A 56335-nucleotide genomic window follows, 5' to 3' on the forward strand; every position below is an offset into this window, starting at 1 on the left:
GAAGGCGGGAAGGATGAGCTCGGCCGGTGCGAGGCGGGTTTCGGCGGTCAGCCGGCGCATGGCCGGGGTGGTGCGCAGGCGGCGGGGGCGTTGGGTGGGGAAAGTCATGGGTCCTGTCCTTCGCATGGTTGTGAAGCTTTGTGGAGGGAAAACGTTCCGGCCCGGTCAGGGCGGGTTGAGGGCCTTCGCGACGGCTGCCACCAGCCCGTCCGGTGTGGGCTCTGCCGCCACCTCCGCGACCTCAAGGCCCAGGGCTGTGGCCTGGTCCGCCGTCGAACGGCCAATTGCCACCAGCCGGCAGCCGCCCAGCGGACCAAGGGCGGCGATCCGCCGCACCGCGCTCGGCGAGGCGGCGATCACGGCGGCAATGCGCCCTTCGGCGATGTCCGTGGCGGCAGCTTCCGGCGTCAGGAGGGAGTACGACGGCGGCTGCGGGCCGGCGTCGAACGCTTCCGCCCGGACGGCGAGACGGCGCTCCGCTGCCGCCGGGTAGTCGACGGTGCGGTAGGCAGTCACAGCGGCGACGTCGCCGCCGGCGGCTTCCAGTCCCGCCGCCAGCGTGCCGGCCGCGATATCCGCCTGCGGCAGCAGGATCCTGCCGCTCCCGGGCCAGACGGCGAGCAGGCCGGCGGCTGACTGCTCCCCGGCCGGCGTGAGCGCTACGTCCAGTCCGCCCGCATCCAGCAGCCGGTGGGTTGCCGGACCGATGGCGGCGATCCGCGTGCCGGAAGGTACCAGTTGGTCCAGGCGCAGGCCACGTTCGGCCGCCTTTTCCATCAGGACGTGCACTGTTGTGGCGCTGCTGACCACCAGCCAGTCGAAGGCGCCCGCTGCAAGGGCGTCACAGGCGACGTCCAGCGCGTGTTGGTCCGGCGCTCTTTCGAAATCGATGAGCGGAAGCAGCACCGGCAGCGCACCGGCTCCCTTCAGGGCCTCCACCAGGGCGCCCGAGCGCTCCGGGCTGCGCGTGACCAGGACCCGGACCCCGCCAAGCGCCATGCCTCCATGCGGCTTGGCGGATCCGGAGTCACTGGAAGGCTGCGTCATTGCCAGGTCAGGACGCCTGCAGGTCTGCGATGTCGGCGGCTCCGGCAGCAAGGAGGGCCTCCGCCAGTTCAATGCCCAGCAGGGTCGCTCCCACCTCCGTCAGTCCGTCCGTGGCGCGCTTGTCCCGCACGGTGGCGGTGCCGTCCACAGCGCACACCACGGCTTCAAGGTGCAGCATGCTGCCTTTGCGGTAGGCGTATGCTCCCACCGGAGCTGCGCAGCCTGCTTCGAGCCTTGCCAGCAGGGCCCGCTCCGCCGTGACGGCAAGGCGGGTGTCGGGGTCGTCCAGCGCTGCCAGGGCCTGGGCCAGGACGTCACGGGAGCCGTCAGCCGCGCCGGGCTTTGGCGGGGCGTCCGCCGTCCGGCACTCGATGGCCAGTGATCCCTGTCCTGCTGCGGGCAGCATCACGTCGGTTTCCAGGTATTCGGTGACGGCGTCCAGGCGGCCGATCCGCTCCAGGCCGGCGGCCGCGAGCACCACGGCGTCCAAGTCACAGGACTTTCCGGGGACCACCTCGCCAGTGGAGTTGCCGGGCAGCCCGGGAACGCGGCCCAACCGGGTATCCACGTTGCCGCGGATGTCCACGATGTCCAGGTCCGCACGGGCGGCGCGCAACTGGGCCGCACGCCGTGGCGAACCGGTGCCAATGCGGGCACCGGCGGGCAGGTCTGCCAGCTTGAGTCCGTCGCGGGCGCACAGGACGTCGCGGACGTCCACACGGCGCGGGGTGGCGGCAAGGCTGAGGCCTACTGCTGCCCCTGTCGGCAGGTCCTTGAGCGAGTGGACGGCAACATCGCACTCATCGCGCAGGAGCGCGTCACGCAGGGCGGCAACAAAGACGCCCGTGCCGCCCATCTGGGACAGCGAGCCCGTGAGGACGTCGCCGTCCGTGCGGACGTGCACCAGTTCCACCGGGAAACCGCCGACGGCGGCAAGCTGGTCCGCGGTCTGCTGGGTTTGGGTTAGCGCCAGCTTGCTGGCGCGTGTTCCGATCCGGACTGTCACAGCTGGGCCGTTTCCGCGGCACCGCCGGACGGGTACGGGTCATGGCCGGTGCCTACCGTGGTGTCGGCCCCTGCAATGGTGGGCTTTTCGCCACGGAAGTTGGCGCAGCATCCTGGTCGGCAGACGTCGTACCAGGGACCAAGATCCGTCAGGGCGGGGCGGTCGCTGATGTTGTTGGCCACCGTCCGCTCGGAGATGAGGTCCACCAGGCCGTCAACGAACTTCCGGTGCGTACCGGGCGTGGGGACGCGGGTGGCGGCCAGGCCCAGGTTGGCGCAGGTTTCCATCGCTTCGGTGTCCAGGTCCCAGACGACTTCCATGTGGTCGCTGACGAAGCCGAGCGGAACGATGACGATGCCCTTGACGCCCTGGCCGGTCAGTTCCTCGATGGCGTCATTGATGTCCGGTTCCAGCCACGGCACATGCGGGGCACCGGAACGGGACTGGTAGACCAGGGACCACGGTGCGGTCAGCCCGGATTCCTTCTCCACCCGTTCGATGACGGCGGCGGCATTGGCGAGGTGCTGGGCCACGTAGGCGGAGCCTTCCTCGAACACGCGGGGCTCCCCCTCGGAGCGGCCCGCAGCTTCGGCGTCCCGGGTAGGGATGGAGTGGGTGGCGAACAGGATGTGGACGGGGGCATCCGGCGTGCCGGCTTCGGCGAGCTTGGCCCGCACGTCGGCCAGGCCGGCGGCGGTGCCCTCCACGAACGGCTCCACGAAACCGGGGTGGTCGAAGTACTGGCGGACCTTGTCCACTTCGAGTTTGCCGTCCAGACCGGTCTCCGTCAGCGCCATGCCGATGTCCTCGCGGTACTGGCGGCAGCTGGAGTAGCAGGAGTAGGCACTCGTGGTGAGCATCAGCACCCGGCGGTGGCCGGCGTCGTACGCTTCCTGCAGGGTCTGCGGGATGTAGGGGGCCCAGTTGCGGTTGCCCCACAGCACGGGCAGCTCGATGCCGCGGGCAGCCAGCTCGGCTTCCAGCGCTGCCTTCAGCTCGCGGTTCTGCTGGTTGATGGGGCTGACGCCGCCGTTTGCGCGGTAGTGGTGTGAGACTTCCTCAAGCCGCTCGTCCGGGATCCCCCGGCCGCGGGTGACGTTCCGGAGGAATGGGATGACGTCATCCTGGCCTTCCGGGCCACCGAAGGAGGCCAGCAGGACGGCGTCGTAGTTCTTGGGGGCCATGCGTCCGGCCTCGGTCACCGGGTTGACGGCCGTGGCGGCCTGCTGTTCCGGGCTCATGCCAGGACCTCGGCAACCTCTTCGGCGGAGATGCGGCGTCCGGTGTAGAACGGGACTTCCTCCCGCACGTGGTTGCGTGCCTCGGTGGCGCGGAGGTGGCGCATGAGGTCCACCAGGTCAACGAGCTCGGGGGCTTCCAGGCCCAGGATCCATTCCCAGTCGCCCAGGGCGAAGGAAGAAACGGTGTTGGAGATGACCTGGGGGAAGTCGCGGCCCAGGAGGCCGTGGTCGCGGAGCATTTTGCCGCGCTCGGCCTCGGGCAGGATGTACCACTCGTAGGAGCGCACGAACGGGTAAACACAGAGCCACTCCGCCGGAGCGACACCGCGGGAATATGCCGGGGTGTGGTTCTTGGCGAACTCGGCCTCGCGGTGGACACCCATCGCGGACCAGACAATCTCGGTGCCGGCGAAGAGGGTGCTGCGGCGGATGTCCCGGATGGCCTGCTGCAGCGCTTCCGGCTTGGGTCCATGGAGCCACACCATGACGTCGGCGTCGGCGCGCATGGCCGAGACATCGTAGCTGCCCCGGTGGGTGACGCCGGCGGCGGCGAGACGTTCCAGCAGCGCGTCGAAGTCGGCGGCGGCATCAGCGCTGCGGACCACTGACCCCGACCTCTTGAATACCGTCCAGAGGGTAAAGAACTGCTCGGCTGATTCTTCGGTTTTAGTGACAGATTCGGCAGAAGTGTGGCTCATGGTTACAAGTTTGCCCCTTCCCTGCCCCAAGACGAAACCGAAAAGTTCTACAGCTCGTAGAAGTGAGCAAAGTCACATTCCCTCGTGCAGCAGGCCACCAGGTGCTCCCCCTTAGAGGCGGCGCATCCGCAGGAACACCAGGCCGGCAGCCGCTCCCACGCCAACAAGGCCCGCACCCAGCCACACCATGGCATCGGGCACGCCAGGCAGTGGGCCGGTGGAGGAAACTGCCTGTCCCGGTCCGGCCGGGGCGCCCGCAGCGTGCGGCGCGCGGGTGGGCTGGGACTGGCGCGCGTTGATGGACAGCGACGTTGGCAAGGCGGACGCATGTGTGGCGTCAGGACTGCCTGCACCGTCGGTGCCCGGCACGCCGACAGCACTGCCGCCCGCCACGGCGGACGTGGGAACGAAAGGACTGCCCGCGCCGCCGGAGCCCGGCACTGCTGCCTGGGTTCCGGAGGCGGGAGCAGACCCTCCTGCTGGTGCTCCGGTGGCCGTCCCACCGGCCGAAGGAACGCCTGCCGGGGCCGGCGCCCCGGCCACCGTGGAAGTGCCGGTTGCGGGGTCAGCGGCCGGCGCTGGCGCAGTGGAGGGCCCGGACGCCGTGGGAGACTCTGGCCGGTCGGTGGCCGGAGAGCTGGTCGGAGTGGCAGCGGCTGTGGTCCGCGGGCCAGGTGCCAGCGGCGTTTCGGAGGACGTCGGACTGGGCGCGGTAGCCGACGTGGCCCCCGCGGACGGGGAACCGTTGGCCGCCGGACGCAGGGAACCCGGCACCGGAAGAATGGGCCATGGCGTGCGCGGGGCGCTCGTGGCCGGGGATCCCGCAGCGGGTTCGTCCGCTCGCTGCCGGCCGTCTCCCTCATGCCCGGATGCACCGTTCCCCGTGGCGCCCTGAGTTCCGGGAGCGCCTTGGCGGGCCGCCGTGGACAGTCCGAACGCCGCGGCGGTTGCGGCCACGGATCCTTGTGCCGCCGGATGCTGCGGAGGGGGGACCGCGTCGTCAGCCAAGGACGCCTGGACGCCGGTGGAAAGAACCAGTACCGCTCCGACGGCCGCTGCTGCGGTGCCGCGCCGGAGTCCCCCATGGATACCGGTCCGGGAAAGTGAAAGCTCGGACCTGTGTTGAACCATAGTCATCGACCCTAACCAGAACGGCTGGCCGATTGGAAACCAGGAAGGAGGCCCGGCCGTCCCGCCAGGCCGGAGCCAAGGACCGGCTTCGGGGCGCTGACCAGCACCGACGCTCAGGCGGCAGTTAGTTGGCCGATTTGCTCACGTGTGTCGGCCACCACAGCGGCCAACCCGTTCCCGGCAACCCATCCGCCCACGACGGCCAGGCCGCCCGCGGCGCTGCAGGACCGCCGGATGTCCGCTGCCCGTGCGCGGTGACCGACGGCGGCGAACGGCAGGGCTCCGCGCCACCGGACCACGTCCCAGCCCCGCACGTCCCCGCCGGTGATGCGGACGCCGAGCAGGGCGGATGCGTCGCGCAGGGCGGCCGCGAACAGCTCATCATCGGTTTGGGGACCGGCGGCGGCAGGGGCCGAAGCACCGTCCACCCGGCCGTACGAAAGGCGCACCACATGGCGCCCGGGGCCGGCAGCGGCGGTCAGCCAATCCCATTTGCCCGTGGCGTGCGTCAACGCCTTTGCTTCGATGCCGGGCGTTTGCGGGGCCACCAGGATTCCCGTCCCACGCGGCCGCCGGTCCAGGTCCGGTTTGTCCAGGACCAGCGTGACCAGCTTGACGTCCGGCCCGGAGGCCGGTTTCTTTCCCGAGATGGCAGGTACAGCAGGTTCCAGCAGTTCGACGGCGGCCGGGCCCTCCACGGCCATGACAAGCAGCGCGGCATGGAAGGCCGCGCCGGCAGCGTCGACGCGCCAGCCTTCCGGGGTGCGGGAAACCGACGTGGCGGCAGTGCCCAACAGCAGGGTCACGTCCCGGCGTTCGAGCTCCGACACCAGGGCGTCCACCAGCGTGTGCATGCCGCCTTCGAGGCCTGCGACGGCGGACCCGGCCTTTGCCGGTTGGGGTGTCCGGGCCTGGGCGGTTGTGCCGCCGCCGCGCCGCTGTGCCGAGACCGCGGCAGCGAGGGAACCGTGCCTGCGCAGGCCCGCACGCAGGCCCGGAGCCACCATATCGACGTCGAGCAGGCCGGGATCGGCGGAGTGGACGCCGCCCACCACGGGCGAGACGAGGCGTTCCAGCACGCGGGACCCCATGCGGGTCCGGACCAGCGCGGAGACGCTGGTGACGCCGGCGCAGGCCCCTATGGATGCGGGCAGCAGCCCGTCAAGGGAGGCGCGCAGCGAGCCGAGGATGCCCAGGGTGCGGCGGACCTCAGGGTCCCAGGGGTTGGCGGGAATACCCAGCACTCCGGTCCGGGGCAGCTCGCGCGGTCCGTCCGGCAGCTGCACCCAGGCACCCCCGGGCCGCGGGGGAACGATCTTCGCGCCGAGCCCAAGGTCCGTGCAGAGCCGGGCTACGGCGTCGGACCTGGTGGCGAAGGACTCAGCGCCGCTGTCCAGGGTGAGCCCCGCGACCGTATGGCTGCCGACACAGCCGCCCCACGCCGTCCCGGCTTCCAGGACAGTCACCTCATAACCGGCTGCTGCGAGTTCCCGGGCGGAGAGCAGCCCGGAGATCCCGCCGCCCACCACGAGCGCCTGGCCAGGTTTCGCCGGGGAGCTGCCCACCGGTTACTCCGGCGAGATGGAGTGGATAAGCTCCACCACCCGGGTCAGGACGTCAGGGTCCGTTTCGGGCGGTACGCCGTGTCCCAGGTTCAGGACATGGCCCGGGGCGCCGGCGCCGGCGGCGATGACCTCGCGGACGTGCGCTTCCAGGACGTCCCAGGGTGCTGCCAGCAGCGCGGGGTCGATGTTTCCCTGCAGCGGCACGGTTCCGCCCAGCCGGCGGTTCGCCTCATCGAGCGGCAGCCGGTAGTCAACGCCCACCACGTCCACTCCAACGTCCCGCATGGCCACGAGGAGTTCGGACGTGCCGGTGCCGAAGTGGATGAGCGGGGCACCCAGGTGGCGGACATGGTCCAGGGCACGGGACGACGCCGGCGCAACGTATTTGGTGTAGTCGGCCAGCCCCAGCGAGCCCGCCCAGGAGTCGAACAGCTGGGCGGCGGAGGCGCCGGCCTCCAGCTGGGCTTGGAGGAACATGCCGGAAGCGTCGGCAGCCCAGTTGGCCAGCGCGTTCCATGTCTCCGGGTCGGCGTGCATCATGGTCCGCGGGCCCAGGTGGTCGCGGGACGGCTTTCCTTCCACCATGTAGGCGGCCAGCGTGAACGGTGCGCCGGCGAAACCGATCAGGGGCGTCTTGCCCAGTTCGGCCACCGTGAGGCGGACGGCTTCACGGATCGGCTCCAGGGCTTCCCATGTGAGCTGCGGCAAGGCGGCAACATCGGCTGCCGTGCGTACCGGTTTGTCGAGGACCGGCCCGACCCCGGGCACGATGTCCACGCCCACGCCCGCGAGCTTCAGCGGGATGACGATGTCGGAGAAGAAGATGCCGGCGTCGACATCATGGCGGCGGACGGGCTGGAGCGTGATCTCAGAGGCCAGCTCCGGGCGGAGGCAGGAGTCCAGCATGGCGATGCCTTCGCGCACCTTGAGGTATTCGGGCAGCGACCGGCCGGCCTGCCGCATGAACCAGACGGGACGGCGGGACGGCTTGCCGCCGCGGTAGGCCGTGATCAGCGGGGAGTCTGCTGTGCGGCCGTCCATCAGTGGATGGTCTGCGGCGAGGGTGCCGGCAGCGGAGACGGCAGGGCTAGGAGTCATGCTTTTGATTGTGCCCAAAAAGAGCTGCAAAAGATAACGACAACCTGTCGCTGAGGGCACGGGAATCGCCGAGGTGGCACGGATCACGTCCAGGTGTGGCGACTATCCTTTCCGGTGGTTGTTCTACCGGGCAACGAAAAAGCTATGATTGGTCTGCTGTGGTTCTTTTCTCATTGGTGGCTACACACGCCGACATCGATCTTGAAACCGTTGCTCAGTTGAGCAACGGTTCCTCCGGGATTGCCGCATCCGCGCTCACCGAATCCCCCGCCGTGGCCGGAGCGGTGGTCCTCGCCACCTGCAACCGCTATGAGATCTACGGCGAAGCTCCCAATCCGAACGACGTCGAAGCGGCCCGGGCGGCGCTGGTGTCGCGGATCAGCCAGGCCAGCGGACTCTCCGAGCCCCTCGTGTCACGCTCCTTCAGTACCCGGACCGGTCCCGAGGTGACCCAGCACCTGTTCGCCGTCAGCGCCGGACTGGACTCCGCCGTCGTTGGTGAACGCGAGATCGCCGGCCAGGTGCGCCGCGCCCTCATCACCGCACAGCACGACGGTACTGCCAGCGCCGGCCTGGTCCGGCTGTTCCAGGCCGCCTCGAAAACCGCCAAGGACGTCGGCGCGCAGACGGCCCTCGGTTCCCGGGGGCTTTCCATCGTTTCGGTGGCCCTGGACCTGGCCACCGATCTTTCCGAAAACCCCGACTGGTCGACCAAGAAGGTTGTGCTGTTCGGGACCGGCGCGTACGCCGGCGCCACGATGGCACTGCTGCGTGAACGCGGCTGCACGGACATCTCCGTATACTCCTCGTCCGGCCGGGCCGAAGGATTCGTGGCCTCGCGCGGCGGGTCCGCCCTGGACGTGGATTCACTGCGCCCGGCGGTCGCCGCCGCCGACGTCATGATCGGCTGCAGCGGCTCGGACACCCGGGTTGAAGCTGACGAACTGGCCCAGGTCCGTGCGGACTCACCCCAGCCCCTGATTGCCATCGACCTGGCGCTCACCCACGATTTCGATCCTGCCGTCGGCGAGCTGGACGGCGTGGAACTGCTGACCCTGGAATCGGTGCGCCTGGCAGCACCGCAGGAGCAGGCGGAATCGCTGGCCCAGGCAAGCGGCATCGTCAAGGGCGCCGCCCAAGCCTTCGAACAGGAGCGCGAAGCCCGCTCCGTGGACTCCGCCATCGTTGCCCTGCGCCGCCACACCATGAACGTGCTGGACGCGGAGATGGAAAAGGTCCGTGCCCGCCACGGCTGCACCGCTGCCGCCGAAGAAGTGGAGTTCGCACTCCGCCGCATGGTCAAGCAGTTGCTGCACGTCCCCACCGTCCGCGCCCGCGAACTCGCCGCAAACGGGCAGCAGGATGACTACGTTGCGGCGCTTGAAGCGCTGTACGGCATCACCGTCGAGCAGCCCGGCACGGCCGCGACGGCAGTGGTGGAGGCCGAGTGCCCGGTGGACCACAAGGGCCGCGAGACCGCCTGACCCACAAACACCCCCTTGCTCTATCAGATATGGCTCCTAAACCACCGGTTTGCGAGCCATATCTGATAGAGCAACCGGTCAGTAGACCGGTTTCCCGGGTTCCACATCCCGCACCCAGGCCAGGATCCCGCCGTCGAGATGGCTGACCCGCTGATAGCCGGCCTGCCGGGCCGCCGCCAGGACGTTGGCGGAGCGTGTACCGGCCTTGCAGTGGAACACGATGTCCCGGTCCTGCGGAAGTTCATCCCAGGCCTCCCCGGCCAGGATGCGTCCCTGCGGGATGAGTTTGGCCCCGTCGATCCGGACGATGTCGTACTCCCCCGACTCGCGGACATCCACCAGTTCGAAGTCCTTGAGCCCGGCTTTCCGTGAGGCCAGCATGGTGGCCAGCTGGGTGGCTGTGACGATGTGTTCCGTGTCCGACGGGGCGGCCGGGGCGATGCCGCAGAACGCCTCGTAGTCAGTGAGTTCCGTGATGGGCTGGGCAGCCGGGTCCTTCGACACGCGAATTTCACGCCAGCTGCCGCCCAGTGCGTCAAACAGGGCCACGCGGCCCAGCAGGGAACGTCCGACGCCGGTAATCAGCTTCACCGCTTCGGTCACCATGAGCGATCCCACGGCAGCGCACAGCATGCCGAAGACGCCGCCCTCACCGCAGGACGGCACGGAACCGGCAGGCGGTGCCTCGGGGTACAGGTCCCGGTAGGTGGGTCCGTGCTTCTCCCAGAACACACTGACCTGGCCATCGAAACGGAAAATGGAGCCCCACACGTAGGGCTTGCCCAGGATGGCGGCGGCATCGTTCACCAGGTACCGGGTGGCGAAGTTGTCGGCACCGTCAAGAATGAGGTCGTACCCGCTGAACAGTTCCAGGGCATTGGATGAGTCCAGGCGCACGTTGTGCAGCCGGACGTCAACCAGCGGGTTCAGCTCGGCAATGGCATCGCGCGCCGATTCGATCTTGGGGCGGCCCACGTCGCTGACGCCGTGGATCACCTGGCGCTGCAGGTTGCTCAAGTCCACGACGTCGTCGTCGATGATTCCGATCGTTCCCACCCCGGCCGCGGCGAGATACAGCAGGGCGGGGGCACCCAGGCCGCCGGCGCCGATGACCAGCACCTTGGCGTTCTTGAGCCGCCGCTGCCCCAGCGCGCCGATCTCGGGAATGATCAGGTGCCGGGAGTACCGTTCAACCTCGGCGGGGGTGAGGCCTGCAGCCGGTTCCACCAGCGGATCCAGGGCAGGGGTTGCAACATTTGCGGTGAAAGTCGAAGCCATACTTCAATGTATGCCCCGGGATACCGCCGGGTCATATTACCCCGCAGTAAAGTGAAGGGTAACTGCAATGGAAAGAAGGACAACTGTGGTCCCTGAAGCACGGGCTGACCGTCCGACCTCCGCCGCACCCCAAACTCCCTCCCGCCCCGCAGGCCAGCGGTCCGCCCGCTTGCCCCGGGATGAGCGCCGCGCACAGCTCCTTGCCGCGGCCCAGGAGGTGTTCGTAGCCAACGGCTACCACGGTGCGGCGATGGATGAGATTGCAGAAACCGCCCATGTGAGCAAACCGGTGTTGTACCAGCACTTTCCTTCCAAGCGCGACCTCTACCTCGCCCTGCTGGAAAGCCACCTGGCCTCACTGACCGAACTGATGCTGGGCGCCCTGAACTCCACCACGGACAATGATGAACGCGTCCAGGCCGTCATGCGCGCCTACTTCCACTTCATCGCCAATGACGACCAGGCCCACCGCCTGGTGTTCGAGTCCGACCTGATCAACGATCCCGATGTCAGCTCGCGGCTCGAAACCTTCAACCGGACCTTCGCCGACGCCATCGCCCGGGTCATTGCGGAGGACACCAAGCTCCCCCACCTGGAAGCCGAACTCCTGGGCCGCGGCCTGGCCGGAATGGCCCAGGTCAGCGCCCGGTACTGGCTGGAAACGGACGGCAACCTGGACCTCGATGTGGCCAGCGACCTCATCTACCGTTTAGCTTGGCGCGGAATCTCTCGCTTCCCCAAAGAGTCCTAGACTACAAATAAGACAACACCTCGTAGAGAAACACGAGTACTTTCACAGGCTGGGAGGCCCCCTTGGAAATTAAGATCGGCGTTCAGAACGTTGGCCGCGAAATCGTGCTGGAATCAACCCAGGATGCGGAGACGGTGGCCAAGGTTGTTGGCGAAGCCATTAATGAGGGCAGCGAACTGCGCCTGAAGGATGACAAAGGACGCCTGATCATTGTTCCGGGCAACGCGCTGGCTTACGTGGAAATTGGTGCCGAGGAGGTCCGGCGCGTAGGTTTCGGCCAGTTCTAGGCCGGCCCGTTTCAGCCTCTGCCCTTCCAGGGCCACCGCAGTTTTCCAAGGAGATCCATGCTTTCGCTGACCATCGTGGTGCTGGCAACCGTCGCCGCCGGCTTCGTCGTCTGGGCCAATGACAAGCGGCATGCCAAATACGGCGCGGCAGTGCCGGCCGGTGTTGCCGCGGGTGTTGCGGCGCTGGCGTGGATCATCCTGATGACCGCGGGCTTCGGCTACCTGCCGGGGACCACCTGGCTTCCGTGGGTCCTGCCCATTGTCGTCGGAGTAGCTGCAGCCGTCGCCGCCGTCGTCTACCTGGGCCGTACCCGTGCGCGCCGGGACACGGAGCGGCTGACTGTCATTCTGCGGCGCTGACCGCCGGCAGGTCAGTAAATACGCGTGTGGCCACCACCCATCCGGGTGGTGGCCACACCTGTCTCACGGTGGGGTCAGAGGAACTCCGCCCGGCCCTCCATCGCGGACGAGGCAAGGGCGTGCTCCCGGCGAGGGATGCGCCCGGCGGCCCTGGCCATCCTGCCGGAGATCACTGCATGCTTGAACGCCTCGCCCATGAGCGCGGGGTTCTGGGCCCGCGTCACTGCCGTGGCCAGCAGGACGGCGTCGCAACCCAGCTCCATGGCCAGCGCGGCGTCTGACGCCGTGCCGATCCCCGCGTCCAAAACCACCGGCACCGAGGCGCGGGAAACGATGAGCTCGATGTTGTGCGGGTTCAGGATTCCCAGTCCGGTGCCGATCGGGGCGCCCAGCGGCATGACGGCCGTGGCGCCGAGGTTCTCCAGCCGCAGCGCAAGCACGGGGTCGTCATTCGTGTAGGCGAAGACCTTGAACCCCCGGTTGACCAGCTGCTCCGTGGCGTCCACGAGCTCCACGGCGTCCGGCAGGAGGGTCTGCTCGTCCGCGATGACCTCCAGTTTCACCCAGTCGGTCTCCAGAGCCTCCCGGGCAAGTTCCGCAGTAAGGACCGCGTCCCTGGCCGTGAAGCAGCCGGCAGTGTTGGGCAGCACGCGGATCCCATGGTCCACCAGCAGCTGGAACAGCGACCCGGTTTCAGCCGTGGAGTACCGCCGCATGGCCACTGTGGTCAGGGCGGTGCCGGAGGCCAGCAGCGCTGCGCCCAGGCCGTCCAGGCTGGGTGCCCCGCCCGTGCCCATGATGAGCCGGGATCCGAGGGCGACGCCGTCAATCACCAGGGCGTCGGCGGCACCCGCGTTTCCGGCGGGGTTGATGGTGTTGGTTTCGGTCATGGCGTCAGCCTCCCTGTACTGCAGTGACAAGTTCAATATCGTCGCCCTCGGCGAGCGCGGTGGCGAACCATTGGCTGCGCGGCACCACCTGGGCATTATGCGCGACGGCGACGCCCAGTTTCCCGCCGTCCGTCGCCTGTCCGTTGGGTGCCAGCGGGCGCCCGGTGACCTGGCTGACGAGCGTGGTGATGGAGGCGCCGTCGGCCACCTCGTGCGTATTTCCGTTCAGGGTGATGTTCACGCTGTCTCCTTGATGTGGGGTGTGGTGGCGGCTGCCGCCGGCCGGGAGAACCGCTCCGGGCTGAAGGGCGCCCAGCGGGAATCGGATGTACCGTCCAGCAGCGCCGTGCAGATGGCGGCTGCGGCGGGTGTGAGCAGGACGCCGTGCCGGAAGAACCCGGTGGCGATGATGAGTCCCGGGACGTGCCCGTCGGCAGGGTTTCCGGACCCCGGATCCACCCGCACGCGGCCCAGCAGGGGCGCGTTGTCAGGGGTACCGGGGCGGGCCCGGGCGGTGCACTCGAGCAGTTCCAGTTCGGCGACGGCGGGCACCAGCGCCTGCGCGTCCCGCAGCAGCTGGTAGACGCCTCCGGCGCTCACGGCATCGGAGAGCGCGTCCTCGCGCTGGGTTGCCCCTATCACCACGGTTCCGTCCTGCCGGGGGACGATGTAGACGGGGACGCCGTGAACCAGGCCGCGCACCGTGGAGGTCACCAGGGGCTGGAGGTGCTGCGGAACGGCGAGGCGGAGGATGTCCCCGTGGACTGGGCGCAGTGGCAGGTCGAGGCCGTCGGGCAGGCCCCCAAGGTCCCCTGCCTGCAGGCCGTTGGCCACGATGGTTTCCGCCGCCAGGACGGTGCCGCCGCCGGCGAGGCTGGCACCGGTAACCGTTCCGCCCTCCCACAGCAGGCCGGCGGCCCGGTCGGGTACGGCATACCCGTCCACCGCTCCGGCGGCGGCCAGCTCCGGGGACCTAAGAGCAGCGCCCGCGAGGGCCAGCCGCAGGGCTGCCACCAGGCGCCGGGGATCCACCTGGTGGTCTGCGGGTGTGTCCAGGGCGCAGGCGATGGCGGGACTGAGCAGCGGTTCGCGTTTGCGGGCTTCGCGCACGGCCAGGGGCTCCACCCCCAGTCCGTTGGCCTGTTGTACCGCGCGGAGGTCCATCAGCGCGCGGCGGTCCGCGGCGTCGGCACCCACGGCGAGTGTCGGCGTCGTCAGGTATCCACAATCCGCCCCCGTCGCGCCGGCGATCCCCGCGGCGAACCCGGGCCAGCGGGACGATGCCTCAAGCATCAGTTCCAGGAGGTCCTCCTCCTGGTAGTGAAGTTCGCTGACCGGGGCAAGCATGCCCGCGGCGGCCCAGCTGGCACCGTTTCCGGGTGCGTCATCGATCAGGGCAACGGAGCGTCCGGAACGCTGCGCCTCCCAGGCGATGCCATGGCCCACCACTCCCCCGCCGATGACGGCGACGTCGGCCCGGACGGTGGACTGGATGCCGGTATGGGCGGGCCCGGGGACATTGTCAACGGGGTTGCGCATGTGGTTCCTTCCCTACGCCGGCATTAACCGGATCAGGTCAAGCGGTCGGCTCTGACGCCCTCTCAGCCCGGCGCTTTGTGACAGCTGCCGCAGGCTCCCGCAGTACCTGCCCAGTTTAGAGGAACTAGGCTTGCAGGCATGAATGTGTCCGCCTCATCCCTGCCCGCCGCCCCCACGCTCCAGCCACCGCGGCCCTCACCGCCGAAGTTGCCAACGCCCCACAGCGACGCCCTCAAGGCAACCCGCCTGTACCTCTGCACCGACGCACGGACGGCGCGCGGCGATTTCGCGGAGTTCGTTGACGCCGCGTTTGCCGGCGGCGTGGACATCATCCAGCTGCGCGACAAGACCATCGAGGCCGCAGAGGAACTGGACCTCCTGGCGGTCCTGAAGGAAACAGCGGTACGCCACGGCCGGCTCTGGGCCGTCAACGACCGTGCGGACATCGCCGTGCTGTCCGGGGCACCGGTGTTCCACATTGGCCAGAAGGACCTTCCGCTGCCGGCAGCACGGACGCTGGTCAACGGAAACGCGGCCATTGGACTCTCCAGCCACACCACCGACCAGGTGGACGCCGCCTTGGCCGCAACGGTTGGGCCGTCAGGGCTGGACTATTTCTGCGTGGGTCCGGTCTGGGCCACACCCACCAAACCCGGCAGGGCCGCCGTCGGCCCTGAACTGGTGACATATGCCGCCGAAGCCTCCCGGCAGGCCGGAGATCCCGTGCCGTGGTTTGCCATCGGCGGCATCGACCACGGAAACGTCCGGGACGTGGTGGAGGCGGGTGCCGGCAGGATCGTGGTGGTCCGCGCCATCACGGAGGCACCCGACCCCGCGGCCGCCGCCGCCTCCCTGCTCGACGCGCTGGACGGCACCGGCTCCTGAGCCTGCTTAATTCCGGGACTTGGGGATACGCTGATTTTTGTGTCACATCATCGGTTGGCCCCCAACGTCCATGACCACAAGAACGCCCTGGAAGAGGCGCTGGGCCTGCTGCGGACGGAACTTGAACTGCCGGGGCCGTACCCCGCCGAAGCAGTGGAAGACGCCCGGGCCGCCATCGCGGCGCTGAAACTGCCGTCCTACGACCTGACCGCCGTCGAGTTCGTGACCATCGATCCGGCGTCCTCCACGGACCTGGACCAGGCAGTGTTCATCGAACGGGACGGAAACGGCTACCGGGTCATGTACGCCATCGCCGACGTTCCGGCGTTCGTTGCTCCGGGCGGCCCGCTGGACGCCGAAACCCGGCGCCGCGGACAGACGTTCTACGCCCCGGACGGCCGGATCCCGCTGCACCCCGAGGTGATCAGCGAGGGCGCCGGAAGCCTGTTGCCCGGCCAGGAGTGTTCGGCTTTCGTCTGGGACTTCACGCTCGACGGCGACGCGACAGTGCTGTCCGTGGGCGTCCGGCGGGCGCGGGTCATCAGCCGTGACAAGCTCAGCTACAAAGGCGCCCAGGCCGATCTTGACGCCGGGACTGCCTCGCCCGTGCTGGGGCTGCTCCGCGAGGTGGGGCTGAAGCGGGTGGCGCTGGAACGGGCACGCGGGGGCGCCAGCCTGAACATGCCTGAGCAGGAGATCGTCCAGTTGCCCGACGGCGGCTACCGGATCGACGCTGTTCCGCAGCTTCCCGTGGAGGACTGGAATGCGCAGATTTCCCTGATGACCGGAATGGCCGCCGCACAGCTCATGCTGGAGGGCAAAGTGGGCATCCTGCGCACCATGCCCGCACCGGATGAACGGTCCCTGCGGCATTTCCGGCTGCAGACCGAGGTGCTGGGCAGGCCGTGGGACGGGGAAGTCAGCTACGGCGAGTACCTCCGGTCGCTCGATCCCACCGATCCCCGGCAGCTGGCCATCATGCACTCAGCCGGCATGCTGTTCCGTGGCGCGTCCTACACCGCCTTCGATGGCACTGTCCCCGAAGACGGCATCCAGTCGGCCATCGGCGCCGCCTACGCCCACACCACCGCGCCGCTGCGCCGCCTGGTGGACCGCTTCGTGCTGGTCATCTGCGAGGCCCTGAGCAACGGCGGCAACGTCCCCGGCTGGGCGCGGGAGGCCCTGCCGCTGCTCCCGGGCATCATGGCGGGATCGGACCAGCTGGCCTCCCGAATGGAACGCCTGGCCCTGGATACCGTGGAAGCGGCGCTGCTGCTGAACCACATCGGGCAGGAGTTTGATGCCATCGTCATTTCCGGATCCAAGCCGCAAAACGGAAACGGCAACGGAAACGGCAAGAATGGAAACGGGAACGGGAAGAACGGCAACGGCAACGGAAATTCGGGGATCATCCAGATCGCCGAACCTGCGGTGACTGCACGCTGCGCGGGCGAACTGGAGTCCGGCACCAAGGTCCGCGTCCGGCTGGTTTCCTCGGACATCACCACCCGGCAGATCCACTTCGAACTCGTTTCCTGAGAGGCCGGCGGGCGCCCCTGGCGGCCCGAAACCGTGTTTCCGCGCCCGTACGGCTAGACTGGAGGGGTAGAACTGGATGCCCGGTCGTTGATTTCCTTGATTTGAAACCAACAAGCCCGCCCCTACGCGATCTTGAGATTTACCCGTTGGTCACCAGTGCCAGCATTTAGATAGCCCGCGATCGGCTTCCACTGGAATCGCTTGCGCGCCTGAGCGTGCTCCGGAGCGGCCAGCCTTGGCCGGCCCGTTGAGCAGGCAGCGCCATTGCCCAAATGAATAAGGAAACTCCCCTGTGAGTGAATTGCATACCCACCAGCTCCTGAGCGATGAGTCCGGCACGGAAACCATCGAGCCGGAAGAAACCATCATCTCCGACGAGACGCCGCACGAGATCGCGGAGAAGTCCTTCGCCGACTACAACGTCCGCGCAGACATCGTCGAATCCCTGGCCGACGCCGGCATCACCCACCCCTTCCCCATCCAGGCCATGACCCTGCCGGTCGCCCTGGGCGGCCACGACATCATCGGCCAGGCCAAGACCGGTACCGGCAAGACCCTGGGCTTCGGCATTCCGGCGCTGCAGCGCGTGATCGGGCAGGATGATCCGGGCTACGCCAAGCTGGCCGTGCCCGGCGCACCGCAGGCCCTGGTCATTGTTCCCACCCGTGAACTGGCCGTCCAGGTAGCCAACGACCTTCAAACGGCGGCGCGCAAGCGCAACGCCAGGATCACCACCATCTACGGCGGCCGCGCGTACGAGCCCCAGGTGGAGGCGTTGAAGCAGGGCGTCGAGGTAGTGGTGGGAACCCCCGGCCGGCTGATCGACCTTTTCAAGCAGAAGCACCTGAGCCTGAAGAACGTCAAGATCGTGGTGCTGGACGAAGCCGACGAAATGCTGGACCTGGGCTTCCTGCCGGACGTGGAGACGCTGATCGCGGCAACGCCCGCCGTCCGCCAGACCCTCCTGTTCTCCGCCACCATGCCCGGGCCGGTCATCGCCATGGCCCGCCGCTACATGACCCAGCCCACGCACATCCGCGCCGCGGATCCGGAGGACGAGGGCCTGACCAAGCGCGACATCCGCCAGCTGATCTACCGTGCGCACAGCATGGACAAGACCGAAGTGGTGGCACGCATCCTGCAGGCCCGCGGCCGCGGACGGACCATCATCTTCACCAAGACCAAGCGCACCGCAGCGAAGGTGGCCGAGGAACTTGTGGACCGCGGCTTCGCGGCCGCCGCCATCCACGGCGACCTGGGCCAGGGCGCCCGGGAGCAGGCGCTGCGGGCGTTCCGCAACAACAAGGTGGACGTCCTGGTGGCCACGGACGTTGCCGCGCGCGGCATCGACGTCGAGGACGTTACCCACGTCATCAACTACCAGTGCGTGGAAGACGAGAAAATCTACCTGCACCGGGTGGGCCGCACCGGCCGTGCCGGCAACAAGGGCACCGCCGTCACGTTCGTGGACTGGGACGACATGCCGCGCTGGGGCCTGATCAACAAGGCGCTGGGGCTGAGTGTGCCGGAGCCCGTCGAGACCTACTCCTCCTCGCCGCACCTCTACACCGACCTCGACATCCCCGAGGGCACCAAGGGCCGCCTGCCCCGTGACAAGCGGACCCTGGCCGGTGTCGACGCCGAAGTCCTCGAGGACCTCGGCGAGACCGGCAAGAAGAACAGCCGCGGCGGCCGCGACGCAGGCCGCTCACGCGACCGGGACGGACGGGGCCGCGGAAATACCGACGCCGGCAAGGGCGGCAGCCGTGAAGGCGGCCGCAGCAATGACTCCACCGGACGCCCGGGCGAGCGCCGTCGTCGTACCTCAACTCCGGAGACCGCATCCGCCGCCGAAGCTGCGGCACCCGCGGCAGAGGGCGAAAAGCCCAACCGCGCCCGCCGGACCCGCACACGCACCCGCCGCCGCAACGGCGAAGTGGTGGCCGGTGCGGACAACGGCAGCCAGCCGGGCAACTCCGAGGCCTAACTGCCCTGATGACTGACACTGTTTGGGCGCCGGACGGCGGCAGCCTGGTGGTGCACGCGGACAACGCGGCGTACCTCCCCACGCTGCCGGACGGCGCCTTCACACTGATTTACGTGGACCCGCCCTTCAACACGGGCCGGCCGCAGCAGCGCCAGGAAACGCGGATGGTGGTGAACGCCGGCGGCAGCGGGGACCGGGTGGGCTTCAAGGGCCGCTCCTACGACACGATCAAGGGCGCCCTGCACCGCTATGACGACGCGTTCAGCGACTACTGGTCCTTCCTGGAACCCCGGCTCGTGGAGGCCTGGCGTCTCCTGGCCGACGACGGCACCCTGTACCTGCACCTGGACTACCGCGAGGTGCACTACGCCAAGGTGATGCTGGATGCCATCTTTGGCCGGGAGTGCTTCCTGAACGAGATCATCTGGGCGTACGACTACGGCGCCCGGGCGAAAAACCGGTGGCCCACCAAGCACGACAACATCCTGGTGTACGTCAAGAACCCCGCGAAGTACCATTTCGACAGCGCCGAGGTGGACCGGGAGCCCTACATGGCGCCCGGCCTGGTGACCCCTGCCAAGCGGGAGCTGGGAAAGCTGCCCACCGACGTCTGGTGGCACACCATCGTCTCGCCCACCGGCAAGGAAAAGACCGGCTACCCCACGCAGAAACCCGAGGGCCTGGTCCGCCGCGTGGTCGCTGCTTCGTCCCGGCCCGGTGACTGGTGCCTGGACTTCTTCGCCGGCTCCGGCACCCTCGGGGCAGTTGCCGCCAAGCTCGGCCGGAGGTTCGTGTGCGTGGACCAGAACCAGCCCGCCATCGACATCATGGCCAAGCGGCTCGGAGCGCACGCCACCCTGAGCTCCTTCCCGTCCAGCTAGTCAGGGTGTTGCCTGCCCCTTAGGGGCGGACGACGGCGGCTCCCGTACCCAGTTCCTCGATTCGCGCCAGCATCTCCGGGGCCGTGAGGTTTTCGCCGAGCAGGTTGGGCTTGCCGGTGCCGTGGTAGTCGGAGGAGCCGGTGATCAGCAGGCCGTGCCTGGCCGCGAGTTTGCGCAGGAAATCCCGGCCCTCTTCCGGATTGTCCCGGTGGTTGATCTCCAGGCCCGCCAGCCCGGCGTCGATCATCTCCCGGTAGGTCCGCTCCCCCACGATCCGCCCCCGGGAGGAGGCCACGGGATGGGCAAACACGGGCACGCCGCCGGCGGCACGGACCAGTTCAACGGCGGTGGCCGGGTCCGGTGCGTAGTGCGGAATGAAGTAGCGGGACCGGGAGGTGAGGATGGAGGCGAAGGCCTCGGACCGGTCCTCCACCACACCCGCGGCGACGAGGGCGTCGGCGATGTGCGGCCGGCCCAGGGTGGCTCCGGGCGCCACATGGTGGATCACGTCGTCCCAGGTGAGCGGATAGTCCTCGGCAAGGATGGTGACCATGCGTTCGGCGCGGGTCAGGCGGGAGTCCTTGGCCTTCGTGATTTCCTCGAGCAGCCCGGGATGGGTGGGGTCGTGCAGGTAGCTCAGGAGGTGGACACTGATGCCCTCCTCCGTCCGGCAGGAGACTTCCATGCCCGGCACCAGGGCCACTCCGTACGTGGCGGCGGCCGCGGCGGCCTCCGCCCAGCTTACCGTCGAATCATGGTCAGTCAGGGCCACCACGTCCAGTCCCGCACGGGCAGCAGAGGCCATGACATCGGCCGGGGTCTCGGTGCCGTCGGAGACGTTGGAGTGGGCATGCAGGTCAATCCTCACTTATCCAGCGTAGTGGACCGGGAACAGGAGACCGGGGAGGCCTGTTCGCATAGCCGGGACGCTGGTGAGACGATGGTGCCGTGAACGATGCCGAAAACACCCAAAACTCTGCTTCCCAGCCGTTGGAGGACCGCGTCAACAACCGCTCCCAGCGGCCCAGTTCCAACGCCTTCAAAGCCTTCATGGCCAGCAACTGGGCGCCGTCCAGCCAGGAGCTCCCCGGGCGCGACGCCGTCGCCGGCTACGCCGCAACCCGGCGCAAGGCAATCTCGGCCCAGTTCAAAGGCGAACGCCTGGTCATCCCCGCGGGGCCGCTCAAGGTCCGTTCCAACGACTGCGACTACCGCTTCCGCCCGCACTCCGGCTTCGCCCACCTGACGGGCCTCGGGCTGGACCACGAGCCCGACGCGGTCCTGATCCTGGAACCGGTGGAAGAGGGAACGGGCGACGACGGCGCCCACCACCGCGCCACGCTGTACTTCCGGCCGCTGGCCGGCAGGGACACGGAACAGTTCTACGCGGACTCCCGCTCCGGTGAGTTCTGGATTGGGGCCCGCCCCACCCTCGAAGAGTTCGAGGCCCGGCTGGGACTGGCCACCGCGCACATCGACCAGCTGGAAACGGCAATCACCAAGGATGTGGGCGCCCCGGAGATCGGCGGCATCTCCATCCGCCTGGTCCGCAAGGTTGACGACAACATTGACGCGCTGGTGGACACGGCCCGGTACAACACGGCCAGGGACCCCGAGAACCTGGACCTCGAAGTCCTCGACGCCCTGGACGAGAAACTCAGCGAAGCCCTCTCCGAACTGCGCCTGCTCAAGGACGAGTGGGAAATCGAGCAGATGAAGATTGCGGTGTCGGCCACCGTTGAAGGATTCGAAGAGGTGGTCAAGGCCCTGCCGCGGGCCCTCACGCACGCACGCGGTGAACGCGTGGTGGAGGGGGCCTTCTTCGCCCGTGCCCGCGAGGTAGGCAACGAACTGGGCTACGACACCATCGCGGCGTCCGGCAACAACGCCACCGTGCTGCACTGGACCCGGAACACGGGCCGGATCCACGCCGGCGAGCTCCTTCTCCTGGACGCCGGCGTCGAGGCCGACTCGCTCTACACCGCGGACATCACCCGGACCCTTCCGGCCAGCGGCACCTTCAGCGACATCCAGCGCAAGGTCTACCAGGCGGTCCTCGACGCTGCCGACGCCGGATTCGCGGCGGCCCAGCCGGGAACCAAGTTCCGTGACATCCATACCGCAGCCACCACGGTCCTGGCCGAGCGCCTGGCCGAATGGGGAATCCTGCCCGTCAGCGTGGAGGAAGCCATCAGCCCGGAGGGCCAGCAGCACCGCCGCTGGATGCCGCACGGCACCAGCCACCACCTGGGCCTGGACGTCCATGACTGTGCCCAGGCCAAGCGGGAACTCTACCTTGACGGCGTCCTCACCGAGGGAATGGTGTTCACCATTGAGCCGGGCCTGTACTTCAAGAAGGAAGACCTGGCCATCCCGGAGGAATACCGCGGGATCGGTGTCAGGATCGAGGACGACATCCTCATGACCGCTAATGGCCCCGTCAACCTTAGTGCCGCCCTGCCACGCAATGCGGAGGATGTGGAGGACTGGATGGACGGCATCTACCGGACCGAAGAAGCCTGACAGGGGCTGAAGAATCAAAGAGCGGGGCCGCTGGAATCATTCCAGCGGCCCCGCTCTTTGTTTGTGGCACCGGTTCCTGACGCCGTCAGGCTCCTGGACCTCGACGCACCTGCGGTGTTACTGCCGGTGGTCGCCCCGGTGCTGGTCCCCGTCCGGACCATACTGGTTTTCACCCGGGTGCTCCGCGCCATCCTGCACGTGGTCCCCTGCCCGGTGTTCTGCTTCTGCCCGGTGTTCCGTGGTCTGTCCCATGCCCGGCTGCCCCGCTTCGGCGGCAGGGCCCTGGGGCAGGCGCACGCCGTACTGCGGGCGGCCGTCCGGCAAGTCCGGGTAACGGACGGAACGGACCGGCTGCTGGCCGCTGTGCTGCTGGCCGCCGTCGTACTGCTGCGCCGGCTGCTGGCCGGTATGCTGCTGGCCGGCGTCGTCCGGGTACCCGTGGCCTTCCTGCTCCGGCCCGTTATGGGCGGACGAACCGGAGGACCGCTGGCCGTAGGGATCGTTCCAGCCGGCGGGGCGGGCCGGGCCCTGCCCCTGCTGCTGCCCGGGCTGCTGGTGGTGCTGCTGCTGGTACGGCTGGTTGTAGTAGTCATGCTGCGTATACGGGCCGTGGCCGGATGCCGCGTCCGAGCGGGACATGGGCAACTGCTGCAGGAGCCGCCGGGCCTCGTGGGCTGCCTCCGGGGCCACGATCACGTCGTAGCTGGTGGCCACCACCTGGCTGGTGGAGGTGAAGTCCCGCTTGCCGCGCTGCATGGCGTAGGTGACGATGCCGAACAGCATGAAGAACGCCGCGCCCATCAGCACCGAGGTCATGATGGAGAAGTACCCAGGTGACGGAGCGAAGAAGGACAGCATGACGCCCACGAACAGGCCGAACCACATGCCGCTGAGCGCTCCCGACAACGCCACCCGCGGGTAGCTCAGGCGCCCCGTAACCCGCTCCACCATCTTCAGTTCATTGCCCACGATGGACACCATCTGGACCGGGAACTGCTGGTCCGCCAGGTAGTCAACCGCTTTCTGGGCGTCGAGGTAGGAAGTGTAGGAGCCTACGGTGTCACCGGTGGGAACAGCCCGGGCATCGTCCGGTCCGTTCGCGGCGCCGGCCTTGGGAGCACCAAAAATGTTCGACATAAACCCATTCTTGCCCATCAAGGTGGGTGCCGCCTGTAAATTCAGCTAAAAGAGAGCAGACTCGGTAGCCTGTAGTGGTGAGCACAACACCTACACGCGTCTTCGTGGCACGCCTCCTGGGCCTCGACGTCTTCGACCCGCTGGGCGACCGGCTGGGCCGGCTGCGTGACGTTGTTGTGCTGTCCCGGGGAACCCAGGGAGCCCCGCACGTGGTGGGCATTGTGGTGGAAGTTCCGGGCAAGAAGCGTGTCTTCGTGCCCATGACCCGCATCACCTCGATCGACCAGACGCAGATTATTTGCACAGGCCTGGTCAACCTGCGCCGGTTTGAACAGCGCGGGGCGGAAACCCTGGTGGTGGCCGAGATGTTCGACCGCCGGGTTACCCTCCGCGACGGCAGCGGCGACGCCACGATCGAGGACATCGCCATAGACCAGCACCGGTCCCGCGACTGGTTCGTCAGCAAGCTCTTTGTCCGGCGCGGCCACTCCCTGTCCCCTTTGAGCCGGCTGCGCCGCAACGAAACGTTGATCATCGACTGGGCGGACGCCCAGCAGGGGCCGCGCACCGAACCTCAGGCTGCCACCCAGTTCGTGGCCAACCACGAGGACCTCAAGCCCGCGGACTTCGCCGAGGCCCTGCAGGAAATGAGCGACAAGCGCCGCTTCGAGGTTGCCAGCGAACTGCAGGACGAACGGCTCGCGGACGTCCTCCAGGAACTGCCCGAGGACGACCAGGTGGAGATCCTCTCCGCCCTGGATGTCCAGCGCGCCGCGGACGTCCTGGAGGAGATGGATCCCGACGACGCCGCCGACCTCCTCGGTGAACTCCCCTCCGCCCAGGCAGAGGAACTGCTCCAGCTCATGGAGCCTGAAGGCGCCGAAGACGTCCGCCGCCTGCTTGAGTACGACGAGGACACCGCCGGCGGCCTGATGACCCCGGTGCCTGTCATCCTGCCCCCGGAGGCCACTGTCGCCGAAGCCCTGGCCCACGTCCGCCGCGAGGAGCTCTCCCCCGCCCTGGCGTCGTCGATCTTCATTGCCCGGCCGCCGCTGGAAACGCCCACCGGCCGCTTCCTGGGCGTGGTGCACATCCAGCAGCTGTTGCGGTTCCCGCCGTTCGAGGCACTGGGAAACCTGGTGGACAAGAACCTGGAGCCGTTGTCCGACCAGGCCCACATCAGCGAAGTGGCACGGACTTTGGCGACCTATAACCTGAACTCCCTCCCGGTGGTCAATGACGCCAGCCTACTTGTGGGGGCGGTGACTGTTGATGACGTATTGGATCACTTGTTGCCGGACGACTGGCGCGCCCATGATGGCGAAGCCCCGATAAGAAAGCTCGGTGGCCGCATTGGCTGATAACAGCGCTCCGAAGAACACCAACCAGCGGAACCTGGCCAATGCGGAATCAAAAGGCAGTCTCGACACGCCTTTGAGCGCCCGTCAGCGGATCCTGCCCAAGTTCTCCCCGGACCCGGACGCGTTCGGCCACGCCACCGAGGGCTTTGCCCGGTTCATGGGCACCCCGCAGTTCCTGGTCTACATGACCGTGTTCTGCATTTTCTGGCTCGGCTGGAACACATGGGCGCCTGTCGACTGGCAGTTCGACTCGAGGGACCTGGGCTTCACCCTGCTGACCCTGATGCTGTCGCTGCAGGCCTCCTACGCGGCACCCCTGCTGCTGCTGGCGCAGAACCGGCAGGATGACCGCGACCGCGTCTCGCTGCAGCAGGACCGGCAGCGCGCCGAGCGCAACCTATCCGATACCGAGTACCTGACCCGGGAGCTTGCCTCCCTGCGGATCGCACTGCGCGAAGTAGCAACCCGGGACTATGTCCGGGCCGAGCTGCGTTCCCTCCTGGAAGACCTCCTGGAAGCCCAGGAGGAGCTGCGCACCCACGAGGACTCCGGTCCCGGCTCGCACGAATCCCCGCGGGACAAGGTCAAGGACAAACTGCGCGAACAGCGGGACCGCCAGCGCAACCCGCGCACCCAGCAGATCCCCCGCGTTAAACCCGGCCACTCTGCCCAATGACAAGCACGCCGACCGTCACCGGCCGGCCCGTCGCCGATACCGCACGAAAGCCGAGGCTCCGTCCATGAGCGCCCCCACCCACCCCGCAGCCGACGGCCGGTCACCACTGGTCGGTGCAGTCAACGATGCCCTGGCCACGGTCATCGATCCCGAGCTGCGCCGCCCCATCACGGAACTGGGCATGGTGGACTCCGTCCAGGTGTCCGACGACGGGAAGGTCACCGTGGCGGTCCTGCTCACCATCGCCGGCTGCCCGTTACGGGATACCATCACCGCCGATTCGCAGAAAGCCCTTTCAGCGGTCCCCGGCGTCACGGCCGTCAACGTCGAGCTCAAGGTAATGGACCAGGCGCAGCGCGATGCCCTCAAGGAAAAGCTGCGCGGGCCGGGCGGCCAGCGCAGGATTCCCTTCAACGAGCCGGATTCCCTGACCAAGGTCTACGCGGTGGCCAGCGGCAAGGGCGGGGTGGGCAAGTCCTCGGTAACGGTCAACCTGGCCACGGCACTGGCCGCCCAGGGCCTCCGGGTGGGCATCGTGGACGCCGACGTCTACGGCTTCTCCGTACCCGCCCTGCTCGGCATCACGCAAAAACCCACGCAAGTGGACGACATGATCCTTCCGCCGGTGGCCTACGGCGTGAAGGTGATTTCCATCGGCATGTTCGTGACCGGCAACCAGCCGGTGGCCTGGCGCGGACCCATGCTGCACCGGGCGCTGGAACAGTTCCTCACAGATGTCTATTTCGGCGACCTGGATGCCCTGTTCCTGGACCTTCCACCGGGCACCGGTGACATCGCCATCTCCGTTGCCCAGCTGCTGCCCAAGGCCGAAATCCTGGTGGTCACGACGCCGCAGGCAGCGGCAGCCGACGTCGCCGAACGGGCCGGTGCCATCGCCACGCAGACCGGGCAGAAGATCGCAGGCGTCATCGAGAACATGTCGTATCTGGAGATGCCCGACGGCGCCCGGATGGAGCTCTTCGGCAGCGGCGGCGGGACGGTGCTCACGGAACGGCTCAGCGCCACGGTGGGAGCGGACGTTCCCTTGCTGGGCCAGATTCCCTTGGACATCGAGCTGCGCGAGGGCGGGGATGCAGGGGTGCCGATCGTCCTTGGCAGGCCCGGGGCTCCGGCGGCGGCCGCGCTTAACGGCATCGCCGGACAGCTTGCCGCCAAACCGCGCGGCCTCGCGGGGATGAAGCTGGGTCTGCAGCCCCGCTGAGTGGGCCGCCTAGGTGGCTTCGGTGTCGAACGGGGCGGTCTCGCCCGGGGCGAGCCGCTGGACTACCCTTTCGGGCCGGTGGGGGGCGGCATCTGCTGCGGCCGCAGCACCTGAAACGGCAGCCACCGCGGCGGGGGCGCCTGCGCTGACAGGCTTGGTGTCGTCGTCGAGCAGTGCTTCCTTGATGATGCGCCGGGGATCGTACTGGCGGGGATCGTACTTCTTCCAGTCGACATCGTCGATGTCGATGCCCACTTCTTCCTTGATTTGCTCACGGGCACCGTTGGCCATCCGGCGGACTTCCTTGACCAGGTTCGCCAGCTTCTGGGTATATTCCGGCAGCCGCTGGGGGCCGATCACCAGCACGCCAATGATCAGCAGAAGGATGAACTCCGGGCCGTTGATTCCAAACACTTTAGGAAGATTACCCTCTCCGGGCAGCGAGTGACGATTCCCACCCGGCGGGCGGGTAAACAGTCCGTGTCATTGGGTGAACAGGGCCGCGATCTTGTTGATTCCGCGCTCCAGCCGTGCATCCAGGGGTTCCGCGGCCTGCCCTTCCGGCCGGTCCGGGACGGCTGCCGCGACCCCCTCCGCCGCGGAATCGGCAAGCCGCTTGAGGATGGGCATGGCATCGTCGGCCTGTTCCGCGGGCAGGTCGGAGCGGTACGTGATGGTGAGGCCTGCGGCCCGGTAGGTGGCGGACCACTGGGAGGTGCCCGGCACCTGCACCGGTCCACCCTGCTGGCCCGGGGCGCTCTCCCCCTCTGCAACCCCGTGAACCACGGGGGCCTGGCCTGCTGGTTCATTGGTGACAGGGTGCTGCTCCGTGACAGTGGCGTGGTGTGCGCCGTCAGTGAGCCTCAGCTCAACTGCGGGCTCCCCGTTAACCACCAGCGCCCGTGCCGCTTCCAGATGGAATCCCATGGCCTGCAGGTCCGGACACGCCCATCCTTCAGAACGCAGGGTGGCCAACTGCGCGGCGGTCAACGTCCGGCCGTCAGCGGGGGTCTGGGATGAGACATGCGAAAAAGCGGCCTCGGTTCCCGCTGGTTCGCCGGCCCCGGGGTCCCCGGCTGCCGTGAACGCCCCCACGGCCAGCACGCCGGCCGCGGCCACGGTTCCGCCGGCGGTGAGCGCAAGGGCCCGGGCGGCCATGCGGGAGGTGACACCCTGGTGCGCTTAAGCACCGGGGCGGCGCTGGGCTGCCAGTTCGTGGGTCCGGGCCAGCAGCCGTGCCGTCAGGTCCTGGCTGGCGGGCGGAATGGGAGCCTCCCGCAGGCGCTCAAGGTACTGCCGTTCCCGGCGCACGGTGGCGGCACACTCCTGGCAGGCCTCAAGGTGGCTGCCGGTGCGCTGATGCCTGCCGCCGAAAGGAAACTGGGACTTCATATGCCGTTCAGAGGATGCCGGCGATGCGGGGCATCGAAAGCTTGCGGCGGGACTGCTGCGGGCGCGGATCGCGGTGGGCCAGCTTTTCGCGGAGCATGGTCCGTCCCCGGTGGATGCGCGAACGGACGGTACCCAGCTTAACGCCTAGGGCCTCGGCGACTTCGTCGTAGGAGAGCCCTTCAAGGTCGCACAGGACCACCGCGGCGCGGAAGTCCGGCGGCAGTTCCTCCAGCGCGGCCTGCACGTCCAGGTCCAGGTTGTTCAACTCGAAGCTCTGCTCCGGGCCCGGCTCCCGGCCTGGCAGCCGGGACTCCGCGTCCTCCGCCAGCGCGTCGAAACGGATGCGGGTCTTCCGGCGGGCCTGGTCAAGGAACAGGTTGGTGGTGATGCGGTGGAGCCAGCCATCGAGGGTTCCGGGCTTGAAGTTCTCCAGCGAACGGAACACGCGGACAAAGACCTCCTGGGTGAGGTCCTCGGCGTCGAACTTGTTGCCGGTCAGGCGGTAGGCCAGCCGGTAGACCTTCGCGGAGTGGTTGGTGACCACTTCTTCCCAGGTGGGACGGACCCACTCATCATCGGGATTGTTTACTGCAGGGACAGGTGCCACAACTGAAGATGACATCGTCCACTCCCCTCGTGGAATGCTAACGCCCGGATACTGTTGACATCTCTGATTCGGCGCCGGTCACCTTTTGGATGAGCGGATACCAATCATTTCAAACTTGGCTGGGAATTTCCTGATCGGGCGCAAACTTCAGCCGTCGGCGCAACGCCTGCTTCCCTGCCCGGCCCGGCCGGACACAGTAGGCTGGAGGAGACATTCCCCCCTTTACGCCCAGAAAGCGATTATTCATGAGCGCCGACAAGTCCAGCAGCTGGTCCTATGCAGAAGATCTGCCCGCTGAGGATGAGGTTATGCTTCGGGCCCGGGAACGTTCTTTTGAATTGGGCGTCAGCGCCATCAGTCCCGGCGTGGGCGCGGTCCTCACGGTCCTGGCCGCTGCGTCAAAAGCGCAGACGGCGGTGGAGATCGGCACCGGCGCCGGCGTCTCCGGCGTCTGCCTGCTGCGGGGCCTTGGCGCGCATGCTGTCCTGACCACCATCGATGTGGACGTGGAGCACCTCCGGGCTGCCCGCGAAGCGTTCGCCGAGGCCGGCAGTCCCGCCAACCGGACCCGCACTATTTCCGGCCGCGCGGGCGACGTCCTCCCCCGGCTCACGGACGGCGCCTATGATCTTGTCTTCATTGATGCGGACAAGCCCGGACTCCCGGGCTACGTGGAACAGGCCATCCGGCTGCTCAAGCGTTCGGGCCTGCTGGTCATCAACGATGCCCTGGACAAGGACAAGGTGGCCAACCCTGCGGGGCGCGAGCCCAACACGGTGACCCTGCGGCAGGTGGGCAAGGCCATCCGGGACGACGACAGGCTGGCTTCGGCAATGCTTCCCACCGGGGACGGCCTGCTGGTGGCCGTCAAGAAGTAGTCGCCGCATAAAGGTCAGGGTGCGCAGCCCGCGGGCTGCGCACCCTGACCGGCACGACTATTCGGTAACGCCAACCAGGCATTCCTTGAGGTTTGCTGCCTCGGCAGCGTTCAGTTCGACCACCAGGCGCCCGCCGCCTTCGAGCGGGACCCGCATGATCAGGCTGCGGCCCTCCTTGGTGACTTCCATTGGGCCGTCGCCGGTGCGTGGTTTCATAGCCGCCATGAGGAATTCCCCTCCATTTTGTCCCAGGACTAATCAGCCCGGGCGGGCTGTGTCCGCATGTCGATCAGGCCGCTGTGGCGGGGTGGTTGGACCACCGCCGAGGCTGCGCGTTTTCTGAATGCTTTTGTCCTTGCTTACCTATCATTATCGCGGAATTACCCGCACGTAGCTAATCGATGGACATTTCCCGGAACGTGTCATTCCCGCCCTGACCTGCGCGAAAGCCCGTTTTGCTACGGCGGGTAATCGCCTCCGCCGGGCAGCTGTGCCCACGCCCACAGCCACACGATCCAGACGATCTGCAGCAGCAGGAACATGGCCACCACGGTCCCCCGGTACGCCCTGGACCGGGACAGGAACACCGCGCCCAAGGCCAGCGGAAACAGCGGCAGCAGCATCCTGAACGTACTGGTCTGGGGGTGGAGGAACGCCAGCAGGTAGCCCATGTAGCAGGCACACCAGAGCCGCAGTTCGACGCCGAGCCGAACCACCGGGGGCAGGAACAGCATCAGGCCGAACAGCGCCACGAACACCAGGGGCGCGAGGACGCCCAGCACAGGACCAAAGAGGTCGACGCCGGCGTCGAACCACGGCTTGAAAGGCACCAGGTCGCGGCCCCGCCAGACGGTTTCGGTTTTGGTGTACGCCTGCAAGTCCCCGGTAGCCGCCCATGCCGCAGCCGGTCAGGCCAGCGCGGACAGGCCTGCGACGGCGGTGAGCCCGGTGAGTGCCGCCAGGTCCTTGACCGAGTGGGCATTGTCAGCCGGAGCCCGTTGCCGCCCGCGGCGGACATTTGCGGCGGCGTGGAAGACCAGGAGCAGCCCCAGCATGACGGCGAAGGGAACGCCCACGGGCCTGGACAGGCACAACAGGACCACTACGGGGGCGGCCCAGAGGTACTGGCGGCGCACCACCAGGAGCAGTGCCCCCGCGAGCAGCAGGAGGGACAACGGCTCGGCGTAGGGCACCTGCAGCACAGCCGAGACGGGGAAGACCGAGAAGAAGGCAACACCCCACATGGCGGGTGCGTGCGGGGCCTTCTGCCGGAAGAGTGCGTACACCGCCAGCGCAGCACCCCATCCGGCCAGCATGGCGACCAGCGTGAGCGCGGCGGCCGGGTTCAGCCCGGTAAGGCGGCTGAGTCCGCTTACCAGTGCAGGAAAAAGCGGGTAGAAAGCCCACGTGTTTTCCTGGACGTTGCCGGCGGCGTCCGTGGGAAGGACCGACGGGTAGCCGTTGGCGATGACCTGTGCGTACCAGCGGGCGTCCCAGATGTTGATGAAGTTCCAGTAGTCCGGCTTTGGCGGAAACCAGGGGTTGGGGCCCTGGTGGAGCGCCGCGGCCATGAAGATGCAGGCTGTTACCAGTCTGGATCCGCCGTACAGTGCCGTGACCTGGAGCCACCATGGCCACCCGCGGACGGCGGACGCAGCCCGGTGGGCCATATTGCCGGCAGAGGCCAGCGGGCTGCGGCGGGCAACCGTGCTCACAGGCCGCCCTTCCGCGGGGCAGCGTCCTCATGGACCGCCTGGTTCCCGCCCTCTCCGGCGTCCGGCACTTCCGGAGCCGTGCCGTGGGCCGGGAGCCCGTCGTCGTCCGGCTGCCGCGTACCGGCGCCGGTTTGCACCTCCGTGGCGGCCAGCCGGTCCCGCAGTTCGGCCAGTTCTGCGTCGCGTGCCGCCAGCTGGTCCCGCAGTTCGTCCAGGACCTGGTCCACCTGGTCCATCCGGTAGCCGCGCAGGCCCAGCGAGAAGCGAAGGCGGGTCACGTCCTCCGGAACGGCGCGCTCCGGCAGCAGCACCGGCGGCAGGTTGGCCGGCGGCTCTTCGAAACCGCCCAGCAGGACGGGCAGCGCCGCCCCGTCCGGCTTGCGGGAGCGCCGACCGGCCCAGGACCGCCGCCACGAGGACGACGGCAAGGAAAACCAGAAAGAAGCTCACTGTTCCATCGTGCCAGACCGGTGGCGCCAACCGCGGCCCGCTGCTACTCCGGCCGCTGTTCCCCGTTCAGTGACGGGGTCACGGCGCCGCTGAGGACCCGGTCCACAGCTTCCGCGGGGTCATCGACCAGCTGGATGAGGTCCAGGTCCTTCTCGGACACCATGCCCTCGGCCACTAGGGTGCCCCTGATCCAGTCGATCATCGGCCCCCAGAAGTCGACGCCCAGGAGGACGATGGGGAACGACGTCACCTTCCGGGTCTGGACCAGTACCATGGCCTCGAACAGCTCATCCAGGGTGCCCAGGCCGCCGGGCAGCACGATGAAGCCCTGGGCATATTTGACGAACATGGTCTTGCGGGCGAAGAAGTAGCGGAAGTTGATGCCCAGGTCCACCCACTGGTTCAGGCCCTGCTCGAAGGGCAGTTCAATGCCGAGGCCCACCGATACGCCGTTGCCTTCCACCGTTCCCCGGTTGGCCGCCTCCATGGAACCCGGGCCGCCGCCGGTGATCACGGCGACTCCGGCTTCGGCGAGCTTGCGCCCCACCTCCACGCCCATCTCGTAGTACAGGCTTCCGGGCTTCGTGCGGGCTGAGCCGAACACGCTGACCGCCTTCCCGATGTCCGCCAGCGCGCCGAAGCCCTCGACGAATTCGCTCTGGATGCGCAGGACCCGCCACGGGTCGGTATGGACGAACTGGCCGGGGCCTTTCGTATCGAGCAGATGCTGGTCCGACATTTCCACGGCCGCCTGCTTGCGGCGCAGTTCGAGGGGCCCCTTACGGCGCGGCTGGGAATTCTTGGCCGGATCTGCGTTGATGCTCATTCCCCTAGGCTAACCTCCAACTCCAGGTATCTCTTGAATCACGATCAGCATGAACTTGGGGTGATTGGCGTCATAACCCCCGGTTGTTCGCTAGATTCTTTCCTATGACTACTCATGTGCCCGGCGATACTCTCGTCTCCCTGAACGCCGTTAACAAGCATTACGGCCAGCTGCACGTTTTGAAGGACATCAACCTCCAGGTCCGCAAGGGCGAGGTTGTTGTGGTCATCGGGCCCTCCGGCTCCGGTAAGTCCACCCTCTGCCGGGCAATCAACCGCCTGGAAACCATCGAGGGCGGAACCATCAGCATCGACGGGAAGGTCCTCCCCGAGGAAGGCAAGGAACTTGCACAGCTCCGCGCCGACGTCGGAATGGTCTTCCAGTCGTTCAACCTGTTCGCGCACAAGACCATCCTTGAAAACGTCACCCTGGGGCCGATCAAGGTCAAAGGCGCCTCCAAGGCGGCAGCGGAAAAGGACGCCATGGCGCTCCTGGAACGGGTGGGCGTGGGCCACCAGGCGCCCAAGCTGCCGGCCCAGCTCTCGGGCGGCCAGCAGCAGCGCGTTGCGATAGCCCGTGCCTTGGCAATGAAGCCGAAGGTGATGCTGTTCGACGAGCCCACGTCAGCGCTGGACCCCGAAATGATCAACGAGGTCCTGGACGTCATGGTCCAGCTCGCCAAGGAAGGCATGACCATGATCGTGGTCACCCACGAGATGGGCTTCGCCCGCAAGGCCGCCGACCGCGTGGTCTTCATGGCGGACGGCCAGATCGTGGAGGACGCCACCCCGGAGGAGTTCTTCACCAACCCGAAGAGTGACCGGGCCAAGGACTTCCTGTCCAAGCTCCTCACCCACTGACTTACCGAACAACCACACTTCAGATCGCATCCAGGCCGGAAACCCGCGGCCACCAATGAAAGGAATGTCATGAAGGCATTTATGTCCCGGCGAAAGTCCTTCGTCGTGGCGGCTACCGCTGCCCTCGCACTGTCGCTCAGCGCCTGCGGCGGTGGAGACTCAGGCGGCTCCAGCAACCCGAGCCCCGTTGAGAAGCCGTCGTTCGCTGCCGGAACCACCATGGCGAAGCTGTCCTCCGCCGGCACCATCAAGATCGGCACCAAGTTCGACCAGCCGCTGTTCGGCCAGGTGGGCCTGGACGGCAAGCCCGTAGGTTTCGACGTCGAAATGGGCAAGCTGATCGCCGCCAAGCTGGGCATCCCCGCGGACAAGATCGAATGGTCCGAGACCGTTTCCGCCAACCGCGAGCCCTTCATCGAGCAGGGCAAGGTTGACCTGGTCATCGCCACGTACACCATCAGCGACAAGCGCAAGCAGGTTGTCGACTTCGCCAACCCGTACTACGAAGCCTACCAGGCCCTCATGGTGAACAAGGACAACGACACCATCAAGAAGCCCGAGGACGTCAAGGGCAAGAAGGTCTGCTCCGTCACCGGTTCCACCCCGGCCGCCACGATCGTGGACAAGTACGGCGCCGAGCTCGTCCCGGCCGCCACCTACTCCGCCTGCCTGGAGCCGCTGCGCAACAAGCAGGTTGAAGCCGTGACCACGGACAACGTGATCCTGGCCGGTTTCGTTGACAAGGAGCCGGACGCCTTCAAGCTCGCCTCTGACGAAACCTTCACCAAGGAGCCTTACGGCATCGGCCTGAAGAAGGGCGACACCGAGTTCCGCAACTGGATCAACGACCAGCTCGAATCCTTCGAAAAGGACGGCTCCTACAAGAAGGCCTGGGAAGCCACTGCAGGTTCGGTCATTAAGACCGCCCCCAGCCTCCCGGCCATCAACCGTTACTAAGTAGCGTCCGCCGCGCCGCCGGGGCTGTTCAGCAGCCCCGGCGGCACAGCCGTTAATCCGTCCACGCTTACAGCCGAAGGATCTTATGGACGTCATCTTTGAAAACCTGCCCCTGTACTGGGAAGGTTTTCTCCGCACTCTTTTTCTCTCTGTCGTTTCCGGCATTTTCGCGTTGATTCTTGGCACCCTGCTGGCCGCGGCACGCGTCTCCCCGGTGGCGGCGCTCCGCGGTTTCAGCACCGTGTACGTAGAGGTACTCCGCAATACGCCGCTGACCATCGCGTTCTTCTTCGCAGCGGTGGTACTCCCCCGGATCGGGGTCAAATTCGAGCAGTTCGAGATCGCTGCCATCATTGCCCTCAGCACCTACACCGCCGCGTTCATCGCCGAAGCTGTCCGCTCAGGTGTCAACAGCGTGCCTGTGGGCCAGGCCGAGGCAGCACGCAGCATTGGCATGAAGTTCGGCCAGGTCCTCTCGCTCATCATCCTCCCCCAGGCACTGCGGACGGTGATCCCGCCGCTGATCAACATCCTGATCGCCCTGGTCAAGAACTCCTCGGTTGCCGGCGCCTTCTTCGTCCTGGAGCTGTTCGGCTACGGCCGCCAGCTGGCCAACGCCAACGGTGACGCCGTGATCACAGTCCTGCTGGGCACCGCGTTCTTCTATCTGCTCCTCACCGTTCCGCTGGGAATCCTCGCCAACACGGTGGAACGAAAGGTGGCGATTGCCCGATGAGCTCCGTTCTCTACGACGTCCCCGGCCCCAAAGCGCGCCGGGTCTCCCTCATTGCCTCCATCATCGGCGGCCTGCTGATTCTCGGCCTGCTGGCCTGGGTGGTCACGATCCTCGCCCAGCAGGGCATCTTCGAAGCCCGCCGCTGGCAAATCTTCACCCGCGGCGACGTGTGGCAGCTGCTCGGTAAGGGGCTGGGGTCCACGCTTTCCGCAGCCGCACTGGCGGCAGTCATCGCGTTCCCGCTGGGCCTGCTGCTGTGCCTGCTCCGCATTTCGGATGCCGCATTCATCCGGATTCCTATGAGGATCATCCTGGAATTCCTCCGGGGCATGCCCGTGGTCCTCATGATGCTCTTCATCCTGCTCGGGTTCGGCACCTCGGCGTTCATCGCCGTCGTGGCCGGCCTGGTGCTGTACAACGCTGCGGTCTTTGCCGAGATCATCCGCGCCGGCATCCAGTCCCTGCCCAAGGGACAACGGGAAGCCGGCCTGGCCATCGGCCTCACCAGCTACAAGTCTCGTATGCTGATCGAGCTGCCGCAGGCGATCCGCCGCATGATGCCTTCCCTCGTGGCGCAGATGGTGGTGCTGCTGAAGGACACCTCGCTGGGCTACATCGTGGCGTACGGCGAGCTGCTGCGCGCGGTGCAGGTCATGGCGGACTTCCTGGGCACGCAGTACCTGTTCCCCATCTTCTTCGTGGCGGCGGCCATTTACATCGCCATCAACATCTCGGTTTCGCGGCTTGCCGTATGGATCGAGCGCCGCGGCTCCAAGAAGGCCGCCGGCGGCATGGCGAAGGCCGAACCCGATGTCCTGGAAGCTGCGGCTCCCTAGACTTCCAAGCTGCATCAGGTGCTCCAACAAGAAAAGGTCCGGAATTCCCGTGGGGAGTTCCGGACCTTTTCGGTTACTGGCCGTCAGCCAGCGAGCCAGCTTTGCAGCGCGGCGAGGCATTTGCGGACGGCATCAGCGTGGACGTGCTCGTTGTCCTTGTGTGCCAGCAGTGCATCGCCCGGGCCGAAGTTCACCGCCGGGATGCCCAGCTCACTGAAGCGTGCGACGTCGGTCCAGCCGTATTTGGGCTTGGGCTCGGCGCCCACGGCGGCAACAAAGGAGGCGGCAGCCGGGTGCTGCAGGCCAGGACGCGCTCCCGCGGCGGCATCGGTGCGGACCACGTCAAAGCCCTCCAGCAGTTCCCGGACGTGGGCTTCGGCCTGGTCCGGCGTCTTGTCCGGGGCGAACCGGTAGTTGATTTCCACCACGCAGCGGTCCGGGATGACATTGCCGGCAGTGCCGCCGTTGATCTTTACCGCGTTGAGGCTTTCCCGGTAGTCAAGCCCGTCAACGTTGATGGTCCGCGGTTCGTAGGATGCCAGGCGGGCCAGGATGGGGGCTGCTGCGTGGATGGCATTGCTGCCCATCCACGCCCGCGCCGAATGTGCGGCCTCGCCCGCTGTGCTGGCCTCGAACCGGCTGGTGCCGTTGCAGCCGCCCTCCACCGTTCCGTCCGTGGGCTCCAGCAGGATGGCGAAGTCTCCCTGCAGCAGATCTCCGTGGTTGCGGACCAGGCGACCCAGGCCGCTCTTGACCGCCTCCACTTCCTCGTGGTCGTAGAACACAAAGGTGACGTCCCGCTTGGGCTGCGCGCCGCCGTCGAACATTCCTGCTGCCAGCGCGAGCTGGACCGCCACGCCGCCCTTCATGTCGGTGGCTCCGCGGCCAAAGAGGACGCCCTCGCCCGGAACGCCGGACTCCCAGCTGGACGGGACAGTGCCCCTGGAACCTTCAGTCAGCGGAAGCGGGACCGTGTCCAGGTGGCCGGCGAGAATCACGCGCTCACCCAAGCCCAGTTCCGTGCGGGCAATGATGGCGTCACCGTCGCGCACCACGGTGAGCTGGGGAATCTCCCGCAGGGCCGCTTCGACGGCGTCCGCGAGCTGCTTCTCATTGCCCGACACGCTGTTGATGTCCATGAGTGCCGCGGTCAGCAGCGCAACGTCCTGGTGCAGGTCAAGGGTGGACACGGAAGATTCAGGGGCGGTTTCAGCAGTCACGAAGCCAGTCTAGTTCGAACCGGCGGCCCGGCCCTCGATAGACTGGGGCACATGACTGAGACTGCTTCCTCCGCCGTGCCCGAAACCCTGACCTCCAACGCTGATGACCGTTCCGCCTATGGCTTTGGTGTGGCCACCGTTGCCACCGCCGGCAGCGGCACCACGGTCCTGGACGTCTGGTTTCCGGCACCGGCACTGGGTGTTGCGGCCGAGGATCTCCGCTCGGTGGAAAACGCCGACGAAGCCCTGACGGCCATCGCTGAGAACGGTGCAGACCAGGACCGCGGCACGGAGCAGAAGGTGGTCTTTGTCCAGGTCAACCTCGACGAAGCCCCCGCCGACACCGCGGACGCCTATCTCCGCCTGCACCTTCTCTCGCACCGCCTGGTCCAGCCCAACACCATCAACCTGGACGGGATCTTCGCCAAGCTCCCCAACGTCGTGTGGACCAACTTCGGCCCCGCCGCCGTCGAGGGCTTTGAACTGACGCGCGCCAAGCTGCGCCGGCGGGGCGCTGTCACCGTCTACGGCATCGACAAGTTCCCGCGCATGGTGGACTACGTGGTACCCAGCGGGGTCAGGATTGCCGACGCCGACAGGGTTCGCCTGGGTGCGCACCTCGCCGCCGGCACCACCGTCATGCACGAGGGCTTCGTGAACTTCAACGCCGGAACCCTGGGCACCTCCATGGTGGAGGGGCGCATTTCGGCGGGCGTCGTGGCCGGTGACGGCAGCGATGTGGGTGGCGGCGCCTCCATCATGGGCACCCTGTCAGGGGGCGGCAAGGAAAAGATCACCATCGGCGAGCGTGTCCTGCTCGGTGCAAACTCAGGTGTGGGCATCAGCATCGGTGACGATTCGGTAGTGGAAGCCGGCCTCTACGTCACGGTAAGCACCCGTGTCCGCGTTCCGGGCCCCAAGGACGAGGTGGGCGAGGACACCACCAAGATCGTCAAGGCCGCCGAGCTCTCCGGCGTCCCCAACCTGCTGTTCCGCCGCAACTCCACCACGGGCGCGGTGGAGGCTCTCCCCGCAAGGGCCAGACCGTGGAACTGAACGACGCCCTGCACGCCAACTAGTCTCTTCGTGGCACCTCTGTCTGTGGCGCGTAGGCGCGGCCTGCGCCGCCTGGCGGTGCTGCTCCTCACCCTGGCACTGGCAGCGGGAGGCATTTACACGGCGGTGTACTTCGTGCAGCGTTCCGAGACCCTCGTCTCGGAACGCTGCACAGCCACGGCCGGCAGCCGGACCGGGGAACTGGCGCCGGACCAGGCGGCCAACGCAGCCCTGATCACCGCCGCGGCCGTCCGGCGGGGCCTCCCTCCGCGTGCCGCCACCATTGCCCTGGCCACTGCCATGCAGGAGTCCAAGCTGCGCAACATCGGCCACGGCGACCAGGCCGGCCCTGACTCGCGGGGGCTCTTCCAGCAGCGGCCGTCCCAGGGCTGGGGCACCGAGGCCCAGATCATGGACCCGTACTACGCCGTCAATGCCTTCTATGACGCCCTGGTGAAGATCCCCGGGTACGAGACGCTGGACATCACTGACGCGGCCCAGCAGGTCCAGCGTTCCGCCTACCCCAAGGCCTACGCCCAGCATGAGGAGATGGGCCGGGCCTTCGCTTCCGGGCTGACCGGACAGACCCCCGCGGGTGTCCAGTGCACGCTGCGTTCCCCGACGGCGGGCGGGAATTCAACAACAGTGGTGACGGAACTGGACCAGGCTTACGGCGGCGTGGATTCGCAGGTGGACGGCGCCACCCTGGTGGTGGACGCGGACGGGGCACTGGCGTGGTCGGTGGCGCAGTGGGCGGTTGCGAATGCCAAGAACCTGGCGGTGACCAAGGTGGAAGTTGCCGGCCGCAGCTGGGACCGGCCGGGCGGGGACGGATGGCAGGCGTCGGGGGCCGCTGCCGGGCAGGTGCGCATCACCGTACGGCAGGACGACGGCGGCACGTGACGTCCCGCCGTCGTCCTCCCTGCAGGGGCTAGACCAGGATTTCCAGCACCGGCTGGACGTAGCTGCGGAGCAGCTCAGGCTGGCCCATCAGCTCCTGGCTCATGATGATCTTGTCCGGTTCCAGGTACCAGGCCCGTTGCTCGTCCAGCGGCAACTCAATGATGGTCAGCGTGAAGTCCCGCGAGTCCCGCCCCACCTCCATCAGCCGGTCATCCACCATGTCCCCGAGCAGCTGGTCCGTTCCGCTGGCCACGCGCTGGGCTTCGAGTTCGGCGTATTCGCTCCGGCGTTCCCTGGCCCAGGTGAGGGCAGACCCGAAATGGGCCTGCAGGAGCCGTTGGAGCGCCGGCGAGTTGCCGAACGCTTCGAAATCGGGCGGGGACAGTTCCGGGGAGGTGTGGGGGTGCGCCTTGAGCAGCTGCTCCCACCAGGCCTCCCACTCGGTCTTCAGTGCGCTGAGGCCGCCAACATCCGCGGTCAGGTGCTTATGGTCCGCCGAACGGACTTTGGGTGATGCATGGGACAGCATGGGACGGCCCACGCCGTTCAGGCCGGCGGCGTCCCGGACGTAAAGAGCAATCATCATCGGCCCGGATGTGTCGGTGGTGATCTGCCACCCGGAACCGCTTGCGTGCTGCATCCAAAGTCCTTTCCTGGCCTACCGGTGCCGGGCGTCGTGATCGGTCCGGCCTACCCGGCTATCAGTCTATTCCCGCAACCAGTCCGCGGAAGTGCAGGACAGCCTTTTGATCCCTTAGCGTGCGATCCCGTCAAGGTGCCGCTCAAGCACGTCCCGGCACATCTGCGCCGTCATCCAGCCCGGCTGGAGCAAGGCGTGCATACAAAGTCCGTCCAGCGTGGCCAGGAGCCGTTCGGCCTCCACCACCAGGTTCTCCTGCGGTTCATCGTCCGGCAGCAGGGTTGCGACGAGTGCGCCCACGATGGCCGCGATTTCACGGTGGCTTCGGTCCGACTCCGCGGCAAGGAACGGCCGGATGCGGGCGGCGTTCTTGAACGCCAGCCACGCACATGCCTCCACTGCTGTTTCCTCGTCCAGGGGAAGCATGCCGCCCAGAAGGGTTAAAACAGCCCCCCGCTGTTCGGGACTGGCTGCGGCAGCATCAAGGACGGCGGGCAGCAGGGCTTCCAGCTCACCCGGTCCACCACCGTGCCGAACGTAAACGCCAGAAGCTCCTCGCTGCCCTGGAAGTAGTGCCGGACCGAGCCGACCGCCAGTCCTGCTTCGTCCGCAACTTCCCGAAGCGAGGCACGCTCGAGACCGTCCACGGCAATGATGCGGAGAACCGCCTGGACCACATCCTGCCGCCGGGCATCGGCGTCTACAATTTTGGGCACCATTCTTATTAGCACACTTGTGTTTACTCTGCCTTTTCACAGACCGCCCGCCATCCGGGACACGGCGGCGGGCAACGCTGCACGTGGGATAGCGTTGAGGCATGAAAATCTTGGTCACAGGGGGCACCGGCTACATCGGTTCCCACACTGTTCTTTCCCTGCAGGAAGCTTACCACGACGTGGTCGTCATCGACAACCTGGTCAACTCCAGCGAGGAGTCGCTGCGCCGCGTAGCCGAACTCAGCGGCAAGACCGCGGAGTTCCACAACGTGGACCTGGTGGACGAGGCCGCCGTCGAGAAGGTGTTCGCCGGAAACGGCATCGAGGCCGTCATTCATTTCGCAGGCCTCAAAGCGGTGGGTGAATCAGTGCAGGAGCCGCTGAAGTACTACTACAACAACCTGGTGGGGACGCTTAACCTGGTCCGCGTCATGGACAGGCATGACGTCCGGTCAATCGTCTTCAGCTCCTCGGCCACCGTCTACGGTGAACACAACCCCATCCCGTACGTGGAAAAAATGGAGATCGGCGCGAACAACCCGTACGGGCGCACCAAGGAACAGATCGAGGACATCCTCTCCGACCTCGGCGCCGCCGACTCACGCTGGCACATAGCACTGCTGCGCTACTTCAACCCGGTGGGCGCACACCCCTCGGGACGCATCGGCGAAGACCCGCAGGGCATCCCGAACAACCTCGTCCCGTTCATTGCCCAGGTGGCGGTGGGACGCCGTGAGAAGCTCATGGTCTTCGGCGGCGACTACGACACCCCGGACGGCACCTGCCTGCGCGACTACATCCACGTGGTGGACCTGGCCGAAGGACACATGGCCGCACTGAACCACATCGCGGACCGCACCGGCGTCTTCCGCTGGAACCTCGGTTCCGGCAAGGGCTCCTCTGTCCTGGAAGTCCTTCGCTCCTTTGAGAAGGCAGTGGGCCAGCCCATCCCCTACGAGATCACCGGCCGCCGCGCGGGAGACCTCCCGGCTTTCTGGGCCGATGCCACCTCGGCCCTGGCAGACCTGAGCTGGTCCACCACCAAGACCGTGGACCAGATGTGCGAGGACCACTGGCGCTGGCAGAAGAACAACCCCCAGGGCTACGCCTCCTGACCCTTCCCTCCCCGTCGATTGCTGGGTAACTGCCCTTTTGAGCCCCCCAAAAGGGCAGTGGGCCCACGCCGGCAGGGTTCCCTGGCCGAGCTTGCGAGGTTAGGGTGCCGGTGGGGAGCAATGGATGGTGATTAAAGCGAAACGGCCGCCCACCTGTGGAAGGTGGGCGGCCGTCGTCGTCAGTGCTGTTGCTGTTCCTGACAGGCGGGGAATCAGCGGGCGGGGTAGTCGCGCTCCGGCTCGCCGATGTACAGCTGGCGCGGGCGGCCGATCTTGGTGTTCGGGTCGCTGATCATTTCGCGCCACTGGGCAATCCAGCCCGGCAGGCGGCCGATGGCAAACAGGACGGTGAACATCTTCTCGGGGAAGCCCATGGCCTTGTAGATCAGGCCGGTGTAGAAGTCCACGTTCGGGTAGAGCTTGCGCTGGATGAAGTAGTCATCGCTGAGCGCCTTCTCTTCCAGGCGCATGGCGATGTCGAGCAGTTCGTCGTTGCCGCCGAGCTTGCTCAGGATCTCGTGGGCCGTGGCCTTGACGATCTTGGCGCGCGGATCGTAGTTCTTGTAGACGCGGTGTCCGAAGCCCATGAGGCGGACGCCGTCTTCCTTGTTCTTGACCTTCTCCATGTAGTCCTCGGGCTTGAGGCCCTCGGCCTGGATCTGGCGGAGCATCTTCAGCACGGCCTCGTTGGCTCCGCCGTGGGCAGGGCCGAAGAGGGCATTGATGCTTACCGAAACGGAGGCGAAGAGGTTGGCGTTGGAGGAGCCCACCAGGCGCACGGTGGAGGTGGAGCAGTTCTGCTCGTGGTCCGCGTGCAGGATGAGGAGCAGGTCCAGGGCCTTGACGATGACCGGGTCCAGCTCGTACTGCTCGGCGGGGAGGCCGAAGCTGAGGCGCAGGAAGTTCTCCACCAGGTTCATGGAGTTGTCCGGGTACAGCATGGGCTGGCCGATGGACTTCTTGTGCGCATAGGCGGCAATAACCGGCAGCTTTGCCATCAGGCGGATGGTGGAAACCTCCACCTGCTCGGCGTTGAACGGGTCCAGCGAGTCCTGGTAGAAGGTGGACAGCGCGGACACGGCCGAGGACAACACCGGCATGGGGTGTGCGTCGCGGGGGAAGCCGCCGAAGAAGCCCTTGAGCTCTTCGTGCAGCAGGGTGTGGCGCCGGATCTTCTGGTCGAACTCGTCCAGTTCCGTGGGCGTGGGCAGGTTCCCGTAGATCAGCAGGTAGGACACCTCGAGAAAGCTGGAGTGCTGCGCCAACTGCTCGATGGGGTATCCGCGGTAGCGCAGGATGCCCGCATCGCCATCGATGTAGGTGATGGCGGAGGTGGTTGCTGCGGTGTTCATGAAGCCGGGGTCAAAGGTCACGGCACCGGTCTGCTTGAGCAGCTTGGAGACGTCGTAACCTTCGTTCCCTTCAACAACCTGGATGCGCGGGAGCTTCAGCTCGCCACCTGCGTGGAGCAGGGTCGCAGCATTGTTGGTCTCAGTCATGGAGTCCCCTTCATGAGGCGTCTTCGGCCTCTGTCGAAAGCTTGATCCAACATCAGGTGAGCCGCGCACTTGAGCCTGAGAAGACAGGTTCCAACACCCGGGCTGCCTTCTTGTAGAAAGCCACCATTGATCGTCAACTTAAAAAGTACCGCTCCTTGGCGGGTGTCACTAATCCGCGAGCTTCCCATCCAGCCTAAAATGCGCCGGATGTGGGGCGAGTCACACGAATATTACGTGTCCCTAGGAGCCGGACCCGGCCAGCCGTGCAACGGCTGCATCGATCCGCTCGTCGGATCCGGTCAAGGCCACGCGGACATAGCCGTTGCCCGCGTCTCCATAGAAGACACCCGGCCCCACCACGATGCCGCGTTCAGCCAGGCGGTCCACCGTGGCCCACGTGTCCTCGCCTGCAGTCGACCACAGGTACAGGCCGGCGTCGGACTCCTTGATCTCCAGGCCGAAGTCCAGCAGCGCGGGCACCAGGCGTTCACGCCCGGTACAGGTCCTTCTGGGCCTCGACGTGGGTGTCATCCCCCAGCGCCACCCGCATGGCCTCCTGGACCGGGTAGGGAACGATCATGCCTGCATGCTTGCGGCTGTTGACCAGGTTGGGCATCAGGTCCGGATCACCGGCAACGAAGGCTGCGCGGTAGCCGGTCAGGTTGGACTGCTTGCTCAGCGAGTACACGGCGAGCAGGCCCTGGTGCGAGCCGCCGGCCACGTGCGGATCGAGGATGCTGGGGACGCGCTGGCCGCCGCGCTGGACGTCCCAGTCGCCCCAGCCAAGCTCTGCGTAGCATTCGTCCGATGCCACCACAGCGCCGATTTCACGGGCCTGGACCACCAGCGCCTTCAGTGACTCCGCGTCGCGGACACTGCCCGTGGGGTTGCCCGGGGAATTGACCCAAATGAGGCGCACGCGTGCGCGCGTTGCGTCGTCAAGCTCGTCCAGGTTGTCCGTGGCCACCGAGGTGACCCCAGCAAGGGTGGCGCCGATATCGTACGTGGGGTAAGCCACCTTAGGCCGTACGACGACGTCTCCGGGCTTGAGGCCCAGCAGCAGCGGCAGCCACGCAACGAGTTCCTTGGACCCCACAGTCGGCATGATGTTGCGGGGGTCGAGGCCTGCCACTCCGCGCCGGCGTTCGAACCAGCCCGAGATGGCTTCCCGAAGCGCGGGAGTGCCGTGAACGGTGGGATATCCGGGGGCATTGGCGGCCGCCTTCAGGGCGTCCTGGACCAGCTGCGGTGTGGGATCCACGGGCGTGCCAATGGAGAGGTTAACTGCCCCGCCCGGGTGTTCCGAGGCCTTGGCCATGTAGGGGGCCATGGCCTCCCACGGGTAGTCGGGCAGGTTCAGGCCAAACGAATTCACTGCTGCGGTCACGTTTCCCGTCCGCGTCAGTGGTCTTGGTTCTGCGGCGGCAGGGCGGCGATCATCGGGTGGTCCTTGCCCGTGTTGCCGATCTTGGCCGCGCCACCAGGAGACCCAAGGTCATCGAAGAATTCGACGTTGGCCTTGTAGTAGTCGGCCCATTCCTCCGGGGTGTCATCCTCGTAGTAAATGGCCTCCACCGGGCACACCGGCTCGCAGGCGCCGCAGTCGACGCACTCGTCCGGATGGATGTACAGCGAACGCTCGCCTTCATAGATGCAATCGACCGGGCATTCCTCAATGCATGCCTTGTCCTTAACATCCACACACGGCTGCGCGATTACGTACGTCACGTCCCTGGCCTCTCCACGTTGGGTTCCGGCTTCCCCGCCGGCTCTAGCATCCGGCAGCACGGCCGGACTATTGACATCTGAGCCTATTATCTCCCAGCCCGTTCCCGCGAACCTAGCCGGCGGCCTAGTATGAACTGGTGAGTCTGCCAGCGCCTGCCCCTGCCCGCTTCCTGGCCGCGGCTGAGCCCGGAACCCGGGTGGTGGTGCGCTACCGGATTGAAGGTGGCCTCACGGATGCCCTGGGCCACCTGCTGACGTGCGACGCCGGTTCCTGCACCGTCCGCACCCGCCAGGCCGACGTCGTCATTCCCCTTGAGCTTGTGGTGGCCGCGAAGGAAGTGCCGCCCGCTCCCCCGCGCCGCGCCGCTGCGCACTGACAGCGCCGCTCGTTGCCCACGGGCTCTCCCTGCCTAACGAACCCACGGTTTCCTGCCCAATCGCGAGCTTAAACGCAGAACGCCACCGGCAAATGCCGGTGGCGTTCTGCGGACCTGCGGAGTTACTAGGCCTTGGCGCGGGCGCGGTTGGCCTTGGCGCGCTCGTTGGTGTCCAGGATGACCTTGCGGATGCGGATGGCGTCCGGGGTCACTTCGACGCACTCGTCCTCGCGGGCGAACTCGAGTGACTCTTCGAGGGTGAGTTCCCGCGGCGGGGTCAGGTTCTCGAAGGTGTCGGAGGAAGCGGCACGCATGTTGGTGAGCTTCTTTTCCTTGGTGATATTGACGTCCATGTCGTCGGCGCGGGAGTTCTCGCCCACGATCATGCCTTCGTAGACCTCGGACGTGGGCTTCACGAAGAAGGAGCCGCGTTCCTGCAAGTTGATCATGGCGAACGGGGTAACAACACCGGCGCGGTCGGCAACCATGGAACCGTTGGTGCGGTACTCGATGGGGCCGGCCCACGGCTCGTAGCCTTCGGAGATGGAAGCCGCGATGCCTGCACCACGGGTGTCGGTGAGGAACCGGGTGCGGAAACCGATCAGGCCACGGGCCGGAACGATGAACTCCATGCGGCACCAGCCGGTGCCGTGGTTGGCCATGTTGGTCATGCGGCCCTTGCGGGCTGCCATGAGCTGGGTGACGGCGCCCAGGTATTCCTCGGGCACGTCGATGGTCATGTGTTCCATCGGCTCGTGGATCTTGCCATCAACGGTCTTGGTGACAACCTGCGGCTTGCCGACGGTCAACTCGAAGCCTTCGCGGCGCATCTGCTCCACCAGGATAGCGAGGGCGAGCTCGCCACGGCCCTGGACTTCCCAGGCGTCGGGACGCTCGGTGGGCAGGACCTTGATGGAGACGTTACCGATCAGTTCCTTGTCAAGACGGTCCTTGACCTGGCGGGCAGTAACCTTGGCGCCCTTGACCTTGCCGGCCAGCGGCGAGGTGTTGATACCGATGGTCATGGAGATCGCGGGATCGTCCACGGTGATCAGCGGCAGCGGCTGGGGGTTCTCGGCGTCGGTCAGGGTTTCACCGATGGTGATCTCCTCGATGCCGGCGACGGCGACAATCTCGCCGGGGCCTGCGGACTCGGCCGGCACGCGCTCCAGCGCCTTGGTGGCGAGCAGCTCGGTGATCTTGACGTTCTTCAGCTCGCCGTTGGCGCGGGCCCAGGCCACGGTCTGGCCCTTGCGCAGGGTGCCGTTGTAAATACGCAGCAGGGCCAGGCGGCCAAGGAACGGGGAGGCGTCGAGGTTGGTGACGTGCGCCTGGAGCACACCCTCCGGGTTGTACGTCGGAGCCGGGATGTGCTCGATGATGGTCTTGAACAGCGGTTCGAGGTCCTCGTTCTCCGGAGCGGTGCCGTCAGCGGGCTGCTCCAGGGAGGCGCGGCCGACCTTCGCGGCGGCGTACACCACGGGGACCTCGAGGATTTTGTCCAGGTCCAGATCGGGGACCTCGTCGGCCAGGTCGGAGGCGAGGCCGAGGAGCAGGTCCATGGACTCGTGCACGACCTCTTCGATCCGCGCGTCGGGGCGGTCGGTCTTGTTGACCAGCAGGATCACGGGCAGGTGCGCAGCGAGGGCCTTGCGCAGCACGAAGCGGGTCTGGGGCAGCGGGCCCTCAGAGGCATCGACGAGCAGGACGACGCCGTCGACCATGGACAGGCCGCGCTCGACCTCGCCGCCGAAGTCGGCGTGGCCGGGGGTGTCGATCACGTTGATGGTGATGGTCTCGCCGTTCGAGGACGGACCGTTGTAGGCGACAGTGGTGTTCTTCGCCAGGATGGTGATGCCCTTTTCGCGCTCCAGGTCGCCGGAGTCCATGACGCGGTCTTCTACGTGGTTGTGCTCTGCAAAGGAATGGGTCTGCTTGAGCATGGCGTCGACCAGGGTGGTCTTGCCGTGGTCAACGTGGGCCACGATCGCGACGTTGCGGAGGTCACTGCGCGATGCAGTGGCTACCGCGGTGTTGGTGGTGGTTTCAGACATGCGTAAAGGCTCGATTCAGTGGAGTCAGCTGTTGTATCGCGACATTTCCAACTGGAACGCACGACGGACAAGGCCCTTGGCACAGGGCGCCTTCCTTTATTCTAGCCGCTGAGTTATTTGTTGGCCTAAATTCCGGCCGGGTCGACGGCCCCTGGAGGTGCGGCGATCAGGGACCGCCGGTACACGGTGTGACCAAGTTCACTACCGCTTCCGTGTGCATGGCATGATGTCTGTGACACAGAGCCCATCCTTTGAGCACGCCGGAGACAACGATGCCCCCTGCCAAGGCCAGCACCATGCGCGGTGCGGCGTGGGCTGTGGCCGCAGTGGTCGCCGGGCTCGTGGCCGTCGCGGGATCCGGTGGCGACGGACTTTCCGCTGGTTCGGCCGTCAGCAGCCTGTCGCGGGCAGCCACAGGCCAGGCGGCCAACAGCCAGGTGGCAGCCGTGAAGCCGGGCGCCCCGAAGGTGTCGGTGGCAGCCACTGCCCACGTCCTGAATACGGGCAATGGCCGCCTGGAAGCAGTTGTTCCCGATGTGGGCAGAACGGTCCTGCTGATTGGGGATTCGCAGTCGGAACCCGTAGACGGCTGGCCCCGCCTGGGCCTGGCCGCTGCCGGGTACAACGTATACTTCTGCGGCCGCGGCGGCACCGGCTACGTCGCGGCGAACGGCGCTACCGGTAATTACGTGGACGCCCTGCAGCGCGGGGACTGGTTGCTTCCTTCCGGGACTCCCGCCCTCCTTGTGGTCGAGGGTGGCGGCAACGACGCCGCCGGAGGAGCAAGCAACGCGCAGATCTCGCGGAACGCCGAGCGGCTGATCGCTGAGCTGCGGAGCCGCTATCCCGGCACACGGCTGGCAATGATCGGCACCCTGGCCCGGGGAGCGAACGACGGCGGCGGGCGGCGGAGCGAGGTGGACGCTTTGCTCGGTGCCGTGGCGGCAGCAAATGGAGTGCCCTTTGTCTCCACCGGAGATTGGCTCACCAGGTATGGACTGGCAAAGTACCTCGCTGATGCGGTGCATATGAACCCCGAAGGCCGCACGGCCCTGGGCGGGATTCTTGAGCGCAGGCTGCGGGAACTCGGACTGGACCGGAAACCCGCAGCGGAGCAGGGCGCCCTCGCTGCCGTGCCTGCAAGCGGGAGCACCTTCCAGGACTGACAGCCGAACCGGGCTGTTACCGCCCGTCCAAACAGTCTCGCCGGTTAATCGAACCGGCCAATTAAACGGATGGAGCCGGGCCCCAAAGGTCCCGGCTCCAGCCGTTCAAGGAAAACGTCCCGCTATGCCACCTCAGGCGGAAGCATCAGCTTCGCACCGGGGATGGCGTTCAGCAGCGCCTTCGTGTAGTCCTGCTTGGGCGACTCGAAGACCTCGTCCGTGGATCCCGTCTCCACCAGGCGGCCCTTCTCCATCACGCAGACGTGGTCCGCAATCTGGCGCACCACGGCAAGGTCGTGCGTGATGAACAGATACGTCAGCCCGAGGTTGGCCTGCAGGTCGGCGAGCAGGTTCAGCACCTGCGCCTGCACCAGCACGTCAAGCGCGGAGACTGCCTCATCACAGATGATGACCTCGGGGTCCAGCGCAAGTGCCCGTGCGATGGCAACGCGCTGCCGCTGGCCGCCGGACAACTCGTTGGGATAACGCTGCATGGCGGACTGGGGCAGTGCCACCTGGTCCAGCAGCGTCCGGACTTTCTTCTCCCGGCTGGCCTGGTCCCCGATCTTGTGGACCCGCAATGGTTCTTCGATCGTGCGGTAGATGTTGTACATCGGATCGAGGGAGCCGTACGGGTCCTGGAAGATCGGCTGGACCCGCCTGCGGAACTTGAACAGCTCGGCAGCCTTCAGGGCCGAGGTATCGACGCCGTCGAACAGGATCCTGCCCTCGGTCGGCTTCTCCAGCTGGAGCACCATCTTGGCCACTGTGGACTTGCCGGAACCCGACTCCCCCACGATCGCCGTCGTGGTTCCCCGCCGGACGTCGAAGCTCACGCCGTCGACGGCCGCGAAGTCCGTCGCCTTGCCCAGCCCCGAGCGAAGCTTGTAGACCTTCCGCAGATCCTGGATCTGCAGGAAGGTATCGGACTTCACCGTCTCGGCGCCGGGCGCCAGGAGGTCCGCCGTCTCCACTCCCTGCTCCTTGGCCACCTGGATACGGCGGCTGGCGAGCGACGGAGCGGACTCCACGAGCCGCTTGGTATACGGGTGCTGCGGGTTGCGCAGCAGCTCCAGGGACGGTCCTGCTTCAACCACACGGCCCTGGTACATGACCACCACTTTGTCTGCGCGCTCGGCTGCCAAACCCAGGTCGTGGGTGATCAGCAGCACCGAGGTGCCCAGTTCGTTGGTCATGGTCTCCAGGTGGTCAAGGATCTGCCGCTGGACGGTGACGTCGAGGGCCGACGTCGGCTCATCCGCAATCAGCAGGCGTGGCTGGCAGGAGAGGCCAATCGCGATCAGCGCACGCTGGCGCATGCCGCCCGAGAACTCATGCGGGTACTGGTTGGCCCGGCGTTTGGCGTCCGGAAGTCCAGCCTGGGACAGCACCTTGGCGATGTCGTCCGGCCCGCTGGGACGGCCGTTCGCCTTCAGTGTTTCCCTGACCTGGTAGCCGATCTTCCACACGGGGTTCAGGTTGGACATCGGGTCCTGCGGGACCATGCCGATGGTGTTGCCGCGCAGTTCGATCATGCGGTGCTCGCTGGCGTGGGCGATATCCTCTCCGTCGAGCAGGATCTGTCCCCCGGCAACCCTGCCGTTGTTGGGCAGGAGGCCGATGGCTGCCAGGGCAGTGGTGGACTTTCCGGAGCCGGACTCCCCCACGATCGCGACGGTTTCGCCGGGCATGATGGTCAGGTGCGCGTCCCGGACAGCCTTGACTTCACCGCCGCCGGTCTTGAAGGTGATGGCCAGGTCACATATTTCGAGCAGCGGCCTGACGCCGGTGGTGCCGGCCTCATCAATGCGGACTTCTGGAGTTGTCATCTCTTTTTCTCTCATCGCTGACGGCTCTTCGGGTCAAGGGCGTCGCGCACGGCGTCGCCCAGCATGATGAAGCTCAACACCGTAAGGGAGAGCGCGGCGGCCGGGTAGAGCATGATCTGCGGATGCGTTCGTATGGAAGTCTGTGCTGCGGAGATATCGTGCCCCCAGGACATGACCCCCTCGGGCAAGCCAATCCCCAGGAACGAAAGGGTGGCTTCCGCCACGATGAATACGCCGAGTTCGAGGGTGGCCAGGACAATCACGGGTGCGAGGGCGTTCGGAAGGACGTGCTTCACCAGCGTTCCGAATTTCGAGACACCCAGCGCGCGGGCTGCTGTCACAAAGTCGGCGTTACGCACCTCGATGACAGCGCCACGGGTGATGCGGGCCATTTGCGGCCAGGCAAGCAGCGAGATGACAAAGACCACGGTCCAAACGCTCTTGTTTTCCCTGAACATGGGCAACTGTGTGATGACAAGCGCCCCGAGGATCAATGGCAATGCGAAAAAGATATCACCAAGACGCGCGAGGATGGTGTCCAGCCAACCGCCATAAAAGCCGGCGAGGGCACCGAACGTCACCCCGATGATGAGGACGCAGAGGACGGAAAGGATACCTACCGAAAGTGAAGCCTGCGTGCCGTGGATGACCCTGGAGTAAATGTCGCAGCCCTGGAAGGTGAAGCCGAATGGATGCCCTGGCGCAGGTCCGCCTTCTGAGTTTGCGAGCTCGCAGCCCTCGTTCGGCGGGACCGACGAGAACAAGCCAGGGAACAGCGCTACGACGATCAGCACCAGGATAAGAAAAGCCGAAATGATGAACAGCGGACGACGGCGAAGCTTGCGCCAGGCGTCTGCCCAGAGGCTGAGCGGGGCCTGGTCAGTCTTGACGGCGTCCGTCGCCTGCAGCGGCGTCTCGTCGATGGGGGCCACAAAGTGGCTGTTGTTACTGGTCATAGCGGATCCTCGGGTCAAGCCAGGCGTACAGGAGATCGACAAGCAGGTTGGCCACCACGAACACCAGCACCAGCACGCTGACGATGGAGACGATGGTGGGTCCCTCAGTGCGAAGGACAGCCTGGTAGAGCTTGTTGCCTACGCCGGGAACATTGAAGATGCCCTCGGTAACAATGGCGCCGCCCATCAGGCCGCCAAGGTTGGCGCCCAGGTAGGTCACCACCGGGATCAGCGAGTTGCGCAGGATGTGCGCCAGGACCACCCGGGGCCGGGAAAGGCCCTTGGCGGTGGCTGTCCGCACGAAGTCGGCGTTCATGCCCTCGCTGACCGACGCACGGGTCAGGCGGAGGACATAGGCGAACGAGACAAGTCCCAGGACTACTGCCGGTAACAGCAGATTTCCCCAGTCCGCATTGGCTCCGACTGTGGGTTTGGCCCAGCCGAGCTGGACGCCGAAGACGAGCTGGAAGACGAAGCCCAGGACGAAGGTGGGGACGGCGATAACCACCAGCGAGGCCACCAGGACGGTGGAGTCGAACCAGCCGCCGCGGCGGAGCCCGGCGAAGACGCCGAACGCCACTCCGAAGACGGCCTGAATAATCAGCGCCTCGACCGCGAGCATGGCGGTCACGGGGAAGACCCGGGCCAAAGTGGCCGCGATTGGCTGTCCCGTGAAGTCATTGCCCAGGTTGAAGGTGAAGAGGTTCTTGAGGAAAAGGCCGTACTGGACCCAGAACGGCTGGTCCAGGTTGTACTGGCTGCGCAGGGTGTCGATGACTGACTGCGGGGGCTGGCGGTCGCCGAAGAGCGCCGCGATGGGGTCGCCGGGCAGGGCGAACACCATGTAATAGACGAGCAGCGTGGTGCCGAGAAAGACAGGGATCACCTGTAGGAGTCGGCGAAGAATAAACCGGACCACAGGTTTACCTGCCTTCCGGCAAAGGGGAGAACGGGTTCATTGGTGCCTTCCTGCAGTTGCAAGCGAATGGGGGCCCGGCTGTAACCGGACCCCCAGTGCGCCTCACAGCAAGTTAGATCTGGGACTACTTAGCCGTGATGTTGTAGTAGAGAATTTCGCCGTTCCAGCCGGTCTCGGCCTTCGCAACGTTGTTGCTCCACACAATTGCCTTGGCATAGTCCCAAAGCGGCAAGCCCGGAAGGTCCTGGAACAGAACCTCCTGTGCCTGGTTGAACTTGGCGTTCGCGTCATCCGTGCTCTTGGCGGCGAGGCCCTCCTTGAGCAGCTTGTCGAACTCGGGGTTCGAGTACTTCTCATAGTTGGAGGAAGCGCCCGTTGCCCAGACCGGTCCCAGGAAGTTGTACAGCGACGGGTAGTCGCCCTGCCAGCCGGCGCGGGTCAGGCCCGGCAGCTGCTGGGACTTGCGGAGGTTCAGGACTTCAGCGAACTTGGCGAAGGGCTGGATTTCAGCCTGGATGCCGAGGTTGTTCTTGAAGCCGTTGGCCACGGCGTCGATCCATTCCTTGTGGCCACCGTCGGTGTTGGAGGCGATCTGGAGCGGCTTGGAGCTGTCGTAAGGCTGGATCTTCTCAGCCTGCGTCCAGAGGTCCTTGGCCTTGGCGGCGTCGAACTTCAGGACTTCGCTGCCCTTAAGGCCTTCCTTGAAGCCATCGATGACCGGCGGGGCAAAGGCCTTGGCCGGGGTACGGGTGCCGTTGAAGACAACCTTCGTGATTTCTTCACGGTTGATGGCGTAGGACAGCGCCTGGCGGCGGAGCTTTCCGGCTTCACCCTGGAAGTTCGGGTTGTAGCCGGGAATGTTCAGCGTGGCGTTGGTGGCAACAGGCTTGGTGGCGTTGCGGTCCGGGAAGTCGTTGACATAGGTCTTTGTGGCGTTGGACGGCAGAACATCGGTGATGTCGAGGTTATCGGCCTGCAGGTCCGTGTACGCGGGGCCTGGGTCGGTATAGAACTTGAAGGTGATGCCACCGTTTTTGGCCTCACGCGGGCCCTTGTAGTCCGGGTTCTTCACCAACGCGATTGACTGGTCATGGACCCAAGCGCCTTGCTTCTCGAACTTGTAGGGACCGTTGCCCACCGGGTTTTCCCCAAAGGTCTTCGGGTCCGCCAGCGCGGCCGAGGGCAGCGGGTAGAAGGCGGAGTACCCCAAGCGCAGGGACCAGTCGGCCTCAGGCTGGGTGAGCTTGACCGTGATCGTGGAATCATCTGTTGCTGCCAGGCCGGACATCTTGTCGGCCTTGGGAGCGGGCGTGGTGGTGGTCTTGCCGTCCGCGGATTTCTCCGTAGTTACGGCTGAGACGTCCTCATAGCCGGCGATGGACTCGAAGAAGAAGCTGTTGTTCTGCAGGTTCTTGGAGTTGGCCGCAAAGTTCCAGGAGTCGACGAAGGTCTTGGCGGTGATGGCTTCACCATTGGTGAACTTCTGGCCCTGCTTGACCTTGATGGTCCAGTTCTGGGCGTCGGAGGAGTCGATGGACTCGGCCAGCGAGTTCACTGCTTTGCCGTCGGCATCATACGTGCGGAGGCCTTCGAAAAGCAGGTTGATGACGCGGCCGCCATTCGTTTCATTGGTGTTCGCCGGCAGCAACGGGTTTTGCGGTTCGCTGTTGTAAGCGGTGATCACCTTGTTCGGGTCGCCGGCAGCGCTGCTGGACCCGTTGGTGCTGCCGCCGCCGCCGGCGCCGCACCCGGTCAGGGCAAGCGCGGTGATGGCCGCGATACCCAGTGCTTTGGAAGTGCGCGTAAAACGCATTCCGCCTCCTATGAGTTGTGGGAGAGATGTATAGGGGAATCTTGTGCTTCCCCGCAGGTCGGACGCAGCTCACCGCTGTGACGAAACCTACACAATACGAGTTAGCCTAACCGCACGAAGTCCAGATATTGGTACTCCGTTGCCAAACCGTGACCGGCGGCTTTTCAATGCCCCGGGCGGCGGCGATAGTTAGGCACGTCACATGCTACTCGCCGGTAGGCCTTACGGCGAATCGGCGCCGCAAGAGCCAAAGGACCCTAAAAAGGACGTGGCCGCGGCTAGGACAGCCGCCACTCCGCAACGTTCCACCACACGCCGAGGGGACCGGGGCTGGTCTTCACGCTTACCACCCGGGAATTGAACGCCGTTGTTCCCGGGGTTTGATAAAGGGGGAGGCCATACGCGTCCTCCCAGATGTGCTTGTCGATCCCGGCCAGAAGCTCGTCCTGTTTGCCCAGGTCCGTGGTCACGGCCAGTTGTTCCATGATCTTGTCCGCGTCGGCGTCGGAATATCCCGTGAAGTTGCTGCCGGCCCCGGTGCGGAAGATCTGCGGCACCCTGCTGACACCCGCTTCAGTCCCGATCCAGCCTGACAGGGCGGCGTCGTAGCCGCCCCGGCTCAACGCGGCAGCCCACTCTGCACTCCCCTGGCCGCCGTCGACAACCCGGAATCCCGCCAGGGCGGCCGAATCGCGGATCAGGGCGAAGGCTTTGGCCCGGTTCGGGTTGTCCCGGTTATAGAGAATGCGGATGCTGGGGGTGGCGTCCTTAAGGAGCCTCTTTGCGCCATCGATGTCCACCTTGGCGTAATCGGAAGACCCGTTGTTTTTCACGGTCTCGTCGTACTTTGGCTGTCCGGGCAGGAACACTTGGGAGTCCAGCGGCTTGTTGTCCGCCACCTGGGTGCCCACCACGGCGTCCACGATCGCCTGCCGCGGCACCGTTTTGAGGAAGGCTTCCCGGACATCCTTGTCCGCAAACGTTCCGGAGAAGTTGAGGTCAAGGTGGTCGTAGCCGGACTGTTTGTACCGTTCAACGGTGATGCCCTGGCCTGACAGGCCGGTGAGGAGATTGTCCGTGGCAGCCGAGGGCTGGGGCGAAATGATGTCCGCCTGCCCGTTGCGCAGAGCATCAACCGCCGCCGGCACGGCCCCCGTGAACCGGACATTGATCTCATCCAGCCACGGTTCCGCGCCCCACACGTAGTCCCGGTTCCGGACCAGCTTCATGGAAACTTCAGGCACGATGTCGCGGACAATGTAGGGGCCGCTGGACAGGTAGAGCGCAGGATCATCCGGAACGGACTTCGTGTCGAAGCCGGTGTTCCAGAAATCGCTGACCTTTTTAAGGGCCGGGTGCGACGCCGGCTTGTCCGGGTTGCCCCGGGGCGTGTCCTTGAGGAGCTTGACCAGGTCTTCCTCATCGTTGAGTCCGCTCTTGGCAGCGACGACATGGGCCGGGAGTCCGACGTCGAACGCCACTTCCCAGTCAGCGTACGGTGCGGCGTACTCAATGGTGATGGAACGGCCGTCCGACCCGATTTCGGGAAACAGGGTACCCGCCAGGCCTGTGGTATCGGAGGCAACCGAGAAGTACTTGGTGCCCTTCCCCGCTGCGGGGTCGACGTCATCGAAGTAACCTGACCCGGCGGCCCAGCTCAGCAGGAGGTCTGCAGCTCCGATGGGCGCACCGTCCGACCACTTCACGCCCTCATTGACCGTGTACTTTACTTTGAGCGGCTGGTCAGAGACCTTCTCGAAGTGCCCGAACTTGTCGTTGCGGACCACCTTGGAGCTGTCGTCCAGGTAGAAGAAGCCCGAGTGTGTGATGGCGCCGATCTTCGAGTTGATGTCGGTGTTGCCGCTGGCGCTGTAGGGGTTGAACGAGGAGAATGCGTTGACCTCGGCCACGGTGACGCTGCCGCCCCGCTTTGCCTCCCCCACCACCACGGACGGGGCGCTGCCGCCCGAACAGCCGGAAAGAACCAGGGCAGCCGCCAACGCGGCGATGAGCAACTGCATCAGACGCCGGACCGGCATGCCGCCTCCTTGTGGTTTTCCCTCTCCGGAGGGGACTGGGGCCGCTTCGATCACGCCCTACAAACTCAGGATACTTGGTGCTGCTGCCCGCCAGCCCAATCCGTGCCCCCGCCACAAGGAGGTAGTCCGGGCCGCCGGACGGGACCTACGGCCCGAGCCCGGGCCCGGCTTACTCCGTAGCATGCTGGCAACGGAACCTCAGGAAGGAAAAGCTCGATGAGCATCCCCCAACCGTCCAATGTGCCCGGAAGTGCAGTCCCGCCCCTCGAACTGCCGTACTACGGTGCTCCGCCGGTGGACGCGGTCAAACGCGTCTTCCAGAAGTACGCGGTCTTCTCGGGGCGCGCCAGCCGAAGCGAATATTGGTGGTGGTTCCTCGCTTCCGGGCTGGCCTCAGCGGTGCTGAATTCCATCAGTCCCACTGTAGTCAACGGCCAGGTGACGGGGTCCAGCGCCCTGGGT

54 protein-coding genes, 4 pseudogenes and 1 riboswitch (2 of these 59 running past the window's edge) are annotated in these 56335 nt (G+C 66.4%); of the genes and pseudogenes, 24 read left to right on the forward strand and 34 right to left on the reverse strand.

The window, feature by feature from the left end; all coding sequences use genetic code 11:
* From hemB to NMQ03_RS14130, 6 genes are all read right to left on the reverse strand, one after another.
* On the reverse strand, positions 1–108 hold the 5' end (the start) of the coding sequence (gene hemB / locus NMQ03_RS14105) for a porphobilinogen synthase (RefSeq protein WP_255172704.1). Its footprint begins 876 nt before the window's first position; 108 of the gene's 984 nt are visible here — the first part of the coding sequence; its start codon is at positions 106–108; its stop codon lies off the left edge, out of view.
* A gap of 57 nt (positions 109–165) precedes the next feature.
* Positions 166–999, reverse strand: a complete 834-nt coding sequence (locus tag NMQ03_RS14110) for a uroporphyrinogen-III synthase (RefSeq protein ID WP_255172705.1) — start codon at positions 997–999, stop codon at positions 166–168.
* A 55-nt stretch (positions 1000–1054) separates the two neighbouring features.
* Positions 1055–2053, reverse strand: a complete 999-nt coding sequence (hemC, locus tag NMQ03_RS14115) for a hydroxymethylbilane synthase (protein WP_255172706.1) — start codon at positions 2051–2053, stop codon at positions 1055–1057.
* Positions 2050–3294, reverse strand: a complete 1245-nt coding sequence (locus NMQ03_RS14120) for a ferrochelatase (RefSeq protein WP_255172707.1) — start codon at positions 3292–3294, stop codon at positions 2050–2052. Before NMQ03_RS14120 ends, hemC begins: the two co-directional genes overlap by 4 nt.
* Positions 3291–3992 (reverse strand): hydrogen peroxide-dependent heme synthase, encoded by a 702-nt coding sequence (gene hemQ, locus NMQ03_RS14125; RefSeq protein ID WP_255172708.1) that lies wholly within the window; start codon positions 3990–3992, stop codon positions 3291–3293. Before hemQ ends, NMQ03_RS14120 begins: the two co-directional genes overlap by 4 nt.
* Positions 3993–4103: 111 nt before the next feature.
* A complete protein-coding gene (locus NMQ03_RS14130; protein WP_255172709.1) occupies positions 4104–4310 on the reverse strand; it encodes a hypothetical protein in 207 nt (68 codons plus the stop codon).
* A gap of 13 nt (positions 4311–4323) precedes the next feature.
* On the opposite strand from NMQ03_RS14130, the gene NMQ03_RS14135 reads away from it, so the two are divergent.
* Positions 4324–4887 carry a hypothetical protein gene (locus NMQ03_RS14135; protein ID WP_255172710.1) on the forward strand — a complete coding sequence of 188 codons (564 nt, stop codon included), beginning with the start codon at positions 4324–4326 and terminating at the stop codon, positions 4885–4887.
* Positions 4888–5236: 349 nt separating this feature from the next.
* Here NMQ03_RS14135 and hemG read toward each other — a convergent pair whose 3' ends face one another.
* Positions 5237–6688, reverse strand: a complete 1452-nt coding sequence (hemG, locus tag NMQ03_RS14140; protein WP_255172711.1) for a protoporphyrinogen oxidase — start codon at positions 6686–6688, stop codon at positions 5237–5239.
* A gap of 3 nt (positions 6689–6691) precedes the next feature.
* Positions 6692–7786 carry a uroporphyrinogen decarboxylase gene (hemE, locus tag NMQ03_RS14145; RefSeq protein ID WP_255172712.1) on the reverse strand — a complete coding sequence of 365 codons (1095 nt, stop codon included), beginning with the start codon at positions 7784–7786 and terminating at the stop codon, positions 6692–6694.
* Between the two features lie 158 nt (positions 7787–7944).
* Between hemE and NMQ03_RS14150 the strand changes: the two genes are divergently transcribed.
* Complete coding sequence (locus tag NMQ03_RS14150; protein ID WP_255172713.1) at positions 7945–9270, forward strand: glutamyl-tRNA reductase; 1326 nt, start codon at positions 7945–7947, stop codon at positions 9268–9270.
* A 78-nt stretch (positions 9271–9348) separates the two neighbouring features.
* Here NMQ03_RS14150 and moeB read toward each other — a convergent pair whose 3' ends face one another.
* Positions 9349–10548, reverse strand: coding sequence for a molybdopterin-synthase adenylyltransferase MoeB (gene moeB, locus NMQ03_RS14155; RefSeq protein ID WP_255172714.1), 1200 nt, complete (start codon positions 10546–10548; stop codon positions 9349–9351).
* Between the two features lie 85 nt (positions 10549–10633).
* Here moeB and NMQ03_RS14160 point away from each other — a divergent pair, with 85 nt between their 5' ends.
* The 3 genes from NMQ03_RS14160 (at position 10634) to NMQ03_RS14170 (ending at position 11946) form a co-directional block, all read left to right on the forward strand.
* On the forward strand, positions 10634–11299 hold the full coding sequence (locus NMQ03_RS14160; RefSeq protein ID WP_255172715.1) for a TetR/AcrR family transcriptional regulator: 666 nt from the start codon (positions 10634–10636) through the stop codon (positions 11297–11299).
* Between the two features lie 62 nt (positions 11300–11361).
* On the forward strand, positions 11362–11586 hold the full coding sequence (locus NMQ03_RS14165; protein WP_159631504.1) for a DUF3107 domain-containing protein: 225 nt from the start codon (positions 11362–11364) through the stop codon (positions 11584–11586).
* Between the two features lie 57 nt (positions 11587–11643).
* A complete protein-coding gene (locus tag NMQ03_RS14170) occupies positions 11644–11946 on the forward strand; it encodes a hypothetical protein (RefSeq protein WP_255172716.1) in 303 nt (100 codons plus the stop codon).
* A 74-nt stretch (positions 11947–12020) separates the two neighbouring features.
* Here the strand turns inward: NMQ03_RS14170 and NMQ03_RS14175 are convergent, their stop codons facing one another.
* The 3 genes from NMQ03_RS14175 to NMQ03_RS14185 form a co-directional block, all read right to left on the reverse strand.
* Positions 12021–12836: a thiazole synthase gene (locus tag NMQ03_RS14175; protein ID WP_303693483.1), complete on the reverse strand. Its 816-nt coding sequence runs from the start codon at positions 12834–12836 to the stop codon at positions 12021–12023.
* Between the two features lie 4 nt (positions 12837–12840).
* Positions 12841–13077, reverse strand: a complete 237-nt coding sequence (thiS, locus tag NMQ03_RS14180) for a sulfur carrier protein ThiS (protein ID WP_159631501.1) — start codon at positions 13075–13077, stop codon at positions 12841–12843.
* Positions 13074–14375, reverse strand: a complete 1302-nt coding sequence (locus NMQ03_RS14185; protein ID WP_255172717.1) for an FAD-dependent oxidoreductase — start codon at positions 14373–14375, stop codon at positions 13074–13076. The genes thiS and NMQ03_RS14185 overlap by 4 nt, the downstream gene beginning before the upstream one ends.
* A riboswitch (TPP riboswitch) is annotated at positions 14368–14486 on the reverse strand. (Overlaps the previous gene by 8 nt.)
* Before the next feature lie 27 nt (positions 14487–14513).
* Between NMQ03_RS14185 and thiE the strand changes: the two genes are divergently transcribed.
* The 4 genes from thiE (at position 14514) to NMQ03_RS14205 (ending at position 19667) form a co-directional block, all read left to right on the forward strand.
* Positions 14514–15260 (forward strand): thiamine phosphate synthase, encoded by a 747-nt coding sequence (gene thiE, locus NMQ03_RS14190; protein WP_255172718.1) that lies wholly within the window; start codon positions 14514–14516, stop codon positions 15258–15260.
* Between the two features lie 39 nt (positions 15261–15299).
* Complete coding sequence (locus NMQ03_RS14195) at positions 15300–16799, forward strand: RNB domain-containing ribonuclease (RefSeq protein ID WP_255172719.1); 1500 nt, start codon at positions 15300–15302, stop codon at positions 16797–16799.
* A gap of 292 nt (positions 16800–17091) precedes the next feature.
* Positions 17092–18786: a DEAD/DEAH box helicase gene (locus tag NMQ03_RS14200; protein ID WP_255172720.1), complete on the forward strand. Its 1695-nt coding sequence runs from the start codon at positions 17092–17094 to the stop codon at positions 18784–18786.
* Between the two features lie 8 nt (positions 18787–18794).
* Positions 18795–19667, forward strand: coding sequence for a site-specific DNA-methyltransferase (locus NMQ03_RS14205; protein WP_255172721.1), 873 nt, complete (start codon positions 18795–18797; stop codon positions 19665–19667).
* A gap of 19 nt (positions 19668–19686) precedes the next feature.
* Here the strand turns inward: NMQ03_RS14205 and NMQ03_RS14210 are convergent, their stop codons facing one another.
* On the reverse strand, positions 19687–20535 hold the full coding sequence (locus tag NMQ03_RS14210) for a PHP domain-containing protein (protein ID WP_255172722.1): 849 nt from the start codon (positions 20533–20535) through the stop codon (positions 19687–19689).
* An 80-nt stretch (positions 20536–20615) separates the two neighbouring features.
* Between NMQ03_RS14210 and NMQ03_RS14215 the strand changes: the two genes are divergently transcribed.
* Entirely contained in the window at positions 20616–22190 is a 1575-nt protein-coding gene (locus tag NMQ03_RS14215; RefSeq protein WP_255172723.1) for an aminopeptidase P family protein, read from the forward strand.
* 117 nt (positions 22191–22307) lie between these two features.
* On the opposite strand, the gene NMQ03_RS14220 is transcribed toward NMQ03_RS14215, so the two are convergent.
* A complete protein-coding gene (locus NMQ03_RS14220) occupies positions 22308–23327 on the reverse strand; it encodes a general stress protein (RefSeq protein WP_255172724.1) in 1020 nt (339 codons plus the stop codon).
* 77 nt (positions 23328–23404) lie between these two features.
* On the opposite strand from NMQ03_RS14220, the gene NMQ03_RS14225 reads away from it, so the two are divergent.
* The 3 genes from NMQ03_RS14225 to NMQ03_RS14235 all read left to right on the forward strand — a co-directional run bounded on the left by NMQ03_RS14225 (position 23405) and on the right by NMQ03_RS14235 (position 26586).
* Positions 23405–24688: a magnesium transporter MgtE N-terminal domain-containing protein gene (locus tag NMQ03_RS14225; protein WP_255172725.1), complete on the forward strand. Its 1284-nt coding sequence runs from the start codon at positions 23405–23407 to the stop codon at positions 24686–24688.
* A complete protein-coding gene (locus tag NMQ03_RS14230) occupies positions 24672–25364 on the forward strand; it encodes a DUF1003 domain-containing protein (protein ID WP_255172726.1) in 693 nt (230 codons plus the stop codon). Before NMQ03_RS14225 ends, NMQ03_RS14230 begins: the two co-directional genes overlap by 17 nt.
* A gap of 64 nt (positions 25365–25428) precedes the next feature.
* A complete protein-coding gene (locus NMQ03_RS14235; RefSeq protein ID WP_255172727.1) occupies positions 25429–26586 on the forward strand; it encodes an Mrp/NBP35 family ATP-binding protein in 1158 nt (385 codons plus the stop codon).
* A gap of 9 nt (positions 26587–26595) precedes the next feature.
* Here the strand turns inward: NMQ03_RS14235 and NMQ03_RS14240 are convergent, their stop codons facing one another.
* From NMQ03_RS14240 to sigE, 4 genes are all read right to left on the reverse strand, one after another.
* Positions 26596–27000 (reverse strand): Sec-independent protein translocase TatB, encoded by a 405-nt coding sequence (locus tag NMQ03_RS14240; protein WP_255172728.1) that lies wholly within the window; start codon positions 26998–27000, stop codon positions 26596–26598.
* 69 nt (positions 27001–27069) lie between these two features.
* Positions 27070–27744, reverse strand: a complete 675-nt coding sequence (locus NMQ03_RS14245) for an anti-sigma factor (protein WP_255172729.1) — start codon at positions 27742–27744, stop codon at positions 27070–27072.
* A 24-nt stretch (positions 27745–27768) separates the two neighbouring features.
* Positions 27769–27978 (reverse strand): hypothetical protein, encoded by a 210-nt coding sequence (locus tag NMQ03_RS14250; RefSeq protein WP_255172730.1) that lies wholly within the window; start codon positions 27976–27978, stop codon positions 27769–27771.
* 7 nt (positions 27979–27985) lie between these two features.
* Complete coding sequence (gene sigE, locus NMQ03_RS14255; protein WP_159631489.1) at positions 27986–28600, reverse strand: RNA polymerase sigma factor SigE; 615 nt, start codon at positions 28598–28600, stop codon at positions 27986–27988.
* Positions 28601–28830: 230 nt separating this feature from the next.
* Between sigE and NMQ03_RS14260 the strand changes: the two genes are divergently transcribed.
* A complete protein-coding gene (locus tag NMQ03_RS14260) occupies positions 28831–29463 on the forward strand; it encodes an O-methyltransferase (protein ID WP_159631488.1) in 633 nt (210 codons plus the stop codon).
* Between the two features lie 57 nt (positions 29464–29520).
* Here NMQ03_RS14260 and NMQ03_RS14265 read toward each other — a convergent pair whose 3' ends face one another.
* The 4 genes and pseudogenes from NMQ03_RS14265 to NMQ03_RS14280 form a co-directional block, all read right to left on the reverse strand.
* Positions 29521–29688 (reverse strand): DUF3117 domain-containing protein, encoded by a 168-nt coding sequence (locus NMQ03_RS14265; RefSeq protein WP_009357720.1) that lies wholly within the window; start codon positions 29686–29688, stop codon positions 29521–29523.
* A gap of 233 nt (positions 29689–29921) precedes the next feature.
* Positions 29922–31178: pseudogene (locus NMQ03_RS14270) on the reverse strand (hypothetical protein).
* Positions 31175–31606 carry a DivIVA domain-containing protein gene (locus NMQ03_RS14275; protein WP_255172731.1) on the reverse strand — a complete coding sequence of 144 codons (432 nt, stop codon included), beginning with the start codon at positions 31604–31606 and terminating at the stop codon, positions 31175–31177. Before NMQ03_RS14275 ends, NMQ03_RS14270 begins: the two are co-directional and overlap by 4 nt.
* Before the next feature lie 65 nt (positions 31607–31671).
* Positions 31672–32454 carry a TIGR00730 family Rossman fold protein gene (locus NMQ03_RS14280; protein ID WP_255172732.1) on the reverse strand — a complete coding sequence of 261 codons (783 nt, stop codon included), beginning with the start codon at positions 32452–32454 and terminating at the stop codon, positions 31672–31674.
* A gap of 104 nt (positions 32455–32558) precedes the next feature.
* On the opposite strand from NMQ03_RS14280, the gene NMQ03_RS14285 reads away from it, so the two are divergent.
* The 4 genes from NMQ03_RS14285 (at position 32559) to NMQ03_RS14300 (ending at position 35843) form a co-directional block, all read left to right on the forward strand.
* Positions 32559–33314, forward strand: a complete 756-nt coding sequence (locus NMQ03_RS14285; protein ID WP_255172733.1) for an amino acid ABC transporter ATP-binding protein — start codon at positions 32559–32561, stop codon at positions 33312–33314.
* Between the two features lie 69 nt (positions 33315–33383).
* Positions 33384–34271, forward strand: a complete 888-nt coding sequence (locus NMQ03_RS14290; RefSeq protein WP_255172734.1) for a glutamate ABC transporter substrate-binding protein — start codon at positions 33384–33386, stop codon at positions 34269–34271.
* 85 nt (positions 34272–34356) lie between these two features.
* On the forward strand, positions 34357–35007 hold the full coding sequence (locus NMQ03_RS14295; RefSeq protein ID WP_018768597.1) for an amino acid ABC transporter permease: 651 nt from the start codon (positions 34357–34359) through the stop codon (positions 35005–35007).
* Positions 35004–35843: an amino acid ABC transporter permease gene (locus NMQ03_RS14300; protein ID WP_018768598.1), complete on the forward strand. Its 840-nt coding sequence runs from the start codon at positions 35004–35006 to the stop codon at positions 35841–35843. The genes NMQ03_RS14295 and NMQ03_RS14300 overlap by 4 nt, the downstream gene beginning before the upstream one ends.
* 83 nt (positions 35844–35926) lie before the next feature.
* Here the strand turns inward: NMQ03_RS14300 and dapE are convergent, their stop codons facing one another.
* On the reverse strand, positions 35927–37063 hold the full coding sequence (gene dapE / locus NMQ03_RS14305) for a succinyl-diaminopimelate desuccinylase (protein WP_255172735.1): 1137 nt from the start codon (positions 37061–37063) through the stop codon (positions 35927–35929).
* Positions 37064–37114: 51 nt separating this feature from the next.
* Between dapE and dapD the strand changes: the two are divergent.
* Both dapD and NMQ03_RS14315 read left to right on the forward strand, forming a co-directional pair.
* Positions 37115–38142, forward strand: a pseudogene (gene dapD, locus NMQ03_RS14310) (2,3,4,5-tetrahydropyridine-2,6-dicarboxylate N-succinyltransferase).
* Positions 38143–38164: 22 nt separating this feature from the next.
* Positions 38165–39022 (forward strand): hypothetical protein, encoded by an 858-nt coding sequence (locus tag NMQ03_RS14315; protein ID WP_255175620.1) that lies wholly within the window; start codon positions 38165–38167, stop codon positions 39020–39022.
* 28 nt (positions 39023–39050) lie between these two features.
* On the opposite strand, the gene NMQ03_RS14320 is transcribed toward NMQ03_RS14315, so the two are convergent.
* Both NMQ03_RS14320 and NMQ03_RS14325 read right to left on the reverse strand, forming a co-directional pair.
* Entirely contained in the window at positions 39051–39662 is a 612-nt protein-coding gene (locus NMQ03_RS14320; protein WP_255172736.1) for a hypothetical protein, read from the reverse strand.
* A gap of 114 nt (positions 39663–39776) precedes the next feature.
* Positions 39777–40378: pseudogene (locus NMQ03_RS14325) on the reverse strand (TetR/AcrR family transcriptional regulator).
* 101 nt (positions 40379–40479) lie between these two features.
* Between NMQ03_RS14325 and galE the strand changes: the two are divergent.
* The gene (gene galE / locus NMQ03_RS14330) at positions 40480–41493 is read left to right on the forward strand and encodes a UDP-glucose 4-epimerase GalE (RefSeq protein ID WP_255172737.1); all 1014 of its coding nucleotides are present in this window, start codon (positions 40480–40482) and stop codon (positions 41491–41493) included.
* Positions 41494–41705: 212 nt separating this feature from the next.
* Here the strand turns inward: galE and NMQ03_RS14335 are convergent, their stop codons facing one another.
* From NMQ03_RS14335 to fdxA, 3 genes and pseudogenes are all read right to left on the reverse strand, one after another.
* Entirely contained in the window at positions 41706–42992 is a 1287-nt protein-coding gene (locus NMQ03_RS14335; RefSeq protein WP_255172738.1) for a citrate synthase, read from the reverse strand.
* A 240-nt stretch (positions 42993–43232) separates the two neighbouring features.
* Positions 43233–44379 (reverse strand): annotated as a pseudogene (gene dapC / locus NMQ03_RS14340) (succinyldiaminopimelate transaminase).
* 14 nt (positions 44380–44393) lie between these two features.
* Complete coding sequence (gene fdxA / locus NMQ03_RS14345; RefSeq protein WP_013601705.1) at positions 44394–44720, reverse strand: ferredoxin; 327 nt, start codon at positions 44718–44720, stop codon at positions 44394–44396.
* A 137-nt stretch (positions 44721–44857) separates the two neighbouring features.
* Between fdxA and NMQ03_RS14350 the strand changes: the two genes are divergently transcribed.
* On the forward strand, positions 44858–45097 hold the full coding sequence (locus tag NMQ03_RS14350; protein ID WP_255172739.1) for a hypothetical protein: 240 nt from the start codon (positions 44858–44860) through the stop codon (positions 45095–45097).
* A gap of 125 nt (positions 45098–45222) precedes the next feature.
* Here the strand turns inward: NMQ03_RS14350 and typA are convergent, their stop codons facing one another.
* Positions 45223–47151, reverse strand: a complete 1929-nt coding sequence (gene typA / locus NMQ03_RS14355) for a translational GTPase TypA (RefSeq protein WP_255172740.1) — start codon at positions 47149–47151, stop codon at positions 45223–45225.
* A gap of 272 nt (positions 47152–47423) precedes the next feature.
* On the opposite strand from typA, the gene NMQ03_RS14360 reads away from it, so the two are divergent.
* On the forward strand, positions 47424–48317 hold the full coding sequence (locus NMQ03_RS14360) for an SGNH/GDSL hydrolase family protein (protein WP_255172741.1): 894 nt from the start codon (positions 47424–47426) through the stop codon (positions 48315–48317).
* A gap of 122 nt (positions 48318–48439) precedes the next feature.
* Here the strand turns inward: NMQ03_RS14360 and NMQ03_RS14365 are convergent, their stop codons facing one another.
* The 5 genes from NMQ03_RS14365 to NMQ03_RS14385 all read right to left on the reverse strand — a co-directional run bounded on the left by NMQ03_RS14365 (position 48440) and on the right by NMQ03_RS14385 (position 55873).
* Positions 48440–50146, reverse strand: coding sequence for an ABC transporter ATP-binding protein (locus NMQ03_RS14365; RefSeq protein ID WP_255172742.1), 1707 nt, complete (start codon positions 50144–50146; stop codon positions 48440–48442).
* 11 nt (positions 50147–50157) lie between these two features.
* A complete protein-coding gene (locus NMQ03_RS14370; protein WP_255172743.1) occupies positions 50158–51102 on the reverse strand; it encodes an ABC transporter permease in 945 nt (314 codons plus the stop codon).
* Positions 51092–52021 carry an ABC transporter permease gene (locus NMQ03_RS14375; RefSeq protein WP_142117098.1) on the reverse strand — a complete coding sequence of 310 codons (930 nt, stop codon included), beginning with the start codon at positions 52019–52021 and terminating at the stop codon, positions 51092–51094. The genes NMQ03_RS14370 and NMQ03_RS14375 overlap by 11 nt, the downstream gene beginning before the upstream one ends.
* 124 nt (positions 52022–52145) lie before the next feature.
* Entirely contained in the window at positions 52146–53834 is a 1689-nt protein-coding gene (locus NMQ03_RS14380; protein WP_255172744.1) for an ABC transporter substrate-binding protein, read from the reverse strand.
* A gap of 278 nt (positions 53835–54112) precedes the next feature.
* A complete protein-coding gene (locus NMQ03_RS14385; RefSeq protein WP_255172745.1) occupies positions 54113–55873 on the reverse strand; it encodes an ABC transporter family substrate-binding protein in 1761 nt (586 codons plus the stop codon).
* Between the two features lie 216 nt (positions 55874–56089).
* Between NMQ03_RS14385 and NMQ03_RS14390 the strand changes: the two genes are divergently transcribed.
* Positions 56090–56335 carry the 5' portion of a DUF805 domain-containing protein gene (locus NMQ03_RS14390; protein WP_255172746.1) on the forward strand. Its footprint extends 279 nt past the window's final position, so the window shows 246 of its 525 coding nt (coding positions 1–246); its start codon is at positions 56090–56092; its stop codon lies off the right edge, out of view.

This window comes from Arthrobacter sp. DNA4, from assembly GCF_024362385.1.
Classification (GTDB): Bacteria; Actinomycetota; Actinomycetes; order Actinomycetales; family Micrococcaceae; genus Arthrobacter.

Bases quoted from the DNA above. Each gene is read 5' to 3' on its own strand.
- moeB (WP_255172714.1), bottom strand. From the start codon at position 10,548: ATGGCTTCGACTTTCACCGCAAATGTTGCAACCCCTGCCCTGGATCCG.
- thiE (WP_255172718.1), top strand. From the start codon at position 14,514: ATGAATGTGTCCGCCTCATCCCTGCCCGCCGCCCCCACGCTCCAGCCA.
- NMQ03_RS14280 (WP_255172732.1), bottom strand. From the start codon at position 32,454: ATGAGCATCAACGCAGATCCGGCCAAGAATTCCCAGCCGCGCCGTAAG.
- NMQ03_RS14365 (WP_255172742.1), bottom strand. From the start codon at position 50,146: ATGACAACTCCAGAAGTCCGCATTGATGAGGCCGGCACCACCGGCGTC.
- NMQ03_RS14320 (WP_255172736.1), bottom strand. From the start codon at position 39,662: ATGCAGCACGCAAGCGGTTCCGGGTGGCAGATCACCACCGACACATCC.
- sigE (WP_159631489.1), bottom strand. From the start codon at position 28,600: ATGTCATCTTCAGTTGTGGCACCTGTCCCTGCAGTAAACAATCCCGAT.
- NMQ03_RS14385 (WP_255172745.1), bottom strand. From the start codon at position 55,873: ATGCCGGTCCGGCGTCTGATGCAGTTGCTCATCGCCGCGTTGGCGGCT.
- NMQ03_RS14265 (WP_009357720.1), bottom strand. From the start codon at position 29,688: ATGGCGGCTATGAAACCACGCACCGGCGACGGCCCAATGGAAGTCACC.
- NMQ03_RS14360 (WP_255172741.1), top strand. From the start codon at position 47,424: ATGCCCCCTGCCAAGGCCAGCACCATGCGCGGTGCGGCGTGGGCTGTG.
- NMQ03_RS14185 (WP_255172717.1), bottom strand. From the start codon at position 14,375: ATGCGCAACCCCGTTGACAATGTCCCCGGGCCCGCCCATACCGGCATC.
- galE (WP_255172737.1), top strand. From the start codon at position 40,480: ATGAAAATCTTGGTCACAGGGGGCACCGGCTACATCGGTTCCCACACT.
- NMQ03_RS14170 (WP_255172716.1), top strand. From the start codon at position 11,644: ATGCTTTCGCTGACCATCGTGGTGCTGGCAACCGTCGCCGCCGGCTTC.
- NMQ03_RS14300 (WP_018768598.1), top strand. From the start codon at position 35,004: ATGAGCTCCGTTCTCTACGACGTCCCCGGCCCCAAAGCGCGCCGGGTC.
- NMQ03_RS14175 (WP_303693483.1), bottom strand. From the start codon at position 12,836: ATGACCGAAACCAACACCATCAACCCCGCCGGAAACGCGGGTGCCGCC.
- NMQ03_RS14245 (WP_255172729.1), bottom strand. From the start codon at position 27,744: ATGGCCGCCCGGGCCCTTGCGCTCACCGCCGGCGGAACCGTGGCCGCG.
- NMQ03_RS14380 (WP_255172744.1), bottom strand. From the start codon at position 53,834: ATGCGTTTTACGCGCACTTCCAAAGCACTGGGTATCGCGGCCATCACC.
- NMQ03_RS14285 (WP_255172733.1), top strand. From the start codon at position 32,559: ATGACTACTCATGTGCCCGGCGATACTCTCGTCTCCCTGAACGCCGTT.
- NMQ03_RS14110 (WP_255172705.1), bottom strand. From the start codon at position 999: ATGGCGCTTGGCGGGGTCCGGGTCCTGGTCACGCGCAGCCCGGAGCGC.
- NMQ03_RS14370 (WP_255172743.1), bottom strand. From the start codon at position 51,102: ATGACCAGTAACAACAGCCACTTTGTGGCCCCCATCGACGAGACGCCG.
- NMQ03_RS14235 (WP_255172727.1), top strand. From the start codon at position 25,429: ATGAGCGCCCCCACCCACCCCGCAGCCGACGGCCGGTCACCACTGGTC.
- hemQ (WP_255172708.1), bottom strand. From the start codon at position 3,992: ATGAGCCACACTTCTGCCGAATCTGTCACTAAAACCGAAGAATCAGCC.
- NMQ03_RS14260 (WP_159631488.1), top strand. From the start codon at position 28,831: ATGAGCGCCGACAAGTCCAGCAGCTGGTCCTATGCAGAAGATCTGCCC.
- typA (WP_255172740.1), bottom strand. From the start codon at position 47,151: ATGTCTGAAACCACCACCAACACCGCGGTAGCCACTGCATCGCGCAGT.
- NMQ03_RS14205 (WP_255172721.1), top strand. From the start codon at position 18,795: ATGACTGACACTGTTTGGGCGCCGGACGGCGGCAGCCTGGTGGTGCAC.
- NMQ03_RS14335 (WP_255172738.1), bottom strand. From the start codon at position 42,992: ATGACTGAGACCAACAATGCTGCGACCCTGCTCCACGCAGGTGGCGAG.
- NMQ03_RS14120 (WP_255172707.1), bottom strand. From the start codon at position 3,294: ATGAGCCCGGAACAGCAGGCCGCCACGGCCGTCAACCCGGTGACCGAG.
- NMQ03_RS14250 (WP_255172730.1), bottom strand. From the start codon at position 27,978: ATGAAGTCCCAGTTTCCTTTCGGCGGCAGGCATCAGCGCACCGGCAGC.
- NMQ03_RS14295 (WP_018768597.1), top strand. From the start codon at position 34,357: ATGGACGTCATCTTTGAAAACCTGCCCCTGTACTGGGAAGGTTTTCTC.
- hemE (WP_255172712.1), bottom strand. From the start codon at position 7,786: ATGACTCCTAGCCCTGCCGTCTCCGCTGCCGGCACCCTCGCCGCAGAC.
- NMQ03_RS14220 (WP_255172724.1), bottom strand. From the start codon at position 23,327: ATGTCGAACATTTTTGGTGCTCCCAAGGCCGGCGCCGCGAACGGACCG.
- NMQ03_RS14290 (WP_255172734.1), top strand. From the start codon at position 33,384: ATGAAGGCATTTATGTCCCGGCGAAAGTCCTTCGTCGTGGCGGCTACC.